Below are 55,597 nucleotides of genomic sequence, written 5' to 3' on the forward strand. Positions count from 1 at the left end.
GGATCCGGCGCGGCGGGTGCGGGATGCGGTGCAGCTCCGGCCAGCCCTGTTCCGCGCCGCGGAATCCGGCGGGCAGCCCGGCCTCGGTCGTGGTCTGAGCCATGGCCCCATCTCCCTTGACGCAGCGGCCGGTTGGACTGTTGTACGTCGGTTCAACAGCGCGTTCCAGTCTGGTCCCGCTGTTGAACCGACGTCAAGTAAAGTGCGGGCATGGCCGCGAACCAGGGCGCACGCCGCCGGCTCAGCACCGAGGAGCGCCGGGAGCAGCTTTTGTCGGTGGGGGAGCGGCTGTTCTCGGAGAGCCCGTACGACGAGGTGTGGATCGAGCAGGTCGCCGAGATCGCCGGAGTGTCGCGTGGGCTGCTCTACCACTACTTCCCGACCAAGCGGGACTTCTTCGCGGCGGTGGTGGAGCGCGAGAGCGAGCGGATGCTGCGGATGTCGGCGGCCGTGCCCGGGGTGCCGGTGCGCGAGCAGCTCGCCGCCGGCCTCGACGCGTATCTGGAGTACGTCCGGACCCATGCGCACGGCTACCGCGCCTTCCACCGCGCCGACGCTTCGGGCGATCAGTCCGTGCGCAGGGTCTACCGGCGGGCGCTGGCCGCACAGGAGCGGCAGATTCTCGCAACCCTGGCCGCCGATCCCGAGTTCGGCCCGCTCGCGCAGACGCGGCCCGACCTCCAGCTGGCCGTCCGGGGCTGGCTGGGGTTCATCACCGCCGTGAGTCTGGAGTGGCTTCGCGGCTCGGACCTCTCCCGGGAACAGGTGCGGGACCTGTGCGCCCGGGCGCTGCTGGGCGTCATCTGATCCGGCCGGCCCGGCCGTTCGGCCCGTCCCGGGGACATTCGTCGCCGCCCGTGGTTGGCTTCAGCCCTGATCTTCGATAAGTTAGGCAAGGCTTACCTAAGGAGGTTTCGGGATGGGTGACAGTCAAACCTGGACGGCCGCGCCTTCCGCGGCGGAACGGGCCCGGTCGGTGCTCGCCGCCGCGTGGTCCTGCGCGGTGACCGCGGAGGGCGGACGCGAGGAGTTCGTCGGCGCGCACACCGTGACCGAGGACGGGCGGGTGCTCCTGCACGTGCGCGAGGACAGCACCCTGCTCACGGCCGCGATCTGCGCGCCCCGCGGGGAGCCGTCCGCCGTCCTGGAGTTCGCCGACGTCGCGCCCGTCCCCGTGGGCAACCGGATCCGCGCCCGGCTGTGGATGGCGGGATGGTTCGTCCCCGACGACGGCCATCTGGCCTTCCAGGCCACCCGGGTGGTGCTGCGCCTGGCGTCCGGCGCGGTGGTCGTGGCCCTCGACGAGTTCGCCGCCGCCGCACCCGACCCGCTGGCCACGGCCGAGGCCCGGCTGCTCACGCACCTCGCCGACTGCCACGCCGACGCCGTCGAGCGGCTCACCCGCCTCGTCGACTCCGACAGCCTGCACGGCGCGGTCCGGGTCCAGCCCCTGGCGGTCGACCGGCACGGGCTGACGCTGCGCATCGAACGCGCCCGGGCCCACGGTGACGTACGGCTGGCCTTCCACCGGCCGGCCGACGACGTCGCCCAGCTCACCGAGCGGATGCACGTCCTGCTCACCCAGGCCGGCACCGCCACCTGCCCGCGGGCGCTACAGCGGCAGCGCACAGACGGCGACGGGTGACGCGAACGGCTCGCCCGCGAGCCGCAGTTCACCACTGCCCTCGTCCACGTGGAAGACGCTCACCGTGCCGGACTTCTGGTTCGCCGCGAACAGCAGCGTCCCGTCCGGCGAGAAGGCGATCTGTCGCGGGAAGTCACCGGACACCGCGACCGTGTCGAGCAGCCGGAGCCGGGCGCCGTCCGCCTCCACCGCGTACCGCGTGAGGCTGTTGTGGCCCCGGTTGGCGAGATAGGCGTACGCGCCGTTCGACGTCACCAGGATCTGCGCCGGATAGTTCGTGCCCGATCCCGTACCCGTCGACTGGGCCTCGCCGACGGTCAGCCGGCCGCCGTCCGGATCGTACGCGCAGACCGCGACCGTGTCGTCGACCTCGTTGGCCAGATACGCGTGCCGCCCCCCGGGGTGGAAGGTGAGGTGACGCGGCCCGGCACCCGGCCGGGTGTGCGCCTGCGCGACCTCGCCGAGCCGGCCGGTCCTCTCGTCCAGGCGGTAGGTGTACACGGTGTCCGTGCCCAGGTCGACGGCGAGCACATGGCCGCCGTCCGGACTCGTCACGAACTGGTGGGCGTGCGGCCCCTCCTGACCCGGTCCGGGCGCCGGACTGGAGTGCGTGACCAGCTCGGCACGTTCACCGAGCGCGCCCGAGGCGTCGATCGGGTGCACGGCCACACTGCCGGACGCGTAGTTGGCGCTGAGCAGCCAGCGCCCGCCCGGATGCACGGACAGATGACAGGGGCCCGCGCCGCCGGTGCCGCGGCTCCCCAGAACCCTGCGGTCGGCGAGCCGGACAGCGGTCACCGCGCCCGCCTCGCGCTCGTTCACCGCGTACAGCGTGCCCCCGTCCGGATGCACCGCGAGGTACGACGGGTCGCCGACGCCGGCGAGCGTGCCGGTTCTGCTGATACGGCCGCTCGCCGCGTCGTAGGTGGCCAGGCCGAGGCCGGTGCCGCCGCCCTCCACCGAGGTGTACGTGCCGAGGTAGAGCGGGCGGGGGCCGGAGGGCGTGCGGCTCCGGGCCGGAGCGCTCGGAGCCGCCTCGGCGGCTCCCGTCCGCGTCCCGGCGGCCGTCGGGTCGGCGGGCGGCGGCGCGTCGTCGCACCCGGGCAGTACGGCCGCGGCACCCGCCCCTGTCAGGGCGCCGACGAATCGGCGCCTGCTCCAGCCCTCACTGCCCATGTGCACACCTCAGGTCGTCGTTCCCTCGCGACAGCCACCTTGACGTGGATCACCCGTCACGTGCAACAACGGCATCACGCGTTGCGTATGACGCAACAACCCGTCGGTCTGTCGCCTACCAGTCGCCGTCCTCGACCGGCTTTCCCGGCGCGTCCTTCAGCGGCTGCACCTGCTGCGCCGAAGGCTGCTGCCAGGGTTCGTGGTCGTCTCCCAGCCAGTCGCCGACCGGCTTGACGCCCTGGAGGGTGTCCGTGGCCGTGAGGTCCTCGGCGTCCTGGTCGTAGTAGTCGAACCAGGGCAGCCCGGCACGGGTGTACGCGGCACGGTCCACGGGCGAGGGCGGGGGCGCCTCGCCGGTGATGCGGCGCCACTCGGGAGGTGTCACCAGGTGCACGAACACCCGCCCCGCGGGCTGCTCCGCCCAGTCCGTGAGCGGCCGGTCGTCCCGGTAGACCTCCTGGCGCATCGAACCGCCCACGCCGAGGCCCATCGCGGCCGCGGCCCGCGGCGGGCCCGCGGTCGCGGCGGGAGCTGCCGGCGCCATCGCCATGGGCATGGCCGCTCCGTAGCTCTTGCCGGGCGCCGGCATCGCCCGCGCCCGCTCGGCCCGCAGCCGCTCCTCCTCGCGCCACCGGGCCAGCGGCCCGTCGCTCAGCGGGAACGACTGCAGCTGTACGCCGCCCCACACCTCCTCGCCCGTGACCTGGCCCTCGACGGTCGCGCCGAGACCCAGCGGCACCGCCACGAACTGGCGGACCGTGCCCTTCCCGGAGTTGATGCCGTCCAGCCACGGCTGGCGCGGCAGCACGACGTAGTTCTGCGGATCACGCGCGAGCCGGTCGCTCCACGGCCTGCCGGAGACGGCGCACACCTTGCCCACCCCGACCTGCAACGCGGCCGGTTCCCTCGTGCCCGAGAAGCTGAGCCACATCGCCTCCCGCAGGTACACCGGCAGCATCACGCCGCCGCGCGCCCGCCACTGCTCGGGGACGGTGTCCGGGTAGTCGGAGACCCGCCGCACAGGAAACTCGCCGAGCCCCGGCGGCAGCGGATGTGTGCCCGTCTCGGGCAGCCGCAGCGTGCGCACGAACCGCACCGCCGCACCGCCCGGCAGCCGCAGTGTGTTCCCGTCGATCCGCACGGTGGTGTCGGTCATCGACCCGCCCCCTTCGTCCCCGCCCCGGAGGCACGCCGCCTCAAGGTGACTTCTTCACCTTGAACGCCGCTCGGCGCCCGTCCGGTTCCGGCGCAGCTGCTCGGGCACGTGCAGACTTTCCCGCAGCCGGGTGAGCCGCGGCATGCGTTCGCGCTGCTCGCGGGAGACGCGGTCCAGTTCCTCCAGGAGGCGGCGCGAGCGGTGCTCGGTGTCGAGCTCGTCGAGGATCCGGTTCACCTCGGTGAGCACGGCACCGAGCAGCTGCCACTGGCGGGCGTCACGCTGGACCTCCTCCAGCAGCAGCTGGGCCAGCTTGTCGCGGGTGGCCGCGGCCTGTCGCAACTCGGCGGTCAGCCGGGACTCCGCCGCATCGGCGTTCAGGCTCACCGGGGTGGTGACCAGGACCGCGAAGCTGACCACGGCATCCGCGATCTCCGACAGCAGCCGCTCCACGGCGGCGCCCGTCTCCGGCGCGAAGGAGCGCGGAAGGGGCTCGGAGTCGCGCTCCTTCGCGAGGTCGGTGAAGGTGCGCGCGAGCACCCGCAGCACGACCGTGCAGATCTCCAGCGTGTCCAGGCCGGTGCGCAGCACCACGCGGTGCAGCAGGCCCTCCTTCACGCGCGGATTGAGCCGCAGGCTGTCCTCGGCCTGCCGCAGGGCCGCGTCCACCTCGACGATGTCGTGGTCGAGCCGGCGCGCCTCGTGCAGCCGGGCCGTCGCATGCTCGACGGGCGTCCGGCCCGCGGCCTCCTCGCCCATGCTCAGCATCAACTGCCGCACCCGGCGGGCCAGCCCCTCGATCGACTCCCCGGCCTCGCCCACCCACACCGGCGGGGCGAACAGCAGATTGCAGCCCAGGCCGACGACCGCGCCGATCAGGGTCTCCAGCACCCGCGCCCACGCTGTGTCCCCGACGGTCGTGACCCCGAGCACCAGCATCGCGCTGATCGCCACCTCGGGCACGAACTCGTCGACCCGCACCAGATGCCCGACGGCCAGCGCCGCCACGATCAGCAGCCCGAGGCTCCACCAGGTCAGACCCACCAGCAGACTGAAGGCGATGGCGACGAAGACCCCCGCCACCACGGAGTTCACCCGTCGGATACCGGTGGTGAGCGTGGAGTAGAGGGTGACCTGGACGACCAGCAGCGCGGTGAGCGGCGCGGTGAGCGGAGCTGCTTCAGGGCTGAGGCGCAGCGCGATGACATACGCGATCGTCGCCGCGGCCGACGACCGCAGCGCCTGTACGACGACCGGGTCCCGGTGCCGCTTCACCAAGCGCACCAGGGACGTCGTCCACTCCCGTACGTCTCGCATCCTCGGACTGTCCCCTTCCACGGATGTACCGAAGGTACTCATTGAGGACGGAAACTGTCGGCAAGGAAACGTAGTCTGCCATTCCGCTCCAGCGTCGGGTGCCTGGGGTGCGCGAGGTGGGCCAGGCCGCCGTACGGCTGCCCGGTCAGGCGTGCAGTTTGTCCAGGAAGGCGATCAGATGGCCCCTCGTCCGGACGATCTGCTGCTCCAGGGTCAGGCTCTCCTCGAAGCGGGACCCGGATTCCAGGGCCTTCTTGCCGCGCAGGTAGAGGGAGCACGCCAGATCGGTGCACATGTACAGGCCCACCGAGTTTCCCTCGCGGCCCGCCGGGCCGGCCTTGCGGGCGGTCATCAGGGAGACGCCGCCGCCCGGGTGGGTGGTCAGGCACAGCGAGCACATGCTGCGGTGCAGGAAGCCGCGCTGGGAGGAGGGGAAACGCAGGGTGACGCCGACCGCCCGGCCCTCCCGCTCGGTGACCAGGTAACTGCGGTCGGGCGCTCCGGGATCCCGCCAGCCCAGGAAGTCCAGGTCGTCCCAGGGGCGTTCGCCGAGGTCCCGGGGGAGGGGCAGGCGTTTGGCCTCTCCCTTCGAGCAGTTGACGAACGAGGTGCGGATGTCGTGCTCGGTGAGTGATCTCATGGGGGAGTCTCCTGGGGGCTCGTGCTCGTGCTCATGCAGTGAAACCTAGGGGTATTAGGTTGATGGTCAGGGTAGGCAGGCGCGAGGGGGAGAGGCCAGTGGATTTCCCGGACGTGGTGGCGCCGCGGGCGCGGGCCGCGCTCAGGCACGTGACGGCGGGCTCGAAGGGGCCGGCCGTTGCTGCCGACCTGCGCATCACGCTGAACTTCCACCCGGACCGCGCGGTGGGCGGGCTGACCGTCCTGAGGGCGCTCGCCCGGGACGGCGCGTATCACTCGCAGTTCGTCACGGGCACCGGTAACGGCGGCCTGACCGCGCACCCCGGCGGCGACCGGTGGCGCTGGGAGAGCCGGATCTTCGGCGGGGTCTACGACGACGCGGACGCTCACGACCGGCCGGTGTACGGCGCGTTGGACTTCCGCCGTCAGATCGTCGGCGCGGCCCCGAGGTTCGGCTCGTCCCACTTCCGTCTCACCGGCGCCGCGCTCGCCCGCGCCACCTTCTGTTACCCCGACAGCGCGGCCGAGCCGGCCGACTTCGGCGTCGCGGCGGGCATGTCCCTGATCGCGCTGGCCGAGGCGGACGAGCAGGACGCCCTCAACGACTACATCGAGGCCCAGGTCCACGGCGGCGTCGTGCTTGCCCGGGACGTGGAGGCGCTCGTCCTCGACGCGAGTTATCGCGGCACGCCCGTCGAGACGGCGGCCGGCCTGCTGCCCTGTCCCGTCGCATGGCACCCCGGCTACCGGCTCACCGTGGCCGGACTGCGCCGCCACGCCGACTACCGGGGGCAGGAGTACGCGCAGTTGGGCGCGCACATCGCCCAGGGCGGCCGGATCGATCCCCGGATCATCGGTGACGCGGCCCGCACGGGACGGTACGCACCGCAGGACCTGAAGATGGTGTGGCACACGCTGGCCCGCTTCGGGGCGCCGGAAGGGGCAGGGACGGCTCGTTCCGGCGTCGCGGCTCGGGCAGGAAGGGCCGACGCGGCTCACTTGGCCGACGCGGCCCCGTCCTCCGACACGGCGGCGGCTGCCGGGGGCCACACCCCGGCGGCCAGCACACCCAGCGCGTAGGCCCGGGCGACCAGTTCCGTACGGTTCGCCGCGCCCCAGCGCGCGGACAGGCGCCGCAGGTGATAGGTGACGCCGTCCACGGTGAGGCCGGTGTCGCGGGCGGCCAGGGCCGTGGTCGCGCCGCTCGCGAGCATCGCCAGGATGCGGGCCTCGACCGGTGTGACAGGTGCCGGCGCCTCCTCGGGCTCGGGCGACTCGCGCTCCCCCCGTACGTGCAGCATCACCAGCAGGGCCGGTGTCAGCTCGATGCTGTCGCTCACCGGGTCCGCCGTCAGTTCTCCGTACCGCCGCACTCCGCCGGGCGCCTTCCAGCGCACCGGCACCTGGTAGCGCGAGCGGTGCCGCAGCCGCAGCGCCTGCGCGATCCGCTCGACCTGAGTCGCCTCCTGCGGCCGGAACAGCTCCAGCACGTCCCGGCCGCGCAGGCGCCCCGGACGGGGCGGCCTTCGTGCAGCACCGGATCGCCGCCGAGGCCGACGAGGTGTGGGAACTGCTGGACGCGGGCGCCCGGGTGTACGTGTGCGGCGACGGTTCGCGAATGGCGCCGGGCGTGCGGGACGCGTTCCGTACCCTGTACCGGGAGCGCACGCCGGACGCCGACGAGGCCGCCGCCGAACAGTGGCTGGACGGGCTGGTGCAGGCCGGGCGTTACGTCGAGGACGTGTACGCGGCGGGCTGACCGCGGGGGAGGGGCGGGTGCGAGTGGGGGAATCGACGCAGATCTGGGAACGGGCCCGACGCGTCCTGGCGGAGGCGGGCCTGCCCGCCGACCGCCTCACTCGCGTCCGCCCGCTGACCGGGGGCACCTACAACGCCGTCGAGGAACTTCTCCTCACCGACGGCAGCCGTTACGTGCTGAAGGTCGCCCCCGCGCCGACCGTGCCGGGCCTGCGCTACGAGAGCCGCCTCCTGGTCTCCGAGGCGGAGTTCTACCGGGCGGCCGCCGAGGCCGGCGTATCCGCGCCGCACGTCGAGGCGGCCGGCGTCGACACCGCCGTACCGCATCTGCTGATGACGGCCTGCCCCGGTGAACCGTGGAACAGGTCCCTCGCCGGACCCGGAGCCGAACCCGAACGCGCATCGCTGCGCACCGAGTTGGGGCGCCAGGTGGCCCGGCTGCACACGGTGACGGGGCCCGGGTTCGGCTATCCGTCGGGCGCCCTGGGACCGCTGGCATCCGACTGGCGGACGGCCTTCGGCGGCATGGTCGAGGCGATTCTGGACGACGCCCGCCGCTACCGGGCCCCACTGCCCCGGCCCGCCGACGAGGTGGCACGGACGATCCGGGCCGCCCTCCCCGCGCTCGACGAGGTCACCACTGCCTGCCTGGTCCACTTCGACCTGTGGGAGGGGAACATCCTCCTGGACCGCCCGGCGGGGGAGGAGCCCCGCATCGGAGGGCTCATCGACGGCGAGCGCATGTTCTGGGGCGACCCCCTCGCCGACTTCGTCTCCCTGGCACTGCTGGGCGACATCAGGAAGGACGAGGCGTTCCTCGCGGGCTACCGGGAAGCCGGCGGGCGGGCCGATTTCGACACCCCGGCCCAGGTCCGCCTCGCCCTCTACCGCGCCTACCTCTACCTGATCATGCTCAGCGAGACGATTCCGCGGGCAGCCGACGCCGACCAGCAGCGCTGGGTCCAGGAGGCGGTCGCCCCGGAACTCGTCGCGGCCCTGGAGGAGATCGAGGACCTGGCCCCTCGCTAGACCGGAGCGCTTGGTCGAGGGCGTGCGTCAAGAGAGCGACGGAAAGTCGCCTTCTGTGCCACCCTCCTCCGCCACCCTGCTGCGCCGACCTGGCGCACGCCCTGGAGGAGCCGACGCCGCGCTGACGTTTCGCTGGTCATCGCGGAGGTACTCGCGTGGCGCCCGAACCACGCGAAGGGAGGAAACCGTGGCCGAGCACCGCGACGAAGGCCCCGGCGAGAACGGGGTGCCCGTGCCCCGGGACCTGCCGGACCAGCAGGCGCACGACGGCGAGGACCCGTGGGAGGTCGGCGCCGGTCGCGCCCAAGGTGACACCCTCGACACCGACGAGGCCGCGGACTCCGCGGACGCCGCGGAGTCCGACGAGCCCACCGCCGACGTCCCCGACACGGACGAGTCGGGAACGGGCCGGCGAGGCGCCCCGCAATCGGGCGCCGTCCACCCGGAACAGCCGGTACCGGACGAACCCTCCGCCTGACCGCGCGCCGTGCGCCCTGCGCCCGACTGCCGCCGGGCGCAGGGCGCAAATCCACGGTCAGCCGACCTTGTGGCCCTGCAGGGGCGCCGTCCTCGCGCCCGCCCCCTGCTGCATGCCGAGCAGGAACTCCTCCAGCACCTCCGGGGCCGTGTGGTCCGGCCGCCAGCCGAGTTCCGTGCGGGCGCGGGTGCAGTCCATCAGGGGGAGCCTGAGGACCGCGTCGAACAGGTGCGGGGAGGCGGGCAGCAGGTGCAGGCCCCAGGCGGCGGCGATCGCCGAGCGGGCCGCCGGGCGCGGCAGCCGTACGGGGCGGGCGCCGAGCATCTCGCCCAGCAGCTCCGCGTCGACGGGGGGTTCGCCCGCCAGGTTGAACGGCCCGTTGACATTCATGCCCAGGGCCAGCCGGTACGCCTTGGCCGCGTCGTCGGTGTGCAGGGCCTGGACGCGCAGTCCCGGGATGTCGGGGAGGAAGGGCAGCAGATCCGGCCGGGCCAGCTGGCCGGGCAGGAAACGCCCGCCGAAGATGCGGCGCTGCTCGCTCGCCGACTCCCGCTTGAAGAGGAAGGCGGGCCGCATCCGCACCACCCGGATGTCGGGGTGGTCGCGCTCGAACGTGTCCAGGGCCCGCTCCAGATAGGCCTTCTCCCGGCAGTACGCGGCGTCCGGCCAGCCGTGCGTCGGCCAGGTCTCGTCCACCGCGTGATCCTTCGGTCCCGGCGAGTACGCGCCGACGGACGAGGCGTGCACCAGGGTCGGTACGGCGGCCGTCGCCACCGCGTCGAACACCCGGATGGAACCGAGCACGTTCGTGCGCCAGGTCGTCGCCGGGTCGTGCGTCGGCTGGAACGCCCACGCGAGATGGACCACCGCGTCGGCGCCCTCGAACTCCCTGATCAGGTCGGACTGGTCGGACGCCAGGTCGACCGCCGACCACTCCGTCTTCGGGACCTCCCAGTCGGGGAGCCGGCGGGCCAGCCCCCGCACGGATCCGACCTTGGCGTCCTCGGAGAGGAGGCGCACCAGACTGGTGCCGACGTTGCCGGTGGCGCCCGTGACCACGATCCTGCTGCCCGTTGTGCTGCTCACCTTCGGCTCCTCTCGGCCGCGGGTCCGACGGGACCGCCCGAGTACCCGGCCGTCGGCGATGCACGCGGTCCACGGACCCGCCGGGCAGAAAGGGAAAGCCCCGACCGGACGGGGGAATCACGGTCGGGGCTGGTTCAGGTGTGGGCGCGGATGGCGGTCGCCTCTCGGCGAAAGGCTCCACAGGGCTTCAGCCGGACGATCGTCCCTGTGGGCAAAAGGTGAGGCCCGGGGACACTGTCCCATCCGCACCCACGGTCTGTTCAACGGGCAACCACCCGTGGATGTTCCATGCTCCCGCGCCCTGCGCGGTGATCCGTGTCACGGTCACCGGGCGGCGTCCGGCAGAGCCTCGTTCCACAGGTTGTCCGCCTGCAGCAGCAGCGTCCCCAGAAGGGCCGTCCTGCCCGCGTCGTGTGCGGCGTGCTCCCCCAGCTCGCTCTGCAGTTCCTCGTGCAGCTTCCGCATCCTTGCCTCGGCCTCGCGGTCCGGGCGGGTGTCCTCGTCGGCGCCCAGCAGCCGCCGGTTCTCCGCGTGGCACGCGTCCCCGATCAGCTCCAGGAGACGGGCGTACGAGCGCAGCGCGGGGCCGTCGGGCGGGGTGGGTGAGCGGTCGCCGTCGGCCGCCACCGTCAGAGTCCGGGTCAGCGCTCCTACATGGCCGGTGATACGGCTCCAGCGTTCGTCCTCCTCGACGGGCGGTGCGGTCGGCGGCACCCGGTGCAGGGCGCGCAGGGGGCCGGAGGTGAAGCGCAGGCTCTCCCGGCTCCAGCCGCGGGCCGACCTCAGCGCCTCCAGCCGCCGCTCCAGCCGTGACGAGGCGCTCGACCAGTCCGCGGCGGACTGCGGGTCCCAGTCGGTGTCCCGCAGATCGCAGGCGAGGCTGTGCAGCACGTCCCCCGTCTCCCCTGCGAGCGCGGCCAGGTTCTCCCGTACGTCCCGCAGATGGATCGGCGGCAGGACGAGCGCGTTGACGGCGATCCCGATGACCGCGCCCAGCGCCGCCTGCCCCACCCGGTGTCCCACCGCCGACGCCGTGACCGTGCCGGTGGCGAGGGTGAACACGGCGGTGGTCGCGCCGTAGATGCCCTGGTCGCCGAAGCGGTGCCAGTTCGAGAGCAGCATCAGCACCGGCGCGCACAGCGCCAGCGCACCCAGTGTGTCGCCGGTGAGCCACTGTGCTCCCGACGCCAGCAGTGCCCCGACGCAGATCGCCGTGAACTGCTGCGCGGCCTGCATGAGCGAGCTGTAGACCGTCGCCTGCACCAGCACCAGCGCCACCCAGGGCGCCATCAGGGCCATCGGGTCGCCCATCCAGTCGCTCGCCACGTACCAGGCGAGCAGCGCCGCCGCCGCGGCCTTCAGCGACTGGACGACCAGATCGCGTTCCCGCCCGGGTCCCCGCCAGACCGCCCGTACCGCCTGCCCCACGACGTGCGCCTCGCGCCGCAGGGCGTCGGCCGGGCGGGCGGAGCGCACGCGTACCCCATCTGTCACTCGGATCATTCCGGGTGGGTATCCGCGTGGCGCCGCCCCTCACCTCCGGGCGGCTCAGCTCAGAGGGCTGTCGGCCAACGACGCCAACAGGTCGGCGGGGTCGGCGTAGATCGCCGTTGCGCCCGCCTCCTCGAGGTCCGCACGGGGGATGCCGCCGCACAGGACGCCCACGCAGCGCACCCCGGCCCGGGCGCCCGCGCGCATGTCCCAGACCGTGTCGCCGACGAACACGGCACTTTCGGCAGGCACTTCGGCCAGTTCCAGGGCGTGTTCGACGGGCTCGGGGGCGGGCTTGCCCTCCGCGACGTCGTCGGCGCTCGCGGTGGCGGCGATCGCGTCGTCCGCGCCGATCGCGCGCCGCAGGGCGTCGAGTTCCGCGCCGCTCGCGGACGTCGCCAGTACGACCCTCCAGCCCCGCTGGTCCAGTCGCCGCAGCAGCCGCCCGGCGTCCTGCAGCGCGGGCAGCCGGTCGAAGTACTGGCCGTACAGGGCCTTGTGGGCGGCGCTCAGTTCCGCGTCCTGGTCCTTGTCACGGTCGTCGCCCAGCAGATGGGCGACGAGGTCGGTGGAGCCGAGTCCCACGGCCCGGTGGACGGCGTGCATCGGCACCCGGTGGCCCGCTTGGCGGAAGGCCTCCCACCAGGTGGTGACATGGAGGTGATTGGTGTCGACGAGGGTCCCGTCGACGTCGAATACGGCCGCCCGTTCCATTCGTCCGTCCCTTCCTGTGCTCTGTCGCCGCACGAGTACCACGTCAGGGGATCGCCACTCGGTCCGGAACCCGGCCCTCCCGGCTCCAGGCCAGCAGCTCCTCCAGGGCCCAGGTGGTGACCACGCGCTCGGCGGGCACCCCGCACTCCTCCGCCCGCGCGCACCCGTGGATCTGCCAGTCCAGCTGGCCGGGCGCGTGCGCGTCGGTGTCGACGGAGAACAGCACACCCGCGGTCATGGCCCGGCTGACCAGCCGCCGCGGCGGATCGAGCCGCTCGGGCCGGCTGTTGATCTCCACGGCGGTACCGGACTCGGCGCACGCGGCGAACACCTCGTCCGCGTCGAACTGCGACTCCGGCCGCCCCCGTCCCGTCACCAGCCGTCCCGTGCAGTGCCCGAGGACGTCCGCGTGCGGATCACGTACGGCGGCCACCATGCGGCGGGTCATCGAGCGGGCGTCCATGCGCAGCTTGGAGTGCACGGACACCACCACCACGTCCAGCCGTTCCAGCAGCTCCGGCTCCTGGTCGAGCGAGCCGTCGTCGAGGATGTCGCACTCGATGCCGGTGAGGAGGCGGAACGGCGCCCACGTCTCGTTGAGTTCCGCCACCACCTCCAGCTGCCGGCGCAGTCGCTCGGGCGACAGCCCGCGTGCCACGGTCAGCCGCGGCGAGTGGTCGGTGAGCACCGCCCACTCGTGGCCCAGTTCCGCCGCCGCCCGGCCCATCTCCTCGATCGGGCTGCCGCCGTCCGACCAGTCGGAGTGCAGATGGCAGTCCCCGCGCAGCAGCGCCCGCAGCCGCTCTCCGCCCACGGCCAGCGGGGACGCGGCCTCGCCCTCCAGTTTCTCCAGGTAGCCGGGCACCCGGCCGTCCAGCGCCTCGCGCACCACCTGTGCCGTCTTCGGGCCGACGCCCTTCAGCGACTCCAGCGTCCCGGCGTCCGCCCGCTCGCGCACCTCGTCCTCGGGCAGCACGGCCAGCACCCGGGCCGCTGTCCTGAAGGCGCGCACCCGGTACGTCGGCTCGCGGGACCGCTCCAGCAGGAAGCCGATCCGCTCCAGGGCCTCCACGGGATCCATCGCCACCTCCTCCTCAAGGGTTCCCCAGGCCGACGCGGGCCGCACCAGGAGACGGGCGGCCACCCGACCGGCGGGCGGTTTGTCCGGTACCTGGCCGGGTACTGCGATGCCTCATCACCTCGCCCGCGTTCACGAGGAGGCCTGTCATGTCCGCCCCCACCGCACCCCGCAGCAAGGTGGCCGTGATCACCGGAGCCGACTCCGGCATCGGCAAGGCCACCGCCGTCCGCCTGGCCGACGCGGGGATGGACGTCGGCATCACCTGGCACAGCGACCACGAGGGCGCCGAGGAGACCGCCGAGGAGGTCCGTGCCCACGGGCAGCGGGCCGCCGTCGCCCAGATGGACCTGACCCGGCTGCCCACCGCCGCCGACACCGTCGACGAGCTCCGCGACCGCCTCGGCCGTCTCGACGTCCTGGTCAACAACGCCGGTACGGGCACCATGACGCCGTTCCTCGACCTGGAACTCGACGACGTCCGCGAGGTCATCGACGTCGACCTGCTCGGCCCGTTCCTGTGCGGTCAGAAGGCGGCCCGGCACATGATCCAGCAGGGCGGCGGCGGCCGGATCGTCAACGTGACGTCCGTTCACGAGCACCAGCCGCGGGTCGGCGCCGCCCCCTACTGCGCGGCCAAGGGCGGCCTCGGTCTGCTCACGCAGGTCATGGCCCTGGAGCTCGCCGAGCACGGCATCACCGTCAACGCGGTGGCACCCGGCGAGATCGCCACCCCCATGACCGGTCAGGAGGACACCGACCCGCACACCGAGGACCGCCCCGGCGTCCCGCTCGGCCGCCCCGGCGACGCCCGCGAGGTCGCGGCCGTGATCGCCTTCCTCGCCGGCCCCGAGGCCTCGTACGTCACCGGCGCCTCCTGGAGCGTGGACGGCGGCATGCTCCGGATGGGCCCGCAGGCCGGCTCGCACCTGGGCGGCGACGACTGGCGGCGTCCCTGAAACGGCGCCGCCCGTGAGGCTGCGCACCAACTCCCGCGACCGTCCCGGCTTTTCACCCGTCCGCTGAGGTCGCGACTCCCGCTACCGGGACACCCCGGCGAGCCGCTCACCGATCAGGCATCGGCCCGGATCCGCGCCCTGACCATCCCGCCCGCCTGGTGCGAGGTGTGGATCTGCCCCTGGCCCGACGGGCATCACAAGGCCGTCGGCGCCGACGCCGCCAATACCGGTACCACGAGTGGGTCTGCGCCCAGCAGGAGCAGGCCGAGCACGAGCACGTACGCGAGGTCGCCCGCGCCCTGCCCACGCTGCGGGAGCAGGCCGCCGCCGGTTCGGCGGGCGGGGTCCGAGCCGGGAGCGCGTCACGGCCTGCGCGGTACGCCTGCTCGACCTGGGATTCTTCCGCGTCGGCAGCGACCGCCACACCCGCAGCAGCGAGACCTACGGCCTGACGCCGATGCTGCGCGAGCACGTCACCTGCGGCCGCGGCGAGATTTCCTTCGGCTGTCCGGCCAAGGGCGGCACCGAGAACGTCCGGGCGCTCGCGGACGACCGGGCCCTGAGCGTCGTACGAGCGCTGCGGCGGGGACCGGCTGCTCGCGTACCGGGGAAAAGGGTGCCTGGCACGAGCTGCACGGCGGGGATCTCGACGAGGCGCCGCGCCGGCTGTCCGGCACCGACATCACGGCGTAGGACTCCCGTACCTGGCACGCGACCGTCCTGGCCGCCGTCGCGCTCGCCGTCACCGCCGGGCGGCGGCACGCTGACCTCGCGCACCGCCCGGGCCGGTCCGAGGAGGGGACCACGATCGCCCCCGCGCTCACCCGGGTGGGCGAACACGGGGACTTCGGGCGGCCGGCCACCCGAGGAGCGGTCGAGGCGGCCGTTGTCGACCTGCTGGGCGGCTGGCTCGGACCCGGCCCTGACGCGGCTTGCGCTCTACGCTCTATACATGACCGAAAGCGAGAGCCCCTACATCGCCCACCCGCGGATCCTGGTGCTCGGGGTGCAGCCGACCACGCCGCCTTTCCGGATCGTGGAGATCGACGGCCAGGTGGTCGGTGAGGCGAGGGCCGTCACCGACGTCCTTGAGGCCGCCGCCGCGTTCGGCATCACCGTCCACGACCTGGACGACCCGGACGTGGTCCGCTGGGTGGGCGGCGACAAGTTCACCTGGACCCGCCACTGACCGACCGGCTCAGCCGGCCGTCCGCTTCTGCCCGGCGGCCCGGTGCCGCTCCACAGCCGGCCGGTCGAGTCGTCCGTGCACTGCTGGGCTACCTCCTCCTGCGGCCTCAGCTGTGCACGGCCCGGCTCATCCGCCTGCCCAGCAGGAGGTAGCCCACCAGCGCCCCGGCCGTGTTGAGGATGACGTCGTCGATGTCGAAGGCCCGGCCGGTGATCAGCGCGCCCTGGGCGAACTCCACCAACAGCATGACGGTCGCCGTCAGCAGGAGCACGCGCAGCATCCCGCGGGTCCGCGGGGCGACGATCGGCACCAGCACGCCGAACGGGACGCCCAGCAGCAGGTTCCCGCCGATCTGCTTGACCGCGTCCCGCAGCGCGGGCTGGTCCAGGTAGGCCCGCAGGGAGCGCCCCGGCCGCATGTTGGTGTGCGTCAGCGCCTCCGACGCAGGGGAGGGCTCCAGGGTCAGCCGGGCCAGGACGACGGCGAACGCCACCATCACCGCGAAAGCGCCCAGCATCGCCAGCAGGCGGAGGGGAAAGGGCACGGAATGCCGCTCGCGCCGGGCCGAGCGCGATCCACGCTCGGCCTTGGCGGTCCTGCTGCCTCTTTCGGCCTTGCCGCCCTTGCCGACCTTGGCTGTCTTGGGGGGCTTGGCGGTCTCCTCCGGCTTCGTGGCTTTGCCGGACCTGGCGTAGCGCAGACGAAAAGCGGTACGTGGACTTGAGGCTGTACGGGCCATGCGGTCCTCCGGTCTTCAACTTGCCTGCGTCCCAGGGCGATTACCCGCGAACCGGCCGAGAATGCGGCGAAGCCGTCTCGGGCCGGCCGGCCCGCCTTCGTGCTGTCGGGGCACTCCGGCTGAGACCGGCGCGCGTCGCCACCCGCGCGCCGCGCCCGGCCTTTTGTCCTGGCCTGCCGGGCTCGCCACGCAGCCGGCCTGCCGGGGATACTCGGCGCCTGGTCAGGCGCCGTAGCTGACCTCCACCTTCGTGAAGCCGAGGGAGCCCAGCAGGCCCTTCAGCATGGTCGTGGTGTTCGTCTCGGCGCGTTTGGTCAGCTCACTGTCCTTCGCCGCCTCGTTGATGTGCCGTACCGCCAGCTTCTGCACGGCCTGCTCGCTGTTCGGGTTGTCGGAGAAGAGGTCGCCGAGGCGGTCGAGGAATCCGCGCTGTTTGGAGACCGCGTAGGAACGGTCGGCGTCGAGGGCCGCCTTGCCGAGTTGCGCGTGCGGCAGCCGCAGGGTGGCGGACGTACGGTCGGCGTTGACCGTCACGTCGTTCTTGCCGACCTTGCCGAGGTCGACGTAGGCGTCGACGGTGCCCGCCCCGACGTACAGGGTGCGGGAGCCGCGGATCGCGTCGGGCAGGTATTTGGTGTCCTTCTCCAGGTCGACGACGATCTGGAAGTTGCCGGAGGCGGCGTCGTAACGGCTGATGTCCTGGATGGACTCGAGAAGTGCGGGGCCCGAACGGTCGTGCGTCTCCGTGCCGAACAGGTCCTTGAGACCCGGCAGCACGCTCAGCCGGATCCCGGCGAAGAACACGACGAGCACCAGCACCACGGCGCTCACCGCCTTCGCCCAGCCCGGCATACGTGTGGACACGCGCCTGATGGGAGTCGTCATGGCGACGGCCCTCCTTCCTACTGTTCGAATTCCCCTGAAAAACCTTGGCAGACCGTGTCGTTGGCCGATTCATACCGCTGATGGAGGCAAGTGGGGCGCACTGGCGTGCGGAACCCGTCCGGCCGGCGCGTCCGGAGACCCGCGCAGACAGCATCTCCAGGACTCCGCGCTCCATGCACCACATGGCCCGAGTGCCGGTGGGCCACGAGCTCGCGCCGGGCACCGTCGATCGGCGGGAGGGGCGGCCGACCCGCGAGCCCGCGCCGGCTGCGGTGTCCTGGCGGCGGCTCGTTCAGTGCGGCTTGAGTTCGCGGTCGCCCGACGGCCGCGACCACCACACCCCCTCGCCGTGCGTCAGCCCGGGCAGCCGCAGCTCGACCTCGCGCACCCGCCGGGCCGGGAGCTCACCGGTGATCAGCCAGACGGTGTCGCCGCCCGTGGTCCCCGTGAACTCGGCTCCAGCAGCTGCCAGTTGGGCGGTGACCGGTGCCAGCGCGTCCAGCGGGACCTCCGCCTCGAAGGCGTGGTACGGCTCGTACAGCCTGGTCCCCGCCTCCTCCAGGGCCCGGCGCAGCACGATCGGCGTGAGTCCGCGGAAGTCGGCGGCGGTGCTGACCGGCGCGCAGAAGCCGGACCGGGTCAGGACGACCCGGTAGTCAGTGACGGACGTACCGCGCAGCCCGGTGGCCATGGTCGCGTGGACCGTCTCCTCGATGGCCTGGTGAAAGGCACGGGGGAGCGCGCCGAGTTCCGTCTCGTACGCGAACATCCCGCCGAAGCCGCGCGGTCCCGGCTCCACGCGCAGCCCGACCGTCGCCCAGTAGCGGGTGCGGTCGTGCCACGGCAGCTCGTCCCAGGCCTCGCCGACGCCGGCCGGGCGCTCCAGGAACCGGATCCTGCCCGGCTCGAAGTCGGCCTCGATCCCGAAGCCGTCGGCGAGCGTCGCCGCGAGGACCTCCATCTGGACCTCGCCGTACAGGAGCAGTGCCGTGGCGCCCGAGGCCGCCGGGCGGGCGTGCATCAGCGGGTCCTGATCGGCGAGGGCGAGCAGGGCGGAGCGCAGGGGGGCCGCCTGTTCGGGGCGGCGGGCCCTGACCAGGGTCTCGAGCGTCGGCGGCGCGAACTGCGGGGCGCGGTCGCCGCCGGCATCACCGAGCCGGTCGCCCACCCGGATGCCCGCGACGCCGGTCAGAGCCGCGATGTTCCCGGAGGTGAGCTGCTCCGCCCCGCCGACGACGTCCAGGCGTGTCACCCGTCCGGAGACCTCCGTGGTCCGGCCGTCGGCCTCGCGCCGCAGGAACGTGAGGCGCCGGCGCCGGGTCACCTCACCGTCGTGGAGGCGCAGGTACGCCGTCCGCTCGCCGCCGGGCCCGGGCCGTACCGCGAACACGGTGCCGCGTGGGGCCCGGCCCGTCGTCGTGGGGGCCGGGGGGATCAGCCGGGTGACGCTCTCGACCAGCTCGGTGACGCCCTGGCCGCCGAGGGCCGAGCCGAAGAGGACGGGGTGGAAGGAGCCGTCGGCGGTGCGCGCGGCGAGTGCCTTGCGCAGGTCGCCCGGGGTCGGCTCGGGGCCGTCCACGACCGCCGCCAGGACGTCGGGGTCGACCTCGGCGAGCGCCTCGGCCAGCTGCCGGCCGGCCGGCAGCGGCACCGCACGGGCCTGGGCCGTACCGATGCCCGTCACGTCCGTGAGCGGTGCGATGTGCGGGGTCAGCCTGCGGCGGATGTCGTCGAGCAGGGAGTGGGAGCGGGCGCCCGCCCTGTCGATCTTGTTGACGAAGACCAGCGTGGGCAGCCGCAGCCGCCGCAGGGTCCGCATCAGGACACGGGTCTGCGCCTGTACGCCCTCCACGGCGGACAGCAGCAGCACCGCGCCGTCGAGGACCTCCAGGGCGCGCTCGACCTCGGCGATGAAGTCCGAGTGCCCCGGGGTGTCGATGAGGTTCACCTGGGTGTCGCCGACGGTGAACGCGGCGACGGCGGAGCGGATGGTGATGCCGCGCTGCCGCTCGATCGTCCCGTCGTCCGTGCGGGTGTCACCCGCGTCGACGCTGCCGAGCCGCTCGATGGTGCCGTGGTCGAACAGCAGCCGCTCGGTCAGACTGGTCTTACCGGCGTCGACGTGGGCCAGAATTCCGATGTTCAGGGTGTGCATGCGTGGTCGTGTCCTCGAGAACCGTCGTCCAGTAGGGGCGCTGGGGGTTGTCGAGGAGTCGGCGCATGCGAAGGTTCCTGACGTGAGGGAACACGGACGCGCCCATCATGGCCCGCGCCCATGGACGCTCCGCAACCGGTTTTCGCCCGGCCCGTAGCATGTGCCCCGGCAGCCGGAATGATCATGCGAGGAGCAGGTCGTGCGAGACATCGCGGTATTCAGCGGGAGCGCCCATCCCGAGCTGGCCCAGGAGGTCTGCGCGCATCTCGGAGTGCCGCTCAGCCCCACCCGGGTCAGCCGGTTCGCGAACGACTGCCTGGAGGTACAGCTCCAGGCCAACTGCCGGGAACGGGACGTCTACCTCGTCCAGCCGCTGGTCAGGCCGGTGCAGGAGCACCTTGTGGAGCTGCTGCTGATGTGCGACGCGGCCCGCGGGGCGTCGGCCGGGCGGATCACCGTCGTCATGCCGCACTACTCCTACGCCCGCTCCGACAAGAAGGACGCTCCACGGATCTCGCTGGGCGGGCGGCTGGTCGCGGACCTGATGGTGGCGGCCGGCGCGAGCCGCGTCCTGGCGATGACCCTGCACTCGCCGCAGGTGCACGGCTTCTTCTCGGTCCCGGTCGACCACCTGCACGCGCTGCGCGAGCTGGCCGTGCACTTCCGGCAGTACGACCTGTCCCGCACCACCGTCGTCTCGCCGGACCTCGGCAACGCCAAGGAGGCCGCAGCGTTCGCCCGGCTGATCGGCGCCCAGGTGGCGGCCGGCGCCAAGCAGCGGTTCGCGGACGACCGGGTCAGCATCAACTCGGTCATCGGCGAGGTCGCCGGGCGGGACGTCATCGTGCTGGACGACGAGATCGCCAAGGGGAGCACGGTCCTCGAACTGCTGGAGCGGCTGCGGGAGCTGGGGCCGCGCTCCATCCGGGTCGCCTGCACGCACGGGCTGTTCGCGGACGGCGCGCTCAAGCGGATCGGCGAGCAGCCCGACGTACTGGAGATCGTGTGCACCAACACCGTGCCGGTTCCGCAGCAGGAGCGCACGGACAAGCTGCGGATCCTGACCGTCGCCCCCGCGCTCGCCGAGGCCGTACGCCGCATTCACAACGGTGAGTCCGTCAGCGCCCTGTTCGACGCGCCGCGCACCGAGTAGCCGCGGTCATACGGAGCCGGACGCGGCCTCGGGCTGCGCCAGGGCCGCGTCCAGGGTCGGCATCGGCGGCAGCAGCCGGGCCAGGCCGGTGACCCGCAGGACCCGAAGGGTGAGCGGATGCGTGCAGACCAGGAGCAGCCGGCCGCCGTGGTCCAGCACCCGGCTGCGGGCCCGGTACAGCAGCCGCAGCCCGGAGCAGTCGAAGAACTCGACCCGGCTGAGGTCGAGCACCAGTCGGACGTCGGGCCGCCCGGTCACCCGGTCCAGGTACGGGATGATCTCCATCGCCGCGGCGATGTCGATCTCCCCGCGGAACTCCAGCACCGTGTGCCCCTGGCTCTGGTGGACGCGCAGATGCCGGGTGAGCGGTGCGGGTACCTGCTCCACGACGACGTCGCCTCCAACCGGCTCCTCAAGTGGCAGGGGTGCGTGCAATTCCGTTCCCCGCCCTGCAAGTTACCCCCGATGGAATGAATTTGAGCATGTTCGATTGACATATGTCTTCGAATTACGACGGAGCCTCAGGACAGGGCGTGCCAGGCCTTGGTGAGTGCCTGGCGCAGCTGCTCGGACTGCTGTGCCGTGAGGTCCCGGACCATCCGCTCCTCCAGCTCCCGCACGGGCCCTTCGTGCAGCGCGAGCACGTCGCGGCCGGCGTCGGTCAGCAGGATGAGCAGCTCGCGGCGGTTGCGGGGATTGCGCTCCCGGCGCACGAGTCCGCGGTTCTCCAGTGACCGTACGAGATCGGCGATGGACTGGGCGGTGACGAAGGAGTCACGGGCCAGCTGGGCCGCCGACAGTCCGTCGTGTCGCTCCAGCACGGTGAGCGCGGTGTACTGCAGCGCGGTGATCCCGGAGGGTTTCACCAGGTCATCGAGGTGGGAGCGCACGACCAGCTCCACCTGCTTCACCATGTAGAGGAGAGACGGAGGTGTCTTGGCTGCCGGGGTGTCGAGCATGACTTCAGGTTAGAGCATTGACAGGAAACCTGTCTGTAATGAGACTGCGAACCAACAGGAATCCTGTTGGTTGAAATCTTGGCGATGAGGCTGAGGAGTGGCGATGACCACCATCGAGATCGAACCCGGACAGCTGTTCATCGGAGGGCAGTGGCGGGAAGCCGCCGACGGCGCGCGCACCGACGTGGTCGACCCGTCCCGAGGCGTGGTCGTCACCACCGTCGCCGAGGCGGGTGCCGCCGACGTGGACGCGGCCGTACGCGCCGCCCGCGAGGCCTTCGACAGCGGCAAGTGGTCGGGAATGAGCGGCCGCGAGCGGGGCCGGATCCTGCACCGGGTCGCCCAGCTGATCCGCGAGAACGCCGACGAGCTCGCCGCGCTGGAGAGCCTGGACGTGGGCAAGCCGATCAGCCTGTGCCAGGCCGTCGACGTGACGAACGCGGCCAACGACTACGAGCACTTCGCCGCCCTCGCCTACTCCCTGGACGGCGCGGTCCGCGACACCCCCATGAACGCCCTCGCGTACACCCGGCGCGAACCCCTCGGCGTGGTCGCGGCGATCACGCCCTTCAACTTCCCGCTCATCCTGGCCGGCTCCAAGATCGCCCCGGCGCTCGCGGCCGGGAACACGGTGGTCCACAAGCCGGCCGACGAGACCCCGCTCAGCGCCCTGTACATGGCCGGGCTGCTGCAGAAGGCGGGCGTCCCGGACGGCGTGGTCAACGTCGTCACCGGCGCCGGCCCGGTGGCCGGCGAGGCACTGCTGCGGCACAGCGGCATCGACAAGATCGCCTTCACCGGCTCCACCGCCGTCGGCCGGCACGCCGCGGGCATCGCCGGCGAGAACCTCAAGCCCGTCACCATGGAGCTCGGCGGCAACGCGGCGCACATCGTCTTCGAGGACGCCGACCTGGAGAAGGCGGTCGGCTCCGTCATCAAGGGCTTCGTCTTCAACACCGGACAGTTCTGCATGGGCGGCCCACGGCTGCTCGTGTCCCGCCCGGTGTACAGCACCCTGCTCGGCATCCTCGCCGAGGCCGTCCCCGGCGTACCGGTCGGCGACCCCAGGCAGCCCGAGACCGTCGTGGGCCCGATGGCAGGGGAGAAGCACCTCAAGAAGGTCGAGGAGTACGTCGAGCTCGCCCGCAAGGAGGGCGCCCGCATCGTCTGCGGCGGCGAACGCCTCGACCTCGACGGCGGCTACTACTACCAGCCCACCGTGATCGCCGACCTGCCCAACGACTCCCGGGTCATCCAGGAGGAGATCTTCGGACCGGTCCTCACCGTGCAGCCCTTCGACTCCGAGGAGGAGGCCGTCCTGCTCGCCAACTCCACGCCGTACGGCCTGGCTTCGGGCGTCCAGACGACGAACCTCGCCCGCGCCCACCGCGTCGCCGAACGGCTCCAGGCGGGCATCGTCTGGATCAACGACTGGGCGATGCTCGACCCGGCCGTCCCGTTCGGCGGAGTCAAGGACTCCGGTTACGGCCGCGAGTACGGAACCGAGGCGCTCGCCGCCTACACCAGGGTCAAGTCCGTCGTCGTCTCGCTCGACTGAGCGCGTCCTCCAGGGAGTTCCACGATGTCCATCACCACCCGCGCCGCCGTCGTCGAGTCCGGCGGAGCACCCTTCACGCTCAGCGACGTCCAGCTCGACGAGCCCGGCCCGCACGAGGCGGTCGTCCGCATGGTGGCGACCGGCCTGTGCCACACCGACCTCGGCGTGGCGAGCGGCGGCCTGCCCTTCCCGCTGCCCGGCGTACTGGGCCACGAGGGCGCCGGTGTCGTCGAGGCCGTCGGCTCGGACGTCACCGGTGTCGCCCCCGGCGACCACGTCGTGCTGTCCTTCACCTCCTGCGGCGAGTGCCGCAACTGCCGGGGCGGCCACCCCGCGTACTGCGCCACCTGGCTGCCGCTGAACCTCATCGGCGGCTGCCGGGCCGACGGCAGCAGCACCCTCAGCCGTGACGGGCAGGCCCTCGGCGGGCACTTCTTCGGCCAGTCCTCGTTCGCCGAGCGGGCCCTGGTGGACGAGCGCAGCCTGGTCAAGGTCGACCCGGACGTACCGCTGGAGTCGATCGCCCCGCTGGGCTGCGGTGTCCAGACCGGCGTCGGCGCCGTGTGGAACGTGCTGAAGCCGGCCACCGGCTCCACCGTCGTCGTCCTCGGCGCCGGAGCCGTCGGCCTCTCGGCGGTCATGGCCGCCGCCCTCACCCCCGCCACCAACATCGTCGCCGTCGACCGGGTCGGCGAACGCCTGGCGCTGGCAAGGGAGCTGGGGGCCACCCACACCGTCGACGCGGGCGAGGCGGACCTCGGTGAAGCCCTCGCCGAGATCACCGGCGGTCAGGGTGCGGACGGCATCGTCGAGACCACCGGCAACGTCGCCGTCCTGCGCCAGGGCGTCGACGCGCTCGCCGCCCGCGGCACCCTGGTCATCGTCGGCGCCCCGGCGTTCGGCACCGAGGTCGCCCTGGACGTCAACGGGATGCTCGGCGGCAAGCAGGTCGTCGGCCTCACCCTCGGCGACGCCGAGACGCAGACCTTCATCCCCGCCCTGGTCCGGCTGGTGAAGGAGGGGCGGCTCCCGCTGCACCGCCTGATCAGCACCTATCCGTTCGCGGACATCGACCAGGCGGTGCAGGACATGCGCGCGGGCAAGGCGATCAAGCCCGTGCTCACGTTCTGACCGTTCCTGTGGACTGAGCGGGAGTGAGTCCGTTCAGCCGCGCGCCCCGAACGGTCTTGGGCGAGCTGGTCCCCGGCGTTCTCGGCCCCGGGGCGGCGACACGCATCCTGTGCGTGGTCCGGGCCCGGGAGGCCAGTTCCCTGCGCGACCTGGCCAAGTGGGTACGGCCAGAGGCGACGGGGAGACCCTGAACCATCCTCTGGTGGAGCAGGGGCCCCGCACGCTGACGCCGTACCCGGTGTCCCAGGTCGCAACGATCACGTTAGCCCGATCAGCCCAGGGCACCGCAAGCCCGCAAGCGGACGATCACACGATCGAGCTGATTCGGCCTTGTGTGCACTCCTTGGTGAGCAGTTCCAACCCCCTGGATCAGTCGACCGTGAGGACCAGCTTCCCCGTGGTCCGGCCGGTGTCGCCCAGCGCATGCGCCTCGGCGGCATCGGCCAGCGTGAAGGTGCGCGCGATCGTGGGCCTCAGCTTCCCCTGCTCCACGAGGTCCGCGATCGCGCGCATCCCGGCCCGGTCGGCGTCCACGAGCATCCTCAGCGCGCGTACGCCCAGCCGCTCCGCCTCCTCGTGGAAGTCGTCCGACCCGACCGGCAGGATCGACACCACGATCCCGCCCGGCCGCAGCACGCGCAGCGACTTCACCGAGGTCTCACCGCCGAGTGTGTCCAGGACGACGTCGACGTCCTTCACGGCCTCGGCGAAGTCCGTCGACCGGTAGTCGATCGCCTCGTCCACGCCGATCTCACGCAGGAAGTCGTGCTTGCCGGCGCTCGCCGTGCCGATCACGTACGCGCCCCGCGCCTTGGCGATCTGCACGGCCACGTGCCCGACCCCGCCGGCCGCCGCATGGATCAGCACCCGCTGCCCGGGCTGGAGATCCGCGTTCTCGACCAGCGCCTGCCACGCCGTCAGGGACACCAGCGGCAGCGCGCCCGCCTGCGTGTGGTCGATGACGGACGGCTTGTGCGTGAGGGCGCGGACCGGCGCGGTGACGTACTCGGCGTGCGAACCGCTGCCGAAGGGGTACGGCAGCATGCCGAACACCTCGTCGCCGGGGCGGAACGTGGCCACGCCGATGCCGACCGCCTCGACCACGCCGGAGACGTCCCAGCCGAGCACGAAGGGCGGCTCGCCCAGGAAGCCGCCGGTCGACCGGTGCTTCCAGTCGGTGGGGTTGAGGCCGGCGGCGCGGACCCGGACCAGCACCTGGTTCGGGCGCGGCCGCGGGAGCTCCAGTTCCACTTCCTTCAAGACCTCGGGACCGCCGAGGACGTCCTGGCTGATGGCTCGCATCGTCTTCACAGTGCTCATGGTGAACCAGCCTGCCCGGAGCCGCCCACCCGGGAAATGGCACGATTGCCAACCTTCGATAGCATCTTGCCATGACGCTTGTGGAGCGGGTCAAGGGAGTCGAGCGGGTCGTGGTGCTGGCCCTCGACGGTGTGTACCCCTTCGAACTGGGCATCCCCAGCCGGATCCTCGGCGCCGCCGACGGCCGGTACGAGGTGCTGACCTGCACCGTCGACGGCCGCCCGGTGCGCAGCGACGCGGACTTCACCATCGGCGTCGAACACGGCCCCGAGATCATCGCCACGGCCGACACCGTGGTGATCGCGCCCGTCTCGCCCTCCCGGGTGACCGCCGACCTCCCCGAAGAGGTCGCGGCAGCCCTCGCACGCATCCGCCCCGACGCGCGGATCGTCTCCATCTGCACGGGCGCGTTCGTCCTCGCCGCGGCCGGGCTGCTCGACGGCCGCAGGGCCACGACCCACTGGCAGCTCGCCGACCTGTTCCGGCGCATGTACCCGCACATCGCCCTCGACCCCGACGTCCTCTTCGTCGACGACGGCCGCATCCTCACCTCGGCCGGAGCCGCCTCCGGCGTGGACGTCTGCCTGCACGTGGTCCGCCAGGACCACGGCAGCGAACTGGCCAACACGGTCGCCCGCCGCTGCGTGGTCCCGCCGTTCCGGGACGGCGGCCAGGCCCAGTACATCGAGCAGCCGGTCCCGGAACAGGGCGCCGCGAGCACCGCCGCGACCCGCGCCTGGGCCCTGGAACGCCTCGGCGAGCCCTTGGCCCTGGCCGACCTCGCCGGCCACGCCCGGATGAGCCCGCGCACGTTCGCCCGCCGCTTCAACGAGGAGGTCGGCCTCAGCCCCGGCCGATGGCTGATCCAGCAGCGCGTGGCCCGTGCCCGGCACCTGCTGGAGGCCAGCGACCTGTCCGTGGACCAGATCGCGGGACGGGTCGGCTTCGCCACGGGCGCCTCCCTGCGCCAGCACCTGCACGCCTCCATCGGGGTCTCGCCCCAGGCGTACCGGCGGACGTTCCAGTCGGCGGCCCGCTGAACGTTCCGTACGGCTGCCGCGTCGGAAGATCAGGCAACGGCGGACGAAGACGGGGGCGGCATGCGTAGAAGGCTTGTGGCGGTGGCTGTGTCGGTGCTGGCGACGACGGCGGCCGTGGGGTGCGGTGCCGGGGAGGACGTGGACCCGGTGGTCGAGGGCACGCCCCCGGCCGCGCCCTACAGCGGACCGCTGTACCTGCCCACGAAGGACCTGGACGAGAGCACCGAGCAGGCCGCGCTCATCGAGTCGGGCGCCGCGGGGCGGGCGCTGGAGTGCGACGGGGAGGTCTACTCGGGCGGCCAGGGCGAGAGGTGGAGCAAGGGGGACGGCGGTTCGACCCCCGAGGAGGGGCTGAAGCTGTACTTCGACATCGAGCAGCCGGAGGCTCCCCGGTCCGGCTACCGCGCGGAGCGCGAGGAGGACGGCCGCGTCCTCTACTCCTACGACGTGGCGGGCAGGACCAAGGTGGCCGTCGTCGTCGCCAAGGACCGCAAGGGCGCGCCGGGTTGGGGCCCGGAGGTCAACGCCTCCTGCGACCCGGCCGAACTCCCGGCGCGTTTCACCGACTCCCAGGGGTACGAGATCTGGACCGACCGGAGCGGGAAGCGCCTGCCCACCACCACCGTGAGCAGCGGCCCCGGTCCGGAACACTGCGACTGGCAGAGCGCGCACTTCCTGCAGCTGGGCCGCGGGGAGGACGGCCGGCAGTACGTCCGCGATCCCGGCACGGTGTTCGACAGGGACCAGCTCGCCGCCCCGTACGACGGGGACGTCCGCCTGCCCGAGGACGCCCGGGACACCGGATACCGCCTGGACGAACGGGAGTTGTGGCTGACGGACGATCCGTCCAGGGCGTACGTCCGCACCCCCGACGGCGTGGAGGCCTGGCCCCTGGCCGAACGGGGAGTGGCCTGCAAGTGAGCTCTCAGCGGCTCGCGTGCAGGGCGACCAGCAACTGCCAGACCTGGTCGGCGATCTCGTGGGCGTCGGCTTCGAGAAGGCCGTGCAGCCAGTCGGCCAGGACCCCGGCGAAGGTGGCGGCGACGGCCGAGGCGACCAGCGGGGCGTCCGCCGCGCCCGTGAGTTCGCGCTCGCGCAGGCTGTAGGCGCGCAGATCCCGGTGCAGCACCCGGCCCAGCGGGCCACCGCCGCCCGGGGTCATCAGCACCCGGTACAGCGCGGCCCGCGGGGCGAGCGAGTCGAAGAACTCCGCCAGCGCGGGCGGCGCGTGCACCGGGTCGGGCAGGCCGCGCCAGGCGTGCAGCGCGTCCACGGCCTCGCGTACGACGTCCGCGCAGGCGTCGACCGCCAGCGCCTCCAGGCCGTCGTAGTGGACGTAGAAGGTGGCCCGTCCCACCCCGGCGCGGCGCACCAGCGCTGTCACGCCGACCTCCGCGAGGGGCCGCTCGGCACACTCGTCGAGCAGGGCCTGCCGCAGCCGCGCCCGGGTGCGCGCGGCCCGCGGGTCCTGCGGGGCGTCCCCGCTCACCGGGCCAGCAGGACGGCAGCCAGGGCGAGCGCGCCCGGCAGGGCCTGGGCGAACAGGATGCGGCGGTTCGCGGTGACGGAGCCGAAGACGCCGGCGACGACGACACAGACGAGGAAGAACACCTGCACACGGAAGCCGGTGGGATCCGAGGCGACGAGCCCCCACACCAGCCCCGCCGCGAGAAACCCGTTGTACAGCCCCTGGTTGGCGGCCATCGGCGCGGTCGCCGCGGCCATCTCGCGATCGAACCCGTGCAGCGCCCTGCCGGGCTTCTTCTGCCACAGGAACACTTCCATCACCAGGATGTAGCCGTGCAGGGCGGCCACCAGACCGACCAGCACATTCGCCAGGATCTCCATCAGTCGCTTCCTCGATTTCTTGGACGAGTGTCCACTATAGCTGGACAGCTGTCCATGAAGGCGACTGCGGCGGGGAGGTGCGGGGCAACCCCTTAGGTACGTAAAGGGATTTGTCGATGTGTGGGTTCTTGTTCGGAGAGTGACGGAACCCTCACCTCCGCCAGGCGGGCGGGTTTGATCCTTTCAGCCTCAAACCCGATAAGCTCCGGTTCGGCGCTGCGAGTTGACGCGATTTCGATCGGTCGTCGCGTGGTGCGTACTCATGAGTGCGGTCCCCCTGAACACCCCCCTTGTTGGATCGTGTCGCTTCGAAGGATGCAGATGGAACTCGCCACTCCGCCCCCGGCGGCGCGGGCCCCTGTCGCCTGGTACAGCTGGTGGCTGATGCCGCTGGCCTTAGGAGGCGGAACGGTTGCCGCCACGTTCATGAGCTCGGAGCGAATAACCGCCGCCGTCGCCGGTGTCGCCGCGACGGCAGCCAGTGCGGTGTGCGTTCGCCTCCTGCTCCGTGCCCGGACCGAACTGCGCCGCGCGGAGGGCTCCTTCCGTACCTCGCAGGCCGAGCACTCCCAGCAGTGGCAGCAGCACGTCGCCGGCCTGGAGCGGAAGTTCTCGGCCGAACGCGCCGCCCAGGAGGCGCAGTTCGCCGACCAGGCGGGCGCCTACGAGGTGCAACTGGTCGAGCAGTCACGGACGTTCGAGGCACGGCTCGCCGAGCAGACCTCCGCGTACGAGGCACGGCTCGCCGACCAGGCCACGTCCTACGAGTCGCAGCTCGCCGACCAGGCCGAGGTCTGGAAGGAGCAGCTGACGCACCAGCAGGACGCGGTCGCCCGCCTCGCCGGCGAACAACTGCCGGACGCGCTCAAGCGCCTGCGTGACGGCGACGCCATCGACGACCTGCTGCCCAGCACCAACCAGTGCGCCAAGGTCAGTGCCGACCTCCAGGCCGAACTCCGCAAGATCCTCAGGACCGCGCTGATCGGTGTCGAGGAGGAGTTCAACCGCTCGACCTCCGCCGAGCAGGCCGTCATCAGCATCGGCAACCGCATCCACGTGCTGACCAGCAAGCTCCGCGGTCGCCTGCACGAGATGCAGGGCGAGCACGGCCGGCTGCCGGCCGTCGCCCGCGGCCTGATGGAGCTCGACCAGGAGATCGGCCCCGCCGACTGTCTCGCCGCCAGTATCGGCGTGCTCGGCGGCTCGGACCGGCCCGGCCGGCAGTGGCAGGAGCCGCAGCGTCTGCTCAGCGTGGTGCGCGGCGGCATCGGCCGGATCAAGGACTTCCACCGTGTCCAGGTGCGCCACCTGCCCGAACTCGGCGTCGACGGCGGTCTGGTCGACCACCTCACGCTGGTCTTCGCCCACCTGCTGGACAACGCGGCCCGCTACTCGCCGCCCACCGAGCCGGTGATCGTCTCCGGCAAGGAGGTCCCCAACGGCGTCGGCATCGAGATCCAGGACTCCGGCAAGGGCCTGAGCGAGGAGAAGAAGCGCGAAGCCGAGAACGCCCTCGCGGGCACCGGGGCCGGACCGGGCCTCGGCGGCGTCTCGGAGGACGCCAACCTCGGCCTGCGGGTCGTGGGCGCCCTCGCGCGCCGCTACGGGATCCGCGTCACCTTCGCGGACTCCCCCTGGCTCGGCACCTCGGTGGTGGTCGTGGTCCCGCACAAGTACTTCAGCCAGCTGCCCGCGGTCACCCCCGCGGCCACGGCACCGGTGGCCGCGGCCACCCCGGCGCAGGTCCCGGCCGCCGTCGAGTCCGCGGCGGAGGAGACCGACGCCGTGGACACCACGCCCGGCGGACTGCCCAAGCGCAGGAGCAAGCGGAACGAGGCGGAGCGGCACCAGCCGGCCGAGCGCGTCGAGCGGACCGAGGAGACCGGCGTCCTGGCCGTCCCGCCCGACGCCTCCTTCACCGGCCTGGCCGCCTTCGCCACCGCCGGACGCGAGTCCGTCGAGGCGACGGGGACGGCCGACGGCCGCGAGTCCGCAGAGCACCGCACTGAAGAGAGCGACTAGTCCCATGACGCAACAGGGAACCGACGTGAGCTGGGCGCTGCGCGATCTGGTGGAATCCATCCCGGAGATCCGCTTCGCCCTCGTGGCCTCGAGCGACGGCAAGGCAATCACCTCCTTTGGTGCCGAAGACCCCGACGACGTGGACCGATTCGCGGCCGTGGTGGCCGGCCTGCAGGCGCTGGCCCAGCCGGTCGCCGAACAGTTCCCCAAGTACGCGGGGCAGCTCAGGCTGGCGATGATCGAGGTCGACGGCGGTCATCTCTTCGTCGTACGCGCCGGGGTGGAGACGTACCTCGGCGTCCTCGCCAGGGAAGGCCTCGACCAAGGGCTGCTCGGACACCAGATGAGGGATCTGGCCCGCCGGATGGGTGAGCTCCTCGGCACCACTCCGCGCCTGGAGGAGCACTCTGGATGAGTGCTCCCCGTCGGCCCACGGACCCGTCCGGTCTCGAGCGCTACTACGTCCTGACCGGAGGACGTAGCGGACCGGGCGGTTCGGCGTCGAGTCTCGACGTGGCGACCCTCATCGTCTCCCGCACCGCTCCCGTACCGGGTATGCAGCACGAGCACGAGGAGATCCTTCGGCGCTGCCGCGATCCGCTGTCGGTGGCCGAACTCGGCGCCCATCTCGGATTGCCCTTCAACATTCTCGCGGTGCTGCTGGCGGATCTGCTCGAGGCAGGCCGCGTCGAAGCCCGTGACCCCATTCCGGCACACGACGCCGGTCGCGGGCCAGACCTCGCGCTCCTTGAGGAGGTACTCAGTGGACTTCAAAGGCTTTGACCATCCCGGCGGGCCGGATGCCGGGGGCACCCGCTCGGTGAAGGTGATGATCGCCGGCGGCTTCGGGACCGGGAAGACCACGATGGTCCGCTCGGTCAGCGACATCAAGCCGCTGACCACCGAGGAGACCCTCACCCAGGCCAGCGCCGACGTCGACCACCTCATCGGCGTCGCCGACAAGACCGAGACCACGGTCAGCCTGGACTTCGGCAAGATCGGCATCAACGAGAAGCTGGTGCTCTACCTGTTCGGCACGCCCGGCCAGGAGCGCTTCTGGTTCCTGTGGAACGGCCTGTTCAAGGGCGCGCTCGGCGCGGTCGTCCTGGTGGACACCCGCCGGCTCGCCTCCAGCTTCCGGGCGATCGAGGAGATGGAGCGGCAGAACGTCCCCTTCGTGATCGCCCTGAACGTCTTCCCCGACTCCACGAACCACCCGGTCGAAGAGATCCGGGACGCCCTGGACATCTCCCCGCACACCCCGATCGTGGCCTGCGACGCCCGCGACCGGGCCTCCAGCCGTGACGTACTCGTGGCCCTGATACGTCACTTGAAGGAACGCTCCGCCGTCGCACTGGAGCCCCGATGAACGATCAGACCTTAGACGGCCCCGACGCCCCGCGCGGGTGCCCCGTCGCCCACGGCGGGACCGATCCCGCCCGGCTGTACGGACCGGAGGCGGCGACCGACCCGCACGGCATCTATGAGCGGCTGCGCAAGGAACACGGCTCCGTCGCGCCCGTCCTGCTCGAAGGAGACATCGCCGCCTGGCTGGTCCTCGGCTACCGCGACAACCGGCGGGTGCTGGACAACCCCCGCCAGTTCAGCCGGGACGCGCGGATCTGGCGGGACTGGCAGGACGGCCGGGTCGAGGAGACCTCACCGCTGATCCCGATGCTCGGCTGGCGCCCCGACTGTGTCTCCCAGGACGGCGAGCCGCACCGCAGGCTGCGCGGTGCCGTCACCGACGGCCTGCAGGCCGCGACCGGCCGCGGGATCCGGCGGCACGTCACGCACTTCGCGAACAAGCAGATCGACGCGTTCGCGGCCACCGGGCGGGCCGACCTGGTGGCGGACTACGCCGAGCACCTGCCGATGCTGGTCCTCACCCGCATCCTCGGCCTCCCCGCGGCGGAGGGCCGCAGCCTGGTCGAGTCCTGCGCCCAGGTCCTCAAGGGCGGCGAGGGGGCACTCGCCCACAACGACCGCATCATCGAGATCCTCGGCGAACTCGCCGGACGCAAGAAGGCCGAACCGGGCTCGGACTTCACGACCGCCCTGCTCGAGCACCACGCGGATCTCGACATGGAGGAAGTCGTCAGCCATCTGCGTCTGGTGCTGATCGCCGGGCACACCACGACCAGCAACCTGCTGGCCCGGGTGCTGCAACTGGTCCTCACCGACGCCTCCCGGCTCTCCGGCCTGGTCAGCGGTCAGCTGAACATCTCCGGGGTGGTGGAGGAGGTCATGTGGAACACGCCGCCGCTGGCGGTCATGCCGGGCCGCTTCGCCGCCACCGACCTCGAACTCGGCGGACATCACATCCAGGAGGGCGACCTGCTCGTCCTCGGGCTCGCACCGGGCAACCTCGACCCGGAGGTCCGGCCCGATCCGGGCGTCTCCGTCCAGGGCAACCAGTCGCATCTCGCGTTCAGCGCGGGCCCGCACGAGTGCCCCGGGCAGAGCATCGGCCAGTCCATCATCGAGATCGGCGTGGACGTCCTGCTGCACCGGCTTCCGGGTCTGCGGCTGGCCGTACCGTCGGAGGAGCTCGGCTCGACCGCCTCCACGTGGGAGTTCCGGCTGGACAGCCTGCCGGTCGAGTTCCCCGTGTAGCGCGCGCTGCGCGCACTCCCGCTGCCCGGTCGGACCACCGACCGGGCAGCGCTGTCCCGTCACACGGCCAGCAGGTCGTCCACCGAGCCGTGTCCTGCCAGTTCGGCGGCGGCCGCCGGACCGTCCTTGACCGCCGCATAGCGGCCCGACACCAGCGCCCACTCGTAGTTGCCGTTGATCCAGTGCTGGATGGCCTCCACTCCCATCCGCACCCTGGCCCGCTCGTCCTCGTCGAGGCCGAGCTCGTCGCACATACCGGGGACGCGGGCCTCGAGTTCCAGGTACTCGTCGAGGCAGGCGGTCGTCATGCGGTACGCCTCGGCGGCCGCCTCCTTCCACGAGAAGGTCCGCTCCCGGTGCAGCACGGCGATCAGGTTGTGACCGTCGCCCCGGCGTTTCTCGCGCTCGAAGGAGTGGATGTCGTTCATGAAGCCGATGGTGTCCGCGGCCAGATCGCGCATCCTCTCCATCACCGGGTGCGCCATCGCCTGCGACGGCACCTCGAAGCCACGGCTGCGCTCTCCCGCGTCGATGCTGTGGTGGATGCCGACCGTACGGCGACGGAACTCGGTGTACTCGTCGACGCCCAGGGTTCCCGCGAGGCCACGGGCCGCCAGGTCGACCTCCTCGCAGTGGGCCACCAGGAAACGCCCCCAGGAGGCGGCGAACCGGGTCCGCCAGGTCAGGGACATGCCGTCGGACAGATGGTTCCAGACCTCCGCCCAGGCCAGCGTGATGGGGCAGACCACCCGGGGGCGGATTCCCGCCGGCCGCAGCGGGGTGACGATGAGCTCGCGCGCGACCTCCGCTATGCGGTCCGCGCGGTCCGGCTGATGCGCGTCGAACTGGTCGTCGAAGAGGAAGGCCAGCGAGAACCAGTTCATCAGGACGACCATGTCGTCCGCCGAGGCGTGGGGATAGGTGCGGGCGGCGGCCTGCGGCAGGTCCCAGGTCTTGTACTCCTCGAACCCGGCCAGGCTGCGTACCAGGCCCATGTCCCAGATCCAGCGCAGATGTCGCGCCCGGGCGTACTCCAGATGTTCGCTGACGGGGGTGTCGAAGGGGAGGTCGAACCGGACGTCCTGAGGCATGTGCTTCCTTTCGGGAGACGTGACGCAGAGCCCCCCGCCCCTGCGAGCGGGCGGTCATGACGACCGCCCGTGCACTCGAACTGGGCTTCTATGGCCGAAAGTTGAACCGAGAAGCGCTACGAGGCTGCCCAGAGCGTAAATGATCTATACCGTGACCTGGCCGTGATGTCCGTTACTGCACAGGCCAGTTGAGCTGCGTATACTCCCTCGCCACCCACACGTGTCAACGCGCCCTCGACTGGGGGCGCTTGACGCGGGCGGCCGACTGAATCGGCCAGGTCGGGATATCCGCTAGGTACAGGGCGGCGGGACACCACCGTTCCGCGCCCCGGACCTTCGGAGGAGACATGGCACTGGTCAAAGCGGGCGTGGTCGTGCTCGACTGCGCCGAGCCCGAGAAGCTCGCAGTGTTCTACAAGGAGCTGCTGGGCGCCGAGCAGACGCACGAGAGTGCCAACCGGGTCGAGATCAAGGGTGCCGGCGGGATGTCCATGGCCTTCCGCCGCGACGTGAACGCCACGCCGCCGAGCTGGCCCCGGCCGGAGAACGCCCTCCAGGCCCACATCGACTTCGTGGTGGAGGACCTGGACGAGGCGGAGCGCAAGGTGATCGGGCTCGGCGGGCGGCCCCTGGAGACCAGGGACGTGGCCGGACCGTACGAGGAACGCGGCTACGCCGATCCGGCCGGCCACTCCTTCACGGTGCGCCTGATCCCGTCGACGGCGCCCAAACAGGGCTGAGGCCCTGACGAACAGGCTGAGCCGCCAGGGCTGAGCCCCTGACCGACAGCTGAGCCGCCCGGGCAGGGCTGAGCCCCGCCCGGGCGTACCTGTGCGCCGTCGTCAGTCCCGGCCGCCCTTGTCGTCGGCCGGCCAGACGCCGGTCGAGCGTTCGATGGCCTTGGCGCCGGTGCGGTCCACCGCGCTGCGCACCACGGCGAAGATGGCGCCCTGGATGGCGGCGGCCAGCAGGATCTCTCCCCAGCCGCGGTCCCGGTCCAGGGCGTCGGGCGCGTCGTCCTCGTGTCGGATCGCCTTCCAGGTCTTCTGGAAGGCGAGTCCCGCCAGGGTTCCGCTCGTCCAGCCCAGCACGAAGCCGATGGGCTTGTAGGCGAGGGGCAGCTTCTTCTTCTTGGCCACGTGAATCTCCTTGGTCAGCGGATGGGTCGGTGGCTTTCCGGGACCTTCTCGTCCTCGGGTACCGGGCCCGGCGGCGTCCCGTCGCCGAAGGGCCGGCCGCCCAGTTCCTCCCGGTGATGGGGGGCCTGCCAGCCGGACAGGTCCGGCCCGAGGGGGACGATGCCGGTCGGGTTGATGCCGGTGTGCACCTGGTGGTAGTGCCGCTTGATGTGGTCGAAGTCGACGGTGTCGCCGAAGCCCGGTGTCTGGTAGAGATCGCGGACGTACGCCCACAGGACCTCGTTCTCGGCCAGCTTCCAGCGGTTGCACTTGAAGTGGCCGTGGTAGACGGCGTCGAAGCGGACCAGGGTGGTGAACAGCCGGATGTCCGCCTCGGTGAGGGTGTCGCCGACCAGGTACCGCTGCCGGGCGAGCCGGGGTGTCAGCAGGTCCAGCCGGCGGAAGACGCCCGCGCAGGCGGCCTCGTACTCCTCCTGGCCGGTGGCGAAGCCCGCCCGGTACACGCCGTTGTTGACGTCCCTGTAGACGTCCGCCATCACCGTGTCGATCTCGTCGCGCAGGGCCTGCGGATACAGGTCGGGCGCACCGTCGCGGTGCAGGGCCGTCCATTCGGTGGCGAGGTCCAGGGTGATGCGCTGGTAGTCGTTGGTGACCAGCTTCCCGCTCGGCACGTCCACGATCGCGGGCACGCTCACGCCGCCGGGGTAGTCGCTCTCCCGCCGGTCATAGGCCTCGCTGAGGTAGCGGATGCCGAGGACCGGGTCGCGGTCGTCGGCGTCGAGGGTGAAGCGCCAGCTGCGGTCGTCCTGGATCGGGTCGGCGACGGCGAGCGACAGGGCGTCCTCCAGGCCGAGGAGACGCCGGGAGACCAGCGAGCGGCTCGCCCACGGGCAGGCGCGGCTCACCACCAGCCGGTAGCGGCCCGCCTCCACCGGCCAGCCGTCCCGGCCGTCCGCGGTGATCCGGTCCGAGAAGTGGCTCTTGGACCGCGTGAAGGTCTTCTTGCCGTACTCACTGTTGCCGTCGTCCCCGGCACCCATGCTTCCTCCCTGCTGTGCGGCTGCCCGCTGTCGGACCGCCCTGGTGAACGCGTTCCCCGTTTTGCGCCGACGGCACGGTGTGAGCCGTATCGACCGGGGCAGTCGGCGGAGGTGACAGGTACATCTTCAGAAGAGACGGCAGACCGGAAGACGCGCGTCACCGTGCTCGTGGCGCTCACGGCCAACCTCGTGATCGCGGTGGCCAAGGCCGTCGGCGGCCTCCTCGCGGCCTCGCCGGCACTGCTGTCGGAGGCCGCGCACTCCGTCGCCGACAGCATGAACGAGGTCTTCCTGCTCGCCGCGCTGCGCCGCAGCCGCCGCCCCGCCGACCGGCGTCACCCCTTCGGCTACGGCAAGGAACGGTTCTTCTGGTCGCTCCTCGCGGCCGTCGGAATCTTCGTGATGGGCGGCTGCTTCTCCTTCTTCCAAGGGATCGAGGCCCTCAGAAACGGCGCCGAGGAGACGCTCGGCGGGTATGTGGCGGGCCTGGTCGTGCTGGGCGTCGCCCTCATCGCAGAAGGACTCTCGCTGGTCAGGGCCCTGTACCAGGTACGCCGGCAGGGCCGGGGCATGGACGGCCTGCGCGACCCGGCGCTGCGCACGGTCGTCGCCGAGGACGGCACGGCGGTGCTCGGCGTCACCCTCGCGATGGCCGGCATGGCGCTGCACATGGTCACCGGGCAGGTCGTGTGGGAGGCGTCCGCGTCGCTGGCGATCGGTGCCCTGCTCGTCTACGTGGCCTACCGCCTCGGCCGCGAGGCACGGGACCAGCTGATCGGGGAGGCCGCCGACCCGGAGTCCAGCGGCAGGATCCGGGTGCTGCTGGCGGCGCAGCCCGAGATCGACAGCGTGGAGGAGCTGTTCACGATGAAGATGGGGCTGGACTCGCTCCTGGTGGCCGCCCGTGTCGACCTGGTGCCCGGACTGGACAGTGAGCGGGTCGAGGAGGTCGCGGTACGGATCAAGCGGTCCGTCGCCAGTACCGTCCCGGAGGCCGGCCAGATCTTCCTCGACGTGACCGACCGGCCGACCGCCGAGGCAGCGGAAAGCCCCGCCGCGACGGGGGAACGCGGCGGGGCCTGAGGCTCGGGTGCCCGGCGGACGCGGCACCATGCGTCCCGAGCCGAGAATTCTTTCCGGGAGGTTCAGTTACCTTCCGAGGGCTCCAGCACGAAGACCGGTATCTCCCGCTCTGTCTTCTTCTGGTAGTCGGCGTAGGGCGGGTACGCGGCGACCGCGCGCTCCCACCACTCGGCCTTCTCCGCGCCGGTGACCTCACGGGCCGTCATGTCCTGCTTCACCGGGCCGTCCTGGAGTTCCACCCGGGGGTCGGACTTGACGTTGTGGTACCAGACCGGGTGCTTGGGCGCCCCGCCCAGGGAGGCGACCGCGGCGTAACGCCCCTCGTGCTCGACGCGCATCAGCGGTGTCTTCCGTAGCCTGCCGCTCTTCGCGCCGAGGGTCGTGAGCAGGATGACGGGCATCCCCATCATGGTGGTGCCCTTCGTGCCGCCGGAGCTCTCGTACTCCTCGACCTGCTTGCGTACCCATTCCGTGGGGCTGGGTTCGTACTGGCCTTCGAGAGGCATGGCATCCGTCCCATCGTCGTCGACTACGGCTCGTCCGTACCGCGGTTGAACACCGGTACGAACGCTTTTCATCCGTACAGCGTTCCCCAACAGCCCCGAAGAGTGCCCCCCGGCCACTACTTCGCCGGGGTCCGCACCCTCCGAGCGCGTCCGGCACCGTCGGGACCGCACCGCACGACAGGCCGGGCCGTTCACGACGGAGCCACCAGCATCCGCACGGCCAACGCCGTCATCACCCCGCTCGACAGAAGTGCCGTCGCCAGCCGCCCCCGGTGGCCGGTCAGAGCCCGGCCCAGCAGGGCGCCGCCCCCGGCGAGCAGCAGCTGCCAGCTCGCCGACGCGACGAAGGCCGCCAGCACGAACACCCCTTGTTCCAGAGGCCGTACGGCCTCCTCGGCACGGGTGCCGAGCACCAGGGCGGCGAAGTAGATCACGGTGGTGGGGTTGAGCAAGGTGATCCCGAGCAGGGCCAGGAAGGCCCGTGCGGGGCTCGGCGGAGGCGGGTCGGCGCGGGTGGCGAGCCGGTGGCCGCGGTACTGCCGTACGGCCGTGACCACGCCGAGGACCGCGAGCGCCACCAGGACCAGGGCGGAGGCCCAGCGCAGCGGCCCGAGCACCGGCCGCAGCGCGCCGGCGAGGGCGGAGCCGCCGAGGGTGGCCACGAGGGCGTACAGTCCGTCGGCGGCCGCGACGCCGAGTGCGGCGCAGGCGCCGGTCCGCAGGGACGTACGAGCGGTGAGGGAGACCAGGTAGGCGCCGACCGCGCCGACAGGGACGGCGATGCCGTACCCCGCGAGCAGGCCCGCGACGAGCGCGGCGGTCATGAGCGCGCGAGCGTGGGCCTCCATGGACGGCCGGGCTGCTGCTGGACGCGCACCGGACGAACGGCGGTGGCGGTCGGCGGCAGCGGGGCATCGGTTTTCAGCATGGCCAGATCCTGGGGGTGGCGGCCGTGCGGGGACAACCCGTTTTCCGAGGGTGCGGCGACCGCCCCCGGCCGACCTCCTGCCCGGCCGGGAGGCCGCCCGGGCCTGCCCCGTCGGCGCCGTCACGGTGTCCGAGACGGTGGGCTGAGGCTCCCTCCGGCCTCCGCGATGCGCCGCCACGCGGCTTCAGTAGGGTTCCGGGATGGCCGAACCGGACGGGAAACCCTTCCTCTACGTCGTCGTCTGTGCCGCCCAGATCGCGGTGGACGTCAGCAGGCTGATCGCCGCCGCCCGGGAACGCGACTGGGAGGTCGGGGTGATCGCGACGCCCGTCGCGCTGAACGGCTTCTTCGACACCGCCGCCGTCGAGGCGCAGACCGGGCGGCCGATCCGCTCGGCCTGGCGCAGCCCGGGCGACCCGCGCCCCTTCCCGCCGCCGGACGCCGTCGTGGTCGCTCCCGCCACCTTCAACACGGTCAACAAGTGGGCGGCCGGACTCGCCGACACCCTCGCCGTGGCGACCCTGTGCGAGACGTACGGCCTGGGCGTCCCGGTGGCCGTCCTGCCGTGCGTGGCCGACGCCCTCGCCGCCCACCCCGCCTACCAGGACAGTCTCACGCGGCTGCGCGCCATGGGGGTGAGGTTCGGCGAACCGTACTCCGGCGACCCGGGGGAGGACGGCACGCGCCCGGAGTTCCCGTGGGAGCGGGCGCTTGACCTGCTGGGGTGAGCCGGACGGTGCCCATCGGCGGGAAGCCGACGGCAGCCGAAGCCGCCGCTGGACTTCGAGCGGGGGCGAAGCCGTACGCTCCCCTTCGTACCCATCCCGAAGGCAGGAGCGGCAACGATGCAGTACGTGAAGCTCGGTTCGACGGGCCTGGACGTCTCGCGGATCTGTCTGGGCTGCATGACCTACGGCCTGCCCGACCGCGGCGCGCACGAGTGGACCCTCGACGAGGAGGCGTCCCGTCCGCTGATCCGGCAGGCGGTGGAGGCCGGGATCACCTTCTTCGACACCGCCAACGTGTACTCCGACGGCACCAGTGAGGAGATCGTCGGCCGGGCCCTCGCCGACTTCGCCCGCCGCGACGAGATCGTCCTCGCGACCAAGGTGAACGGCCGGATGCGGCCCGGACCCAACGGCGCGGGACTGTCCCGCAAGGCGATCATGACCGAGATCGACCACAGCCTCAGCCGCCTCGGCACCGACTACGTCGACCTCTACCAGATCCACCGCTACGACCCGCACACCCCGGTCGAGGAGACGATGGAGGCCCTGCACGACCTGGTGAAGGCGGGCAAGGTGCGCTACATCGGGGCCAGTTCGATGTTCGCGTGGCAGTTCTCGAAGATGCAGTACACGGCCGAACGCCACGGCTGGACCAGGTTCGTCTCCATGCAGAACCACTACAACCTCCTCTACCGCGAGGAGGAGCGCGAGATGCTGCCGCTCTGCGCGGACCAGGGCGTCGGCGTCCTGCCGTGGAGCCCGCTCGCCCGCGGCCGGCTCACCCGGGACTGGGGCACCGTCACCGAGCGCAGCGCCAACGACGACTTCGGCAGCCGCCTGTACACGGAGGGCGACCGCACCATCGTCGAGGCCGTCACCCGCATCGCGGAGGAACGGGGTGTCCCGCGCGCCCAGGTGGCCCTCGCCTGGCTGCTGCACCAGGACACGGTGGCCGCGCCGATCGTCGGTGCCTCCCGGGCGCGGCACCTCGAGGACGCGGTGGCGGCCGTCGAACTCGAACTCGGCGGCAAGGAGATCGAGGAGCTGGAGCGGCCCTACTCTCCGCACCCGGTCCAGGGTCACTCCTGAGCTTCGCTCAGTGCGGTCCGAGCGGTGCGAACTCCGTGCCGCACGGACCCGCGCCCGCGCTCTGCGGCAGCGGCACCCGGTCGCCGCTCATCGCCAGCGTGCGGTAGTAGTGCCCGATGCGCTCGGTGGAACGGCCGACGTAGTGGCCGATGAACGAGCGGCGGAACCGGTCTGCGGTGCGGTTGGGCTGCGAGCCGTGCACCAGGCTGCCGTTGAAGAACAGGACGTCCCCCGGCTCCATGTCGACGGGTACGGGCGACAGGCCCGGCGGCGGGGGCACGTACTCCCGTGCGAAGGACGTCTCGGGGTCCGCCTCCTCCGGGCAGAACAGTCCCATCCGGTGCGTGCCGGGGACGACCTCCAGGCCGCCGTTGTCCCGGTCGATGACGTCGCAGGCGAGCCAGGCCGCCACACACGTGCCCGGCTCCGCCCGCAGATAGAAGTTGTCCTGGTGCAACGCCTGGCCCCGCGCCCCGGGCGGCTTGAAGTAGAACATGCTCTGCGCGGCCAGCACCTCCTCACCGAGCAGGGTCTCCAGCACCTCGCGCAGCCGCGCGTCCAGCAGCACGTCCCGCGACAGGCCGTCGATCTCGTGCGGGTGCAGCACCCTCGGATACCGCTGCAGCGGATCGGCCGACGCGCGCGGCTCGAAGTGCCCGGGAACCGGCCCGGCCGCGTGCAGCGCCGCGAACGCGGCACACACCCGGTCGGTCTCGTCGTTGCGGAACAGCCCCCGCACGACGGTGAAACCGTCCTCGGTGAACTGGCGCAGCCCGTCCTCGGGCAGGATGGGAGCGCCGGTGGCGCCGATGTCCGTGGCTGTCATACATCCGCTCCTCGGTCCGGTGTCCTCGGCAGACACGCTAGGCCGCCGCGTCCCCGAGGAGGATGCCCGTGACCGCTGACGGATTGCCCGAGACCGCCGCGCCCGGTGATCCGGGCCCGCCGCCGGGTCTGGTCGTCGTCGGACACTTCGACCAGGTGCCGGGGTACGGCGTGAACCGGCCCCGCGGCGCCGACAGCTGGCTGTTCACCTGGACGACCGGCGGACGGGGCCGGCTTCGCCAGGGGGCGGCGCAGGCGCGGGCCGGCGTGGGGGACCTGGTCGTGCTCGCCCCGGGCGTCCGGCACGAGTACGACGTCGAACCGGGCGCCCCGCACTGGCGGTTCTGGTGGGTGCACTGCCAGGCCAGACCGTCCTGGCGCGCCTGGCTGCGCCCGTACGACGTCGGCGACGGCCTGTACGTCGTCACCCCGGCCCCGGCCGGCGCGTCCGCCCGGATCGAGGCGGCCTTCCACCGCATGCTTCCCGACGCCCGCTGGACGGGCGCCGGGGCGCCGCCCGCCTCCGACGCCGACCGGGAGCAGGTCGCCGTGGCGCACGGCACCGCGGCCCGCGAACTCGCCCTGTGCGCGCTGGAGGAGGTCGTCCTGCTCACCGCCGGCGCCGCGCGCACCACGGCACCGCTGCCGGGTGTCGACCCGCGGGTGCGCCGGGCCCAAGAGCTGCTCGCGGCCGACCCGGGGGCGCCGCACACCGTCGAATCGCTCGCCGAGAGCGTCCGGTTGTCCCCCTCCCGGTTCGCCCACCTGTTCACCCAGCAGCTCGGCCGGTCACCGATGCGGGCGCTGCGTGAGGCGCGGCTGCACCACGCCGCCCGGCTGCTGGAAAGCACCGATCTGTCGGTGGAACGCGTTGCCGCGGCTTCCGGCTTCGCCAGCCCCTTCCACTTCAACCGGGTCTTCCGCGAGCGCTACGGCATGCCGCCCGGCGCCTACCGGAGCGGCGGCCCAATGGTTGGCGGGTGAGCGGGAAGGCAGCCTCGATCCGCGGTGGAGTGGGCCTTCAATGGTTGGCGCGAAGTCGAAGCGGAACCAAGTGAATACCGTTGCCATTTGCCCGGGCGATAGCGCGGCATCTGTAAAGGTGTCGCAAAGGGGACGCTATTGACCCGTCGTCAAATACCCTCGGCCGTAACGCAATGCACAAATCCGCTGGATCACTTGTTACGTCTCGCTGACCTGTGCAAAGGTGTGCGTTGTCGGCGCACGGACAATAACGTCTCTCCTGTGCGCACGAGGCCGCTCCCGTACGCTCCCCATGCTTCAAAAGAGCTGCCCCTGGTGGGCGTTCGAGATGCCGAACCCTGTGCGGATGAACCTCGGCGCCTTGTCGGCGGCACCGCATACCCCTTGGTATGGACTTGTACAGAACGCCCTCGGAGGAATGCCGCTGTGAAAGACGCAGGCCTGTCGAATTCCCCGACTCCCGCTCGTCCCTCCGACGCCACGGACGAGCAACTGAGCGCCGAGCTCAAGAAGTGGAGTGGGGCGACACCCGCCCTCCAGCCGGTCGGTGAACTCCTCGACCGGCACTGGGAAGCGGCCTTCGCCTACGCACGGCTGTGCACTGACGGCGCCCGCCCCGCGGGAATGCTCACCACCGCAGCATTCACCCGGCTCTTCGGAGAGACACTGCGCCAGAACGGGCCGACCTCCGCCTGGCGCCCCCAGTTGCTCGTCACCGTGCGCCGCATCGCGGCGGAGTGGGACGGCGACCACAGACGCGACATGCTGCACCCGGAGCTGAGGGCCGTGAGTGGTGGCGGGGACCGCGTCGCCGCCCGCCTGCTGCCGCCGGCCCACCGCCGGCTGCTGTCCGGGGCGTTCCAGCGGCTGCCGCAGTCCGCCCGCTGCCTGCTGTGGCACACCGAGGTCGAGGCCGAACCGCTCGGCACCCCCGCAGCCCTGCTGGGCCTGAGCGAGGAGGACGCCCGCGTCGAACTGCGGCGCGCCCGCGAGCGGTTGCGGGAGGAGTGCCTCCAGGTCCACCGCGAACTCGCCCCCGAGCAGGAGTGCCGCCACTACCTCCGGCTGCTGGACGTGACCTATCGACGCGGCGGTGCCGACATCGACGCCGACCTGCGCGGACACCTGGACGGATGCAAGCACTGTCGGCACACCGCCGACCAGCTGCACCAGTTCAACGCGGGCCTCGGCGGCGCACTCGCCGAGGCGGTCCTCGGCTGGGGCGCGTACGCCTATCTGGAGGCACGCGCCCACGTGCACGACGTCGCCCGCGAGGCGGAGGCGCAGGCCCAGCGGCCGGCCGTGGTGGGCGAGTCCTTCATGGCGACGACGCCGGCCCTGCCCTCGGCCGCCCCGCGAGCGGCCGCCGTCCCGGCGACGGACGCCCGGCACCCGGCCGCCGCAGCGGTGGAGGCCTTCGAGGCGTCCGCACGGGCGGCGTCGGCACCCCCGGCAGGCCCCCGCACCGCCTCCCGCCGCTCCACGCACAAGGCCTCCCGCCGCGTCTCCCGCCGCAACCTCACCGCGGCCGTCCTGACCGTGAGCGGGTTGATCGTCCTCCCGCTGGTCCTGTGGTCCTCGCTCGGCTCCTCCGACGACACCACCCAGGCCGACGGCGACCGTACCTCCGAGGCGCCCGACGGCGACCCCGGCACCGCGAGCGCCGACCCGTCCTGGGTCGGCTCCGGCGACGGCGAGCAGGGCACCATGCGCGGCCGGCTGCACAACGTGGCGTCCGGGCTGTGCGTCGGCGTCGTGGGCGAGAAGGCCGTCGAGGCCGCGGAGACCGAGCTCACCGACTGCACCTCGGACGCCGCCCAGCAGTGGTCGTACGAGCCCGACGGGCTGCTGCGCAACGCGGACGACCCCGACCTGTGCCTGGACTCCCACCTCGGCTACTCGGTGCGGTTGGCCCCGTGCGCCGGCGCGGCCAAGGCGGAGGCCAAGGGCGTCCGCTACGACTTCACCCTCCAGGGCATGCTCGTGCCGCGCTGGGACCAGGACCTGGCCCTGACCCCCGCCGCCACCGACGGAGGGGGCTCGCTGGTCGTCAAGACCCGCGACGACAGCCCCGCGCAGCGCTGGGTGATCGACACCTCGAAGACCGACCTCCAGATGGAGGTGGTCAACTGGGGCGGGGACAGCACCCTGGCGAAGGTGCCCGCGCCCACGCCCGAGCCGTCGAGGACGCCGACCCCGAAGCCCACCCCCACGCCGTCCGCGACGCCGTCGACCCCCAAGGCCTCGCCCACGCCCACCCCGACGGCCACGTACCCGTACCCCACCAGCGGGCCCTGCCAGTACAACCCGTACTACTGCTCGGGCAACGGCCAGTACGGCGGCGGGTACGGCGGGTACCCCGGGTACGGCGGTTACGGGTACGGCTCAGGCGACGGCCGCTACCCCAACTGACGCGACCCCACCTCTCCACGAGGCCCGCGCTTCAGGCCCCGACGACCTGAAGCGACGCCCACAGTGCCACCACGGCCGCCACCAGCGCGGCCGGTGTGGCGAGCAGGCCGAGCCGGGTGAACTCCCCGAGCTCGACGTCGTGGCCGTGCTCGTGAGCGATGCGCCGCCACAGCAGCGTGGCCAGCGACCCGGCGTAGGTCAGGTTCGGGCCGATGTTCACGCCGAGCAGCACCGCGAGGACCGCGCCCGGTCCGGCCGAGGCGGTCAGCGGCAGCAGGACCAGGACCGCGGGCAGATTGTTGATCAGGTTCGCCAGTACGGCGGCCAGCGCGGCGATGCCGAGCAGCGCGACGAGTCCCGTCCCGTCGGGCAGGGCGTGCCGCAGCGCGTCGGCGAGGCCGTTGTCGACCACCGCGCGCACGACGACGCCGAGCGCGAGCACGAACGCCAGGAAGGCCGGCGCCGCCGCCCGCACCACGGTCAACGGGGTGGCCTGCCGCCGGACCAGAGCCCGCCCGGCCAGGACGAGCGCGCCCGCCAGCGCGGCCCAGGCCGGTTCGACGCCGAGGGCGGAGGTCACGACGAACCCGGCCAGCGTGCAGGCGACGGTGACGAGCGCGAACAGCGGCAGCTCGGGCGCCTCGGCGGAGTCGGGGGAGTGGGTGACCTCTGCCAGGTCGCGTGCGAAGAAGCGCCGGAAGACCGCGTACTCGGCGGCGATCGCGACCAGCCAGGGCAATGCCATCAGCGCCGCGAACCGTGTGAAGCTCAGCCCGCTCGCCGCGAACGCCAGCAGGTTGGTGAGATTGGAGACCGGCAGCAGCAGCGAGGCAGTGTTCGACAGGTGCGCGCACGCGTGGACGTGCGGCCCGGCCCGGACCCCCATCCGGGCGGCCGTGGCGAACACCACCGGCGTGAGCAGCACCACGGTGGCGTCCAGACTGAGGACGGCCGTGATCGTCGACGCCAGGACGAAGACCCCCGTCAGCAGCCGCCCGGGCGACCCCGCCGCCCGCCGGGCCAGCCACGCCCCGCAGGCCTGGAAGAGCCCCTCGACGTCGCAGAAGTGGGCGAGCACCAGCACCGCGGCGAGGAATCCGACCACAGGTCCCAGCCGCTCGGCCTCGGCCTGCGCGTGCGCCGGAGAGATCGCCCCGGCCGCGATCACCACTCCCGCCGCCGGGACCGCCAGCACCGCCTCCGGCCGGCCGAAGGGGCGCAGTACGGCCCAGCCGAGGACGGCGACGAGCAGGGCGACGGACAGGGTCTCGGCGAGCGGGGCGTTCAGTGCTGGGTCCTTCGGAACGAGTCAGGCGGTGCCCGGCCATCGAAGCAGACGTCGGTAAGAGACCGGTGAGCGCCTCGGCCGGCCCGCCCGTCGGCGGCTCAGGGGCCGGTGCCGGCGGCGAAGACCGTCAGGCGCACCGAGGACGCGTTGCCGGACACGGGAACCGGCCCGGCCGTCCATGCCACCTTCAGCGGGTCCCGCTCGTCCGGCGGGGTCACCAGCAGCGACTTCGGGGTGGCCGCACGTGCCCCGCTGACCCCGGGATGGGAGAAGGTCAGCCCGGCCCAGGCACTCCTCCCCGGCGCCAGCCGCACTGTCACGGGTGTGTCCGCGGAACGCCTCGGGTCCGGTCCCAGCTGCTTCCCGGACGCGTCGAGGAAGGCGGCGCCCGGGTGGCCGCGCACGGTGCAGGTACGGCCCGACGCGTTGGTCAGGACGATCGGGAAGTTCTCCTGCCCGGCCCCCGGATCGTTGCGCCCGACGGATGCGCGCAGCTCGGAGGTGTGACAGCGGGCGCTCACGGAGGCGGCGGCGGAGGAGGTGTCCCCGGTCGCGGGCGCGGCCGTGCCGGACACCCTCTGCGGAGCACTCGCCGTGCCGTCACCACCGTCACCGCCGCCGCAGGCGGTCAGCAGACCGAGCACCGCGACCGCGCTCACGAGCCGGGCCGCCCGCGACAGGCCCAGAGACGTCTTCGCCATGTCCGCCCACACTCCCGGAACTCCTCGCGCACGCGGCCCCAGGTGCCTACGACGCCGAGTGCTCCGTCACTCCTCGCCGATCAGGTTGATCTCCGACCAGATCGTCTTGCCGTCGGTGGTGTGCCGGCTGCCCCAGCGCTCGGTGAGCTGAGCCACCAGCAGCAGACCGCGGCCGCCCTCGTCCCAGGTCTTGGCCCGGCGCAGATGCGGGGCCGTGTGGTTGGTGTCGGAGACCTCGCAGATCAGTGTGCTCGCGTCGTGGATGAGCCGCAGCCGGATGGGGTGGGCGCCGTACCGGATGGCGTTGGTGACGAGTTCGCTGACCACCAGCTCGGCGGTGAACGCCGCCTCGCTCATCCCCCACCGGTCGAGCTGGGCGACGACCTGCTTGCGGATCGGGGCGACGAGCGCCGGGTCGGCCGGGATGTCCCAGGTGGCGACCTGGGACGCGGGCAGCCCTCGGGTGCGCGCCAGCAGCAGCGCCACGTCGTCCAGCGCGCTGCCCGAGGGCAGCAGACCGTGCAGGACGCGGTCGCAGGTCTCCTCCAGCGAGGCGGAGGGCACCGCCAGGGCGTCGCAGAGCAGGGCGTGGCTGGCGTCCATGTCCCGCTCCCGGGTCTCGATCAGCCCGTCGGTGTACAGGGACAGCACGGTGCCCTCGGTCAGTTCCAGCTCCGTGGACTCGAACGGCAGCCCGCCCAGGCCCAGTGGCGGCCCCGGGGGCATGTCGACCTCCCGGGGCGCGCCGCCCGGCGGGAGCATCACGGGTGCCGGGTGGCCCGCCCGGGCCATCGTGCAGCGCCGCGACACCGGGTCGTACACGGCGTACAGACAGGTGGCGCCGACCTCGCCGGGGCGGCCCTCGCTGCCGGCCTCCGCGGACAGCCGTACGACGAGGTCGTCGAGGTGGGTCAGCAGTTCGTCCGGGGCCAGGTCGATGTCGGCGAGGGTGCGGACGGCGGTGCGCAGCCGGCCCATCGTCGCCGAGGCCTGGATGCCGTGACCGACGACGTCGCCGACGACCATCGCGACCCGCATCCCGGACAGCGGGATCACGTCGAACCAGTCGCCGCCCACTCCCGCGCGGGCCGCCGGGAGGTAGCGCGAGGCCGCTTCGACGGCGGCGGTGCGCGGCAGCGACTGGGGCAGCAGGCTGCGCTGAAGGGCGAGGGCGGTCTCGCGCTCGCGGGAGTAGCGGCGGGCGTTGTCGATGCAGACGGCCGCCCGGGCCGTGACCTCCTCCGCGAGCAGCACGTCGTCCGGCGTGAACGGGTCCGGCCGCCGGAAGCGGGTCAGCACGGCCACGCCGAGGGTCTGGCCGCGGGCCTGGATCGGCACGGACATCGTGGAGTGGATGCCGTACTCCTTGACGCGGTCCCTGCGTGCCGGGTCCCAGGCGAGCCATTCGGCGAGGTCGCGGGTCTCCGTGGTCGCCACGATGGTGTGGCCCACCATCAGCGAGTCGGCCTGGGGCGAGGGGACGGGGTAGAAGTCGACCTGCCCCGGCGTGGCCACGGCCTCGGGGGTGCCGTGGTTCACGGACCGGTGGGCCGCCCGGCGCATCCTGATCGGGGCGGTCAGCCGGACGGTGGAGGGCTCGCCCCCCGCCTCCGGAGGGTCCAGCAGGTCGACACTGACGAAGTCGGCGACGGCGGGGACGAGCACGTCCGCCAGCTCCTGAGCCGTTCGGGTGACGTCGAGGGTGGTGCCGATGCGGACGCTGGCCTCGTTCACCAGCTGGAGCCGCTCCCGGGCCAGGTACTGGTCGGTGAAGTCGTGGGCGGCGACACACACGCCCCGCACCCGTCCCTTGGCGTCGGTGATCGGGGCCATGCGGGCCAGCCAGGCGTTCATCCGGCCGTTGCCGCCGATCGGCAGGTACGTGCGCACGTCGTGGCCCCGGCCGGTGACGAGCACCCGGTGCAGGTGCCGCTCGATGTCCTCGCTCTGCGGTCTGCCGCTCATCTCGGGCACCCGCAGCCCCCGCACCCGCTCCTCGGGCAGCCCGAGCACCTCGGCCATGGCGGCGTTCATCCGGCGCAGCCGCAGCCGCTCGTCGTACACCGCGACGGCACAGGGGGACTGGACCAGCTCGGCCTTGTCCAGCGGGTCGTCGGGCGCGTGCGGGCCGTCCCCGGTCAGCGGAGTGACCAGGAGCCAGTGGCCCGGGCCGTCCTGCGATGCCCTGTGGTGGGCGAGCAGCCACACGGACACCGTCGAGCCGTCGCGGTGGCGCAGGGCGAGAGTGCCGTCCCAGCGGTGCTTGCCCGGCGTGGGAAAGTCCCCCGGGTCGGCCAGCAGCTTGGCGGCGGGGCGGCCCACGACGTCGGCGGTGGGCCAGCCCAGGAGCAGGCGGGCGCCTTCGTTCCACTCGACCACAGTGCCCGCGTCGTCGATGACGGCCCGCGCTGTCGCGGCATCGTCGAACGGATACTCCGGGCTCATCGTCGCCACTCCATCGCGGACACTCACAGTGAACAGGCGCGCCACATCGGTCCCAGCCTAGTGCGTCACGGCCTCTCGCGGACGGGGAACCCCGGTGCCGACGGCGGCCGCCATTGAGCCGTGGTCAAGGGGGAAATCCGGCCGTTGTGACGCCCGGGACAGAAGCAGCCCACCGCACCCTTGACGGGCGCGCGTGGCACACCGTCAGAATCTGTTTGTTCACGATCAGTTGTGAGTACTTCTGGGCCCTAATGAGGGAGAGCCGCCATGACGGTCACTCGCAGATCGCTTCTCCTCGCCTCGGCGGCAGCGCCGGCTGCCGGGGCGCTCCTGAGCACCCCGGCGGTGTGGGCCGCCGAGGCGGCCGGGGGTGCCGCGGGCCGCCGTACGGTCGCGTTGCGCGACGGCTGGCGCTTCGCGCTGGTCAATCAGGGCGGGATCACCGACCCGACCGGCGAGTACGCCGACGCCGCCGCCCCGGGTCACGACGACTCCGGGTGGCGCCAGGTCGCGGTGCCGCACGACTGGAGCATCGAGCTGGCCCCGACCACGCAGAACGGCACCACCAGCGGCACCGGCTTCTTCCCCGGTGGCCTCGGCTGGTACCGCCTCGCCTTCACGCTGCCGCCCGCCCTGGCGGGCAAGCGGATCTCGGTGGAGTTCGACGGCGTCTACATGGACTCGTACGTCTACTGCAACGGCACGGAGGTGGGCCGGCACCCCTACGGATACACCGGCTTCGCCCTGGACGTCACCGACCTGGTGCACACCGACGGCAGCACCGAGAACGTGATCGCGGTCAAGGTGCAGAACCGGCTTCCCAGCAGCCGCTGGTACTCGGGCAGCGGCATCTACCGCGAGGCCCGCCTGGTGGTCACCGACCCGGTGCACGTGGCGCGCTGGGGCACGTACGTCACCACGCCGGACATCACCGAGAAGCGGGCGCTCGTCCAGGTGCGGACCTCCGTGGTGAACGAGACCGGCACCGCGGGCGAGGTCGAGATCCGCTCCCGGATCAAGGACGCCACAGGCCGCACGGTGGCCCGTGCGGCCACCACGGTCACCGTCGACGCCGAGGCGACCGAGACCCACGAGCTGACCGTCGCCAGACCCAGGCTCTGGGACTTCGCCTCGCCCCACCGCTACACCCTGGAGACCGAGCTCCGCGTCGCCGGCAAGCCGGTCGACACCTACCGCACCCCCTTCGGCATCCGCACCCTCCGCATCGACCCCGACGAGGGCTTCCACCTCAACGGCCGCCACGCCAAGATCAAGGGCGTCGACCTGCACCACGACCTGGGCGCCCTCGGCGCCGCCGTGAGCATCGACGCGATCCGCAGACAGATGACCATCATGAAGTCGATGGGCGTCAACGCCTTCCGCACCTCCCACAACCCGCCCTCCCCGGAGATGACCGAGGTCTGCGAGGAACTGGGCATCGTGATGATGGTGGAGGCGTTCGACTGCTGGCGCAGTCCCAAGACGCGCTACGACTACGGCAGGTTCTTCGACGAGTGGGCCGACCGGGACATCACCGAGATGGTGCTGGCCGCCCGCAACTCGCCCGCCGTCATCATGTGGTCGATCGGCAACGAGATCTCCGAGTTCACCTCCACCTCCGGCCTCGCCATGGCGGACCGGCTGATCGCCGCGGTCAAGGCGTCCGACGACACCCGCCCGGTCGTGATCGGCTCCCACCGGCACCGCACCGTGCCCGCCGTGGGCTCCCCAGGCGACCTGATCCTCGCCAAGCTCGACGGGCTCGGACTCAACTACAACACCGCCAAGTCGGTGGACGCCCTGCACGCCCGCTACCCGAACCTGTTCCTCTTCGAGTCGGAGTCGTCCTCCGAGACCTCCACCCGCGGCACCTACCAGGAGCCCGAACGCCTCAACACCGGCGAGAACCACACCCCGGGCAAGCGGGAGACCTCCTCGTACGACAACAACCTCGCCTCCTGGACGATGAGCGGGGAGTACGGGCACAAGAAAGACCGGGACCGGAAGTGGTTCACCGGGGAGTTCCTGTGGTCGGGCATCGACTACATCGGCGAGCCCACGCCCTACGACGTCTTCCCGGTGAAGGCGTCGTTCTTCGGCGCGGTCGACACGGCCGGCTTCCCGAAGGACATGTACTACCTCTTCCAGAGCCAGTGGACCAGCGAGCCCATGGTCCATCTGCTGCCCATGACCTGGAACCACGAGAAGGGCGACACGGTCGAGGTGTGGGCGTACTCCAACGTCGCCACCGTCGAGCTCTTCCTCAACGGCAGGTCCCTCGGCACCCGGACGTTCGACGAGAAGAAGACCACCGACGGCCGCGCGTACCTGGAGACCACCGAGGCGACCGGCGACGACAAGACCTTCACCGACGGCCCCTACCCCGGCAGTTACACCAGCCCGAACGGCAGCGCGGGCAAGCTCCACCTCACCTGGAAGGTGCCCTACCAGCCGGGCGAGCTGAAGGCGGTGGCCCGCCGCGGGGGCAGGGTGGTCGCCACCGACGTCCTGCGCACCGCAGGGAAGCCGCACGCCGTACGCCTCACCGCGGACCGCAAGACCGTCGCCGCCGACGGCCGTTCGCTCGCCTTCGTCACCGCGGACATCGTGGACGCCCGCGGGGTCGTCGTACCCGGCGCCGAGCACCTGATCTCCTTCGGAGTGAAGGGCGGCTCCCTCGCCGGTCTCGACAACGGCCGTGAGGAGAGCGCTGAGCGCTACCAGGCGAGTACGCGAACCGCCTTCCACGGCAAGGCACTCGCGATCGTGCGGTCGGGCACCGAGCCGGGGGCCCTGAAGGCGACCGCGCGGGTGGAAGGGCTGCGGTCGGGCACCGTGACCGTGGGCACCACGCCCGCCCGGTCGGCCGCGACCACCCCGGCGGCCGCCTTCGAGCCCGACCACCCGGCGCCCTCCGGCCACCCCTACGCGGACGCCAGTTACTCCGGGCGCGCGGACACCCTCCCGGCCGCGATGCTCGACGGCGACCCGGCCACCGGCTGGTCCAACGCCTTCACCAAGGCGGCCACCGCCCTGCTGCCCGCGTTCAGCGGCGCCAGGGCCGAGGACTGGGTCTCGGTGGACTTCGGCCGGACGCGGACCTTCGACCGCGTGGAGGTCTCCTTCACCCTGAGCGCGGCCCACAGCCTGCCCGCCTCCGCCGAGGCCGAGGTGTGGGACGGCATCCGGTACGTGCCCGTCGAAAGGGCGGCCGTCGACTGGGGCACCGCCTCGGACGAGCCGACGGTCATCACCTTCGACGCCGTCCGCGGCTCCCGGCTGCGACTCACGCTGACCAGCGCCCACCCCGGCGAAACCCGGGGTGCGGTGCGCATCAGCAGGCTGGAGGTCCCGGCCGGCTGAGCCGGGTCGTGCGGTCCGGACGGGAAACCAGTCCCGTCCGGACCGTTGACTCGGTGTCATGCCTCCAACAAACATGGCCTGCGTCCGCATCTGGGAGCGCTCCCACGCCGAGCGTCACCCGCACCTCCCCCCGAGGAGCCCAGACGTGAAACGACGCAGAACCGCCTTGCTCTCCCTGACGGCCCTGTTGGGGGCGGCACTCGTGGGCCTCCCCGCCCCCGGGGCCGCCGCCGACGAGGTCGAACAGGTCAGGAACGGCACCTTCGACACCACCACCGCCCCCTGGTGGACCACCAGCAACGTCACCGCGGGCCTGTCCGACGGGCAGCTGTGCGCGGACGTGCCGGGCGGCACCGCCAACCGCTGGGACGCCGCTGTCGGCCAGAACGACCTCACCCTGGTCAAGGGGGAGTCGTACAGGTTCTCCTTCACCGCGAACGGCACACCCGACGGACACGTCCTGCGCGCGATCGTGGGCCTGTCGGCCGCCCCGTACGACACCTACTTCGAGGTGAGCCCGCAGCTGAGCGTGTCCGGGAACGCGTACTCCTACACGTTCACCTCGCCCGTGGACACCGCCCAGGGCCAGGTCGGCTTCCAGCTCGGCGGCAGCGCAGAACCGTTCCGCTTCTGCATGGACGACGTGTCGCTGCTCGGCGGGGTACCGCCCGAGGTCTACGAGCCCGACACCGGACCCCGGGTACGCGTCAACCAGGTCGCCTACCTGCCCGCGGGCCCCAAGAACGCCACCCTGGTCACCGACGCGACCGCGAAACTTCCCTGGCAGCTCGAGAACTCCGGCGGCGCGGTCGTCGCCCGGGGCTGGACCGTGCCACGCGGCACCGACGCCTCCTCCGGACAGAACGTCCACTCGGTCGACTTCGGCGCCCACAAGAAGCAGGGCACCGGTCTCACCCTGGTCGTGGACGGCGAGAGGAGCCGCCCCTTCGACATCGGCACGAGCGCCTACGAGAAGCTGCGCCTGGACGCCGCGAAGTACTACTACACGCAACGCAGCGGCCTCGCGATCCGCGACGACCTGCGCCCCGGCTACGCCCGCCCCGCCGGCCACGTCGACGTGGCGCCCAACCAGGGCGACTCGAACGTGCCCTGTCAGCCGGGCGTCTGCGACTACACGCTCGATGTCACCGGCGGCTGGTACGACGCCGGCGACCACGGCAAGTACGTCGTCAACGGCGGCATCTCCACCTGGGAGCTGCTGAGCACCCACGAGCGTTCCCTGACGGCCCGCACCGGGCAGCCGGCCAAGCTGGGCGACGGCTCGCTCGCCATCCCGGAGAGCGGCAACAAGGTGCCGGACATTCTCGACGAGGTCCGCTGGGAGCTGGACTTCCTGCTGAAGATGCAGGTTCCGGACGGGCAGCCGCTGGCCGGCATGGCCCACCACAAGATGCACGACGAGCAGTGGACCGGGCTGCCGCTGCTGCCCAGTGACGACCCGCAGAAGCGTGAACTGCACCCGCCGAGCACCCAGGCCACGCTGAACCTCGCGGCGACGGCCGCGCAGGCCGCCCGCCTGTACCGGCCCTACGACAAGGCCTTCGCGGCGAAGGCCCTCGCCGCCGCCCGCAAGGCCTGGACGGCCGCCCTCGCGCATCCCGAGATGTACGCCGACCCCAATGACGGCATCGGCGGCGGCGCCTACGCCGACTCCGACGCCACCGACGAGTTCTACTGGGCGGCGGCCGAGCTGTACCTGACCACGGGGGAGAAGGCCTTCGCGGACCACGTCCTCGCCTCGCCGGTCCACACGGCCGACATCTTCGGCCCCCTCGGCTACGACTGGGCCAGGACGGCCGCGGCGGCCCGCCTGGACCTCGCGACCGTACCGAGCAGGCTGCCCGGCCGGGACAAGGTGCGCCAGTCCGTGATCAAGGGCGCGGACCGCTACCTGGCCACCCTCAAGGCGCATCCGTACGGCATGCCGTACGCCCCCGCCGACAACCTCTACGACTGGGGCTCCAACCACCAGATCCTGCACAACGCGGTCGTCATCGCCACCGCGTACGACATCAGCGGCGCCTCGAAGTACCGTGACGGCGCCGTCCAGAGCATGGACTACATCCTCGGCCGCAACGCGCTGAACATGTCGTACGTGACCGGCTACGGCGAGGTCAACGCCCACAACCAGCACAGCCGTTGGTACGCCCGCCAGCTCGACCCGAGCCAGCCGGCCCCGCCCGACGGGACCCTCGCGGGCGGACCGAACTCGAGCATCCAGGACCCCTACGCACAGAGCAAACTCCAGGGCTGCGTCGGTCAGTTCTGCTACATCGACGACATCCAGTCCTGGTCGACGAACGAGCACACCATCAACTGGAACTCGGCCCTGACCCGGATGGCGTCGTTCGTGGCGGACCAGGGGTAGGAGCGGGCGGCTCGTGCTCCACGAGTCGCCCGGCCGTGCGACGCCGGTTCCTGGCACGGGGCCGGTGGACGGTGACCCAAGCCGCACCCTCGGGTCACCGTCCACCGGCCCCTCCGGTACCGGCGCGCTGTCTGTCTGACCTGGGGATATTTACGCGTAAGTACCCGCGCGGTACCGTGAGGGCATGCCAGCTCTCAACGTGGAGTTCAGCGACCGCGAGCTAGAGGACCTGCGGCAGATCGCCAAGGAGCGGGGTACGTCCATGAAGGCCCTCGTGCGAGAGGCGGCCGCCGCCGACATCGCCCGGCACCGAGCACTGCAGGAGGGCGCGGAGGCGTTCCGCCGGTTCTTCGCGTCCCACGCCGAGGAGTTCGCGCAGGCCTTCCCGGACGACGAACCGTCCGCCAAGGGCGAGGGGCGGGTCGCCTGACCCATGGCTCCCGTC

At 72.1% G+C, this 55,597-nt stretch carries 53 protein-coding genes and 3 pseudogenes (2 of these 56 only partly in view); 29 read left to right on the plus strand and 27 right to left on the minus strand.

Going from position 1 to position 55,597, the window contains the following annotated elements; all coding sequences use genetic code 11:
• Positions 1 to 103, minus strand: the 5' portion of a protein-coding gene (locus KUM49_RS17575; protein ID WP_217237793.1) for a cytochrome P450. It extends 1,418 nt beyond the left edge of the window; only the first 103 of its 1,521 coding nucleotides appear in the window; it begins with the start codon at positions 101 to 103; its stop codon lies off the left edge, out of view.
• 107 nt (positions 104 to 210) lie between these two features.
• On the opposite strand from KUM49_RS17575, the gene KUM49_RS17580 reads away from it, so the two are divergent.
• Together KUM49_RS17580 and KUM49_RS17585 are read left to right on the plus strand one after the other, a co-directional pair.
• Positions 211 to 807 carry a TetR/AcrR family transcriptional regulator gene (locus KUM49_RS17580; protein ID WP_217237794.1) on the plus strand — a complete coding sequence of 199 codons (597 nt, stop codon included), beginning with the start codon at positions 211 to 213 and terminating at the stop codon, positions 805 to 807.
• Between the two features lie 112 nt (positions 808 to 919).
• A complete protein-coding gene (locus KUM49_RS17585) occupies positions 920 to 1,645 on the plus strand; it encodes a DUF2470 domain-containing protein (protein WP_217237795.1) in 726 nt (241 codons plus the stop codon).
• Here the strand turns inward: KUM49_RS17585 and KUM49_RS17590 are convergent.
• From KUM49_RS17590 to KUM49_RS17605, 4 genes are all read right to left on the minus strand, one after another.
• Entirely contained in the window at positions 1,613 to 2,821 is a 1,209-nt protein-coding gene (locus tag KUM49_RS17590; RefSeq protein ID WP_217237796.1) for a lactonase family protein, read from the minus strand. The genes KUM49_RS17585 and KUM49_RS17590 overlap by 33 nt on opposite strands.
• A gap of 115 nt (positions 2,822 to 2,936) precedes the next feature.
• Entirely contained in the window at positions 2,937 to 3,977 is a 1,041-nt protein-coding gene (locus KUM49_RS17595) for a hypothetical protein (protein ID WP_217237797.1), read from the minus strand.
• Between the two features lie 54 nt (positions 3,978 to 4,031).
• Entirely contained in the window at positions 4,032 to 5,294 is a 1,263-nt protein-coding gene (locus tag KUM49_RS17600) for an aromatic acid exporter family protein (RefSeq protein ID WP_217237798.1), read from the minus strand.
• A 145-nt stretch (positions 5,295 to 5,439) separates the two neighbouring features.
• Positions 5,440 to 5,934, minus strand: coding sequence for an FBP domain-containing protein (locus KUM49_RS17605; RefSeq protein WP_217237799.1), 495 nt, complete (start codon positions 5,932 to 5,934; stop codon positions 5,440 to 5,442).
• 98 nt (positions 5,935 to 6,032) lie between these two features.
• On the opposite strand from KUM49_RS17605, the gene KUM49_RS17610 reads away from it, so the two are divergent.
• Positions 6,033 to 7,013: a DUF3626 domain-containing protein gene (locus KUM49_RS17610; RefSeq protein WP_308406651.1), complete on the plus strand. Its 981-nt coding sequence runs from the start codon at positions 6,033 to 6,035 to the stop codon at positions 7,011 to 7,013.
• Here the strand turns inward: KUM49_RS17610 and KUM49_RS17615 are convergent.
• Positions 6,929 to 7,450, minus strand: a pseudogene (locus KUM49_RS17615) (helix-turn-helix transcriptional regulator); the annotation flags it as partial. The gene KUM49_RS17610 and the pseudogene KUM49_RS17615 overlap by 85 nt on opposite strands.
• Here KUM49_RS17615 and KUM49_RS17620 point away from each other — a divergent pair.
• The 3 genes and pseudogenes from KUM49_RS17620 to KUM49_RS17630 form a co-directional block, all read left to right on the plus strand.
• Positions 7,441 to 7,692 (plus strand): annotated as a pseudogene (locus tag KUM49_RS17620) (hypothetical protein); the annotation flags it as partial. The pseudogenes KUM49_RS17615 and KUM49_RS17620 overlap by 10 nt on opposite strands.
• A gap of 23 nt (positions 7,693 to 7,715) precedes the next feature.
• Complete coding sequence (locus KUM49_RS17625; protein ID WP_308406652.1) at positions 7,716 to 8,720, plus strand: phosphotransferase; 1,005 nt, start codon at positions 7,716 to 7,718, stop codon at positions 8,718 to 8,720.
• Between the two features lie 187 nt (positions 8,721 to 8,907).
• Positions 8,908 to 9,198: a hypothetical protein gene (locus KUM49_RS17630; protein ID WP_217237801.1), complete on the plus strand. Its 291-nt coding sequence runs from the start codon at positions 8,908 to 8,910 to the stop codon at positions 9,196 to 9,198.
• Positions 9,199 to 9,255: 57 nt separating this feature from the next.
• On the opposite strand, the gene KUM49_RS17635 is transcribed toward KUM49_RS17630, so the two are convergent.
• The 4 genes from KUM49_RS17635 to KUM49_RS17650 form a co-directional block, all read right to left on the minus strand.
• A complete protein-coding gene (locus tag KUM49_RS17635) occupies positions 9,256 to 10,284 on the minus strand; it encodes an SDR family oxidoreductase (RefSeq protein ID WP_217237802.1) in 1,029 nt (342 codons plus the stop codon).
• Between the two features lie 324 nt (positions 10,285 to 10,608).
• Complete coding sequence (locus KUM49_RS17640) at positions 10,609 to 11,787, minus strand: aromatic acid exporter family protein (protein WP_217237803.1); 1,179 nt, start codon at positions 11,785 to 11,787, stop codon at positions 10,609 to 10,611.
• Positions 11,788 to 11,832: 45 nt separating this feature from the next.
• Complete coding sequence (locus tag KUM49_RS17645; protein WP_217237804.1) at positions 11,833 to 12,489, minus strand: HAD family hydrolase; 657 nt, start codon at positions 12,487 to 12,489, stop codon at positions 11,833 to 11,835.
• A 43-nt stretch (positions 12,490 to 12,532) separates the two neighbouring features.
• Entirely contained in the window at positions 12,533 to 13,570 is a 1,038-nt protein-coding gene (locus KUM49_RS17650) for a PHP domain-containing protein (protein ID WP_217237805.1), read from the minus strand.
• A gap of 146 nt (positions 13,571 to 13,716) precedes the next feature.
• On the opposite strand from KUM49_RS17650, the gene KUM49_RS17655 reads away from it, so the two are divergent.
• From KUM49_RS17655 to KUM49_RS17660, 3 genes and pseudogenes are all read left to right on the plus strand, one after another.
• Positions 13,717 to 14,526, plus strand: coding sequence for an SDR family oxidoreductase (locus KUM49_RS17655; protein ID WP_217237806.1), 810 nt, complete (start codon positions 13,717 to 13,719; stop codon positions 14,524 to 14,526).
• Positions 14,527 to 14,764: 238 nt separating this feature from the next.
• Positions 14,765 to 14,953, plus strand: a pseudogene (locus KUM49_RS50705) (hypothetical protein); the annotation flags it as partial.
• Positions 14,954 to 15,478: 525 nt separating this feature from the next.
• Positions 15,479 to 15,715, plus strand: a complete 237-nt coding sequence (locus KUM49_RS17660) for a hypothetical protein (protein WP_217237807.1) — start codon at positions 15,479 to 15,481, stop codon at positions 15,713 to 15,715.
• Positions 15,716 to 15,821: 106 nt separating this feature from the next.
• Here the strand turns inward: KUM49_RS17660 and KUM49_RS48355 are convergent, their stop codons facing one another.
• The 3 genes from KUM49_RS48355 to otr(A) all read right to left on the minus strand — a co-directional run bounded on the left by KUM49_RS48355 (position 15,822) and on the right by otr(A) (position 19,494).
• On the minus strand, positions 15,822 to 16,454 hold the full coding sequence (locus KUM49_RS48355) for a VanZ family protein (protein WP_254401394.1): 633 nt from the start codon (positions 16,452 to 16,454) through the stop codon (positions 15,822 to 15,824).
• A gap of 222 nt (positions 16,455 to 16,676) precedes the next feature.
• Complete coding sequence (locus KUM49_RS17670) at positions 16,677 to 17,339, minus strand: DUF4230 domain-containing protein (RefSeq protein WP_217237808.1); 663 nt, start codon at positions 17,337 to 17,339, stop codon at positions 16,677 to 16,679.
• A 292-nt stretch (positions 17,340 to 17,631) separates the two neighbouring features.
• Positions 17,632 to 19,494 carry a tetracycline resistance ribosomal protection protein Otr(A) gene (gene otr(A) / locus KUM49_RS17675; protein WP_217237809.1) on the minus strand — a complete coding sequence of 621 codons (1,863 nt, stop codon included), beginning with the start codon at positions 19,492 to 19,494 and terminating at the stop codon, positions 17,632 to 17,634.
• Positions 19,495 to 19,693: 199 nt separating this feature from the next.
• On the opposite strand from otr(A), the gene KUM49_RS17680 reads away from it, so the two are divergent.
• The gene (locus tag KUM49_RS17680) at positions 19,694 to 20,647 is read left to right on the plus strand and encodes a ribose-phosphate pyrophosphokinase (RefSeq protein ID WP_217237810.1); all 954 of its coding nucleotides are present in this window, start codon (positions 19,694 to 19,696) and stop codon (positions 20,645 to 20,647) included.
• Between the two features lie 6 nt (positions 20,648 to 20,653).
• Here KUM49_RS17680 and KUM49_RS17685 read toward each other — a convergent pair whose 3' ends face one another.
• Entirely contained in the window at positions 20,654 to 21,034 is a 381-nt protein-coding gene (locus tag KUM49_RS17685; protein ID WP_217237811.1) for an anti-sigma factor antagonist, read from the minus strand.
• A 134-nt stretch (positions 21,035 to 21,168) separates the two neighbouring features.
• Complete coding sequence (locus KUM49_RS17690) at positions 21,169 to 21,606, minus strand: MarR family winged helix-turn-helix transcriptional regulator (RefSeq protein ID WP_217237812.1); 438 nt, start codon at positions 21,604 to 21,606, stop codon at positions 21,169 to 21,171.
• Between the two features lie 103 nt (positions 21,607 to 21,709).
• On the opposite strand from KUM49_RS17690, the gene KUM49_RS17695 reads away from it, so the two are divergent.
• A complete protein-coding gene (locus tag KUM49_RS17695) occupies positions 21,710 to 23,164 on the plus strand; it encodes an aldehyde dehydrogenase (RefSeq protein ID WP_217237813.1) in 1,455 nt (484 codons plus the stop codon).
• A 24-nt stretch (positions 23,165 to 23,188) separates the two neighbouring features.
• Positions 23,189 to 24,295 (plus strand): NAD(P)-dependent alcohol dehydrogenase, encoded by a 1,107-nt coding sequence (locus KUM49_RS17700; protein WP_217237814.1) that lies wholly within the window; start codon positions 23,189 to 23,191, stop codon positions 24,293 to 24,295.
• Positions 24,296 to 24,664: 369 nt separating this feature from the next.
• Here KUM49_RS17700 and KUM49_RS17705 read toward each other — a convergent pair whose 3' ends face one another.
• Complete coding sequence (locus tag KUM49_RS17705) at positions 24,665 to 25,615, minus strand: NADP-dependent oxidoreductase (protein ID WP_217237815.1); 951 nt, start codon at positions 25,613 to 25,615, stop codon at positions 24,665 to 24,667.
• A 71-nt stretch (positions 25,616 to 25,686) separates the two neighbouring features.
• On the opposite strand from KUM49_RS17705, the gene KUM49_RS17710 reads away from it, so the two are divergent.
• Both KUM49_RS17710 and KUM49_RS17715 read left to right on the plus strand, forming a co-directional pair.
• Positions 25,687 to 26,655 (plus strand): GlxA family transcriptional regulator, encoded by a 969-nt coding sequence (locus tag KUM49_RS17710; RefSeq protein ID WP_217237816.1) that lies wholly within the window; start codon positions 25,687 to 25,689, stop codon positions 26,653 to 26,655.
• A 60-nt stretch (positions 26,656 to 26,715) separates the two neighbouring features.
• Positions 26,716 to 27,576 (plus strand): hypothetical protein, encoded by an 861-nt coding sequence (locus tag KUM49_RS17715; RefSeq protein ID WP_217237817.1) that lies wholly within the window; start codon positions 26,716 to 26,718, stop codon positions 27,574 to 27,576.
• A gap of 4 nt (positions 27,577 to 27,580) precedes the next feature.
• Here the strand turns inward: KUM49_RS17715 and KUM49_RS17720 are convergent, their stop codons facing one another.
• Entirely contained in the window at positions 27,581 to 28,144 is a 564-nt protein-coding gene (locus KUM49_RS17720) for a TetR/AcrR family transcriptional regulator (RefSeq protein WP_217237818.1), read from the minus strand.
• Positions 28,141 to 28,503, minus strand: coding sequence for a DUF1304 domain-containing protein (locus KUM49_RS17725; protein WP_217237819.1), 363 nt, complete (start codon positions 28,501 to 28,503; stop codon positions 28,141 to 28,143). The genes KUM49_RS17720 and KUM49_RS17725 overlap by 4 nt, the downstream gene beginning before the upstream one ends.
• A 321-nt stretch (positions 28,504 to 28,824) precedes the next feature.
• Between KUM49_RS17725 and KUM49_RS17730 the strand changes: the two genes are divergently transcribed.
• From KUM49_RS17730 to KUM49_RS17750, 5 genes are read left to right on the plus strand one after another with little or no spacing between them, the layout of a single operon-like run.
• Positions 28,825 to 30,525 carry an ATP-binding protein gene (locus KUM49_RS17730; RefSeq protein ID WP_217237820.1) on the plus strand — a complete coding sequence of 567 codons (1,701 nt, stop codon included), beginning with the start codon at positions 28,825 to 28,827 and terminating at the stop codon, positions 30,523 to 30,525.
• Between the two features lie 4 nt (positions 30,526 to 30,529).
• Positions 30,530 to 30,940 carry a roadblock/LC7 domain-containing protein gene (locus KUM49_RS17735; protein ID WP_030043913.1) on the plus strand — a complete coding sequence of 137 codons (411 nt, stop codon included), beginning with the start codon at positions 30,530 to 30,532 and terminating at the stop codon, positions 30,938 to 30,940.
• Positions 30,937 to 31,308, plus strand: coding sequence for a DUF742 domain-containing protein (locus KUM49_RS17740; protein ID WP_217237821.1), 372 nt, complete (start codon positions 30,937 to 30,939; stop codon positions 31,306 to 31,308). The genes KUM49_RS17735 and KUM49_RS17740 overlap by 4 nt, the downstream gene beginning before the upstream one ends.
• Positions 31,289 to 31,894: an ATP/GTP-binding protein gene (locus KUM49_RS17745; protein WP_217237822.1), complete on the plus strand. Its 606-nt coding sequence runs from the start codon at positions 31,289 to 31,291 to the stop codon at positions 31,892 to 31,894. The genes KUM49_RS17740 and KUM49_RS17745 overlap by 20 nt, the downstream gene beginning before the upstream one ends.
• Positions 31,891 to 33,141 carry a cytochrome P450 gene (locus tag KUM49_RS17750; protein ID WP_217237823.1) on the plus strand — a complete coding sequence of 417 codons (1,251 nt, stop codon included), beginning with the start codon at positions 31,891 to 31,893 and terminating at the stop codon, positions 33,139 to 33,141. The genes KUM49_RS17745 and KUM49_RS17750 overlap by 4 nt, the downstream gene beginning before the upstream one ends.
• Before the next feature lie 59 nt (positions 33,142 to 33,200).
• On the opposite strand, the gene KUM49_RS17755 is transcribed toward KUM49_RS17750, so the two are convergent.
• Positions 33,201 to 34,232, minus strand: coding sequence for a 7-epi-alpha-eudesmol synthase (locus KUM49_RS17755; RefSeq protein WP_217237824.1), 1,032 nt, complete (start codon positions 34,230 to 34,232; stop codon positions 33,201 to 33,203).
• 347 nt (positions 34,233 to 34,579) lie between these two features.
• Between KUM49_RS17755 and KUM49_RS17760 the strand changes: the two genes are divergently transcribed.
• Entirely contained in the window at positions 34,580 to 34,972 is a 393-nt protein-coding gene (locus KUM49_RS17760) for a VOC family protein (RefSeq protein WP_217237825.1), read from the plus strand.
• Between the two features lie 102 nt (positions 34,973 to 35,074).
• Here the strand turns inward: KUM49_RS17760 and KUM49_RS17765 are convergent, their stop codons facing one another.
• Together KUM49_RS17765 and KUM49_RS17770 are read right to left on the minus strand one after the other, a co-directional pair.
• The gene (locus KUM49_RS17765) at positions 35,075 to 35,371 is read right to left on the minus strand and encodes a DUF4235 domain-containing protein (RefSeq protein WP_217237826.1); all 297 of its coding nucleotides are present in this window, start codon (positions 35,369 to 35,371) and stop codon (positions 35,075 to 35,077) included.
• A 14-nt stretch (positions 35,372 to 35,385) separates the two neighbouring features.
• The gene (locus KUM49_RS17770) at positions 35,386 to 36,411 is read right to left on the minus strand and encodes a glutathione S-transferase family protein (RefSeq protein WP_217237827.1); all 1,026 of its coding nucleotides are present in this window, start codon (positions 36,409 to 36,411) and stop codon (positions 35,386 to 35,388) included.
• 111 nt (positions 36,412 to 36,522) lie between these two features.
• Here KUM49_RS17770 and KUM49_RS17775 point away from each other — a divergent pair, with 111 nt between their 5' ends.
• Complete coding sequence (locus KUM49_RS17775) at positions 36,523 to 37,494, plus strand: cation diffusion facilitator family transporter (RefSeq protein WP_308406653.1); 972 nt, start codon at positions 36,523 to 36,525, stop codon at positions 37,492 to 37,494.
• A gap of 62 nt (positions 37,495 to 37,556) precedes the next feature.
• Here KUM49_RS17775 and KUM49_RS17780 read toward each other — a convergent pair whose 3' ends face one another.
• The gene (locus tag KUM49_RS17780; RefSeq protein ID WP_217237828.1) at positions 37,557 to 38,000 is read right to left on the minus strand and encodes a nitroreductase family deazaflavin-dependent oxidoreductase; all 444 of its coding nucleotides are present in this window, start codon (positions 37,998 to 38,000) and stop codon (positions 37,557 to 37,559) included.
• Positions 38,001 to 38,191: 191 nt separating this feature from the next.
• On the minus strand, positions 38,192 to 38,824 hold the full coding sequence (locus KUM49_RS17785) for a LysE family transporter (RefSeq protein WP_217237829.1): 633 nt from the start codon (positions 38,822 to 38,824) through the stop codon (positions 38,192 to 38,194).
• A gap of 304 nt (positions 38,825 to 39,128) precedes the next feature.
• On the opposite strand from KUM49_RS17785, the gene KUM49_RS17790 reads away from it, so the two are divergent.
• Positions 39,129 to 39,656, plus strand: coding sequence for a flavoprotein (locus tag KUM49_RS17790; protein WP_217237830.1), 528 nt, complete (start codon positions 39,129 to 39,131; stop codon positions 39,654 to 39,656).
• 117 nt (positions 39,657 to 39,773) lie between these two features.
• A complete protein-coding gene (locus KUM49_RS17795; RefSeq protein ID WP_217237831.1) occupies positions 39,774 to 40,745 on the plus strand; it encodes an aldo/keto reductase in 972 nt (323 codons plus the stop codon).
• Positions 40,746 to 40,752: 7 nt separating this feature from the next.
• Here the strand turns inward: KUM49_RS17795 and KUM49_RS17800 are convergent, their stop codons facing one another.
• Positions 40,753 to 41,571, minus strand: coding sequence for a phytanoyl-CoA dioxygenase family protein (locus KUM49_RS17800; protein ID WP_217237832.1), 819 nt, complete (start codon positions 41,569 to 41,571; stop codon positions 40,753 to 40,755).
• A 62-nt stretch (positions 41,572 to 41,633) separates the two neighbouring features.
• Here KUM49_RS17800 and KUM49_RS17805 point away from each other — a divergent pair, with 62 nt between their 5' ends.
• Complete coding sequence (locus KUM49_RS17805) at positions 41,634 to 42,554, plus strand: helix-turn-helix domain-containing protein (RefSeq protein WP_217237833.1); 921 nt, start codon at positions 41,634 to 41,636, stop codon at positions 42,552 to 42,554.
• 426 nt (positions 42,555 to 42,980) lie between these two features.
• Positions 42,981 to 44,966 carry an RICIN domain-containing protein gene (locus tag KUM49_RS17810; protein ID WP_217237834.1) on the plus strand — a complete coding sequence of 662 codons (1,986 nt, stop codon included), beginning with the start codon at positions 42,981 to 42,983 and terminating at the stop codon, positions 44,964 to 44,966.
• A gap of 31 nt (positions 44,967 to 44,997) precedes the next feature.
• On the opposite strand, the gene KUM49_RS17815 is transcribed toward KUM49_RS17810, so the two are convergent.
• The 3 genes from KUM49_RS17815 to KUM49_RS17825 form a co-directional block, all read right to left on the minus strand.
• Positions 44,998 to 46,254 (minus strand): SLC13 family permease, encoded by a 1,257-nt coding sequence (locus tag KUM49_RS17815; RefSeq protein ID WP_217238237.1) that lies wholly within the window; start codon positions 46,252 to 46,254, stop codon positions 44,998 to 45,000.
• 98 nt (positions 46,255 to 46,352) lie between these two features.
• A complete protein-coding gene (locus tag KUM49_RS17820; RefSeq protein WP_217237835.1) occupies positions 46,353 to 46,955 on the minus strand; it encodes a DUF4232 domain-containing protein in 603 nt (200 codons plus the stop codon).
• 66 nt (positions 46,956 to 47,021) lie between these two features.
• Positions 47,022 to 49,400: a SpoIIE family protein phosphatase gene (locus KUM49_RS17825; protein WP_217237836.1), complete on the minus strand. Its 2,379-nt coding sequence runs from the start codon at positions 49,398 to 49,400 to the stop codon at positions 47,022 to 47,024.
• A 267-nt stretch (positions 49,401 to 49,667) separates the two neighbouring features.
• On the opposite strand from KUM49_RS17825, the gene KUM49_RS17830 reads away from it, so the two are divergent.
• The 4 genes from KUM49_RS17830 to KUM49_RS17845 all read left to right on the plus strand — a co-directional run.
• A complete protein-coding gene (locus tag KUM49_RS17830) occupies positions 49,668 to 52,763 on the plus strand; it encodes a glycoside hydrolase family 2 TIM barrel-domain containing protein (RefSeq protein WP_217237837.1) in 3,096 nt (1,031 codons plus the stop codon).
• A 145-nt stretch (positions 52,764 to 52,908) separates the two neighbouring features.
• The gene (locus KUM49_RS17835) at positions 52,909 to 55,152 is read left to right on the plus strand and encodes a glycoside hydrolase family 9 protein (protein WP_217237838.1); all 2,244 of its coding nucleotides are present in this window, start codon (positions 52,909 to 52,911) and stop codon (positions 55,150 to 55,152) included.
• A 184-nt stretch (positions 55,153 to 55,336) separates the two neighbouring features.
• Positions 55,337 to 55,582 carry a hypothetical protein gene (locus KUM49_RS17840; RefSeq protein ID WP_217237839.1) on the plus strand — a complete coding sequence of 82 codons (246 nt, stop codon included), beginning with the start codon at positions 55,337 to 55,339 and terminating at the stop codon, positions 55,580 to 55,582.
• A 3-nt stretch (positions 55,583 to 55,585) separates the two neighbouring features.
• Positions 55,586 to 55,597, plus strand: the 5' portion of a protein-coding gene (locus KUM49_RS17845) for a toxin Doc (protein ID WP_217237840.1). It continues 366 nt past the right edge of the window; the window shows 12 of its 378 coding nt (coding positions 1-12); the start codon lies at positions 55,586 to 55,588; its stop codon lies off the right edge, out of view.

It is taken from the genome of Streptomyces sp. AC555_RSS877 (genome assembly GCF_019049245.1).
In the GTDB taxonomy this organism is placed as follows: Bacteria; Actinomycetota; Actinomycetes; order Streptomycetales; family Streptomycetaceae; genus Streptomyces.

Bases quoted from the DNA above. Each gene is read 5' to 3' on its own strand.
- KUM49_RS17580 (WP_217237794.1), top strand. From the start codon at position 211: ATGGCCGCGAACCAGGGCGCACGCCGCCGGCTCAGCACCGAGGAGCGC.
- KUM49_RS17585 (WP_217237795.1), top strand. From the start codon at position 920: ATGGGTGACAGTCAAACCTGGACGGCCGCGCCTTCCGCGGCGGAACGG.
- KUM49_RS17590 (WP_217237796.1), bottom strand. From the start codon at position 2,821: ATGGGCAGTGAGGGCTGGAGCAGGCGCCGATTCGTCGGCGCCCTGACA.
- KUM49_RS17595 (WP_217237797.1), bottom strand. From the start codon at position 3,977: ATGACCGACACCACCGTGCGGATCGACGGGAACACACTGCGGCTGCCG.
- KUM49_RS17600 (WP_217237798.1), bottom strand. From the start codon at position 5,294: ATGCGAGACGTACGGGAGTGGACGACGTCCCTGGTGCGCTTGGTGAAG.
- KUM49_RS17605 (WP_217237799.1), bottom strand. From the start codon at position 5,934: ATGAGATCACTCACCGAGCACGACATCCGCACCTCGTTCGTCAACTGC.
- KUM49_RS17640 (WP_217237803.1), bottom strand. From the start codon at position 11,787: ATGATCCGAGTGACAGATGGGGTACGCGTGCGCTCCGCCCGCCCGGCC.
- KUM49_RS17645 (WP_217237804.1), bottom strand. From the start codon at position 12,489: ATGGAACGGGCGGCCGTATTCGACGTCGACGGGACCCTCGTCGACACC.
- KUM49_RS17650 (WP_217237805.1), bottom strand. From the start codon at position 13,570: ATGGATCCCGTGGAGGCCCTGGAGCGGATCGGCTTCCTGCTGGAGCGG.
- KUM49_RS17655 (WP_217237806.1), top strand. From the start codon at position 13,717: ATGTCCGCCCCCACCGCACCCCGCAGCAAGGTGGCCGTGATCACCGGA.
- KUM49_RS17660 (WP_217237807.1), top strand. From the start codon at position 15,479: ATGACCGAAAGCGAGAGCCCCTACATCGCCCACCCGCGGATCCTGGTG.
- KUM49_RS48355 (WP_254401394.1), bottom strand. From the start codon at position 16,454: ATGGCCCGTACAGCCTCAAGTCCACGTACCGCTTTTCGTCTGCGCTAC.
- KUM49_RS17670 (WP_217237808.1), bottom strand. From the start codon at position 17,339: ATGACGACTCCCATCAGGCGCGTGTCCACACGTATGCCGGGCTGGGCG.
- KUM49_RS17690 (WP_217237812.1), bottom strand. From the start codon at position 21,606: ATGCTCGACACCCCGGCAGCCAAGACACCTCCGTCTCTCCTCTACATG.
- KUM49_RS17695 (WP_217237813.1), top strand. From the start codon at position 21,710: ATGACCACCATCGAGATCGAACCCGGACAGCTGTTCATCGGAGGGCAG.
- KUM49_RS17700 (WP_217237814.1), top strand. From the start codon at position 23,189: ATGTCCATCACCACCCGCGCCGCCGTCGTCGAGTCCGGCGGAGCACCC.
- KUM49_RS17705 (WP_217237815.1), bottom strand. From the start codon at position 25,615: ATGAGCACTGTGAAGACGATGCGAGCCATCAGCCAGGACGTCCTCGGC.
- KUM49_RS17710 (WP_217237816.1), top strand. From the start codon at position 25,687: ATGACGCTTGTGGAGCGGGTCAAGGGAGTCGAGCGGGTCGTGGTGCTG.
- KUM49_RS17715 (WP_217237817.1), top strand. From the start codon at position 26,716: ATGCGTAGAAGGCTTGTGGCGGTGGCTGTGTCGGTGCTGGCGACGACG.
- KUM49_RS17725 (WP_217237819.1), bottom strand. From the start codon at position 28,503: ATGGAGATCCTGGCGAATGTGCTGGTCGGTCTGGTGGCCGCCCTGCAC.
- KUM49_RS17730 (WP_217237820.1), top strand. From the start codon at position 28,825: ATGGAACTCGCCACTCCGCCCCCGGCGGCGCGGGCCCCTGTCGCCTGG.
- KUM49_RS17735 (WP_030043913.1), top strand. From the start codon at position 30,530: ATGACGCAACAGGGAACCGACGTGAGCTGGGCGCTGCGCGATCTGGTG.
- KUM49_RS17740 (WP_217237821.1), top strand. From the start codon at position 30,937: ATGAGTGCTCCCCGTCGGCCCACGGACCCGTCCGGTCTCGAGCGCTAC.
- KUM49_RS17750 (WP_217237823.1), top strand. From the start codon at position 31,891: ATGAACGATCAGACCTTAGACGGCCCCGACGCCCCGCGCGGGTGCCCC.
- KUM49_RS17755 (WP_217237824.1), bottom strand. From the start codon at position 34,232: ATGCCTCAGGACGTCCGGTTCGACCTCCCCTTCGACACCCCCGTCAGC.
- KUM49_RS17760 (WP_217237825.1), top strand. From the start codon at position 34,580: ATGGCACTGGTCAAAGCGGGCGTGGTCGTGCTCGACTGCGCCGAGCCC.
- KUM49_RS17770 (WP_217237827.1), bottom strand. From the start codon at position 36,411: ATGGGTGCCGGGGACGACGGCAACAGTGAGTACGGCAAGAAGACCTTC.
- KUM49_RS17780 (WP_217237828.1), bottom strand. From the start codon at position 38,000: ATGCCTCTCGAAGGCCAGTACGAACCCAGCCCCACGGAATGGGTACGC.
- KUM49_RS17785 (WP_217237829.1), bottom strand. From the start codon at position 38,824: ATGACCGCCGCGCTCGTCGCGGGCCTGCTCGCGGGGTACGGCATCGCC.
- KUM49_RS17790 (WP_217237830.1), top strand. From the start codon at position 39,129: ATGGCCGAACCGGACGGGAAACCCTTCCTCTACGTCGTCGTCTGTGCC.
- KUM49_RS17795 (WP_217237831.1), top strand. From the start codon at position 39,774: ATGCAGTACGTGAAGCTCGGTTCGACGGGCCTGGACGTCTCGCGGATC.
- KUM49_RS17800 (WP_217237832.1), bottom strand. From the start codon at position 41,571: ATGACAGCCACGGACATCGGCGCCACCGGCGCTCCCATCCTGCCCGAG.
- KUM49_RS17805 (WP_217237833.1), top strand. From the start codon at position 41,634: ATGCCCGTGACCGCTGACGGATTGCCCGAGACCGCCGCGCCCGGTGAT.
- KUM49_RS17820 (WP_217237835.1), bottom strand. From the start codon at position 46,955: ATGGCGAAGACGTCTCTGGGCCTGTCGCGGGCGGCCCGGCTCGTGAGC.
- KUM49_RS17825 (WP_217237836.1), bottom strand. From the start codon at position 49,400: ATGAGCCCGGAGTATCCGTTCGACGATGCCGCGACAGCGCGGGCCGTC.
- KUM49_RS17830 (WP_217237837.1), top strand. From the start codon at position 49,668: ATGACGGTCACTCGCAGATCGCTTCTCCTCGCCTCGGCGGCAGCGCCG.
- KUM49_RS17840 (WP_217237839.1), top strand. From the start codon at position 55,337: ATGCCAGCTCTCAACGTGGAGTTCAGCGACCGCGAGCTAGAGGACCTG.